A 57475-nucleotide genomic window follows, 5' to 3' on the forward strand; every position below is an offset into this window, starting at 1 on the left:
CCGACCCACGTGGGATGGCAGCTCCGGCTCGATCAACTCCCACAACTCATCCGAAATCACACCAGTTCTGAGCACTCATCCATGATCAACCACACCAAACGAAAGAATTGGGAGACACGCCCTAGTCAGAGATGCTCAAGGGCGAACGGGCACCCACCACGTCACGCACGAACTGACTCTTCCGACGGACGAGTACTGCGCACGCGGATCTCGCATCCTCCAAGACCGCACCGACTATGGCAAGCAACTATGGGCGCACATACTGAAGGACCAGCTGTGCGTGACCGAGGGCGAGTTCTGGGCATGCGTGAGAGAAGGGACCGCACCGGGTCGAGGTAGCCCAGCGATGACCGACGAGAGCATTCCGGCACAGCTCATACACATACTCCTCGACGACGTCCGCCTACCAGAAGCCGATGTGACGAGTATGTCCAAGCAGGAGGCCATCGACCGGTCAAGACACTCACGGTGATTCGCGCTACCCGTTGACTGCCCGACGCTGTCAGGATCGGCGTGCCCATGCACCCAGGGCGGTGCGTGCGGTCACGCGGCCATTCTCGCCACCATGCTCGTGGCGGCGTCCCAGAACGAACACAAACAGCCTTCTGTGATCATGATCACGCGGTGAGGAGGCGAAGCCGACGTTCGGCGACGCGAAGTTCGACGGTCTGACTCCAGCTCAATCTCAGCGCGTCCGATTCGATGCCGTCCCCGAACGCGACCAGCTGGTCTGATTCCGCGGTCATGGTTAGCGGATCGGTCGTCAGATCGCCCTCGTCCAGATCGGTGCCGGTGCCCGGCGACGGCCACGCCTCTCGGACGAACCATGCGAGGCGGTGCTCGACCGGGTGCGGGAGAGCCAGGCCGCTACGCCGTTGCCGCCAGATCGATCGGCACCACCCTGTCGCGCCGGTGCCGGTCGAGGCGATCAAGCCGGACGACGCCTGTCGCTCCTGCCGGCCATCGGGCACGGCCAGCAGATACCGGGCAGCCTGGTGTGACGGGTGGCCGACGTAGATCTCGTTCAAGGCCACGAGCCGTTGCCCGTCATCGGTGACGGCCTCTGCCATCGGTCGCGACTCGACCCGGCCGGACGTGTCGGCAGCGGCCGCGTCGCGGAGGAGGGAGGCGACGGCGGACGGTCGATGTGGGACGAGCACGCCGGGGTTGCGTTCGGGCTCCGTGTTGACGCCGATCACCGGCTGGCCGTCGAGGTATTTGGCGACGTTGGCGACGAGGCCGTCCTGGCCGACGACGACCACGATGTCCTCTGGACCGAACAGGAACCGTGGAAGATCGTCCCGTTCGACCTGCCCCCGGCGCCAGTCGACCGGTACCGCGGCGGCCACGGTGGCGAGCGCCTCCTCGGTCGCCGCGTGCCGTGCCTCGACGTCCTCGACCCGCCGTCCCCGGCTGGAGAGGAAGAACGCGGCCTGACCACGGGTGCTGTGGCGGGCGATCAACTCGTCCAGTTCGGTGTGGCGCCGGACGATCACGACACGTGGGGGCAGGGCCATCACCGCTCACCAGCCAGCCGGGCCAGTGCGGGAGCCAGCATGTCGGGCGTGAGGATGACCGTACCGATGTCCGGTAGGTGGCCGGCGAGATCCTTGACGGCCAGGCCGAGCAACGTGGTGCCGTTGAGGTCTCGGTACGCTGCCACTCGCGCCGACTCCACCGCGGCCTCCGCCTCCCCGATGATTCGGGTCGCATCGGCGCGCACGTCGGCGAGTTGCCGTTCTCGGCTTGCCTGAGCCTCGACCTCGATGCGGTCGGCTGCGGCCGTCTCCTCAGCCTCCCGGCGCGCGTTGGCGCCACGCTGGGCCACGAGATCCTGCTCGCGGCGCGCCAGCTCGATCTTGCTCTGCAACTCGTTCTCGCTGATCGTTCGTTCACGCTCGACGGCGAGGGCGCGGCGCTCGTAGGTCGCCCGATCGGCGTCCTGCTGCATCTGCTCGCGCGCCGGTGTCTGCAGCGCCTTCTCCACGTCGGGTTCCGGCCGCACGGCGACCACGCGGACGTCCAGGACGGCGAGGCCGGTCTCGGTCAGCCGGTGATCGGCTCGCAGCCCTTCGGCGAGCCGGTTCCGGACCGCTTCCACACCCTCGGTCAGCGCGGTCCGCAGCGGCATCCGGGCAAGCAGGTCCAAGGCATGCTGCTGGGACGACTCGGTGAGCAAGCCGGCGACCTGCTCGAGCGGGGTGCCCGTCCACAGTCCGCTCTCCGTGTCGATGGAGAAGTCGATACGGCTGGCGGCCAGCCCTGGATCGGTGACCCGGTAGGTCACGGTCGCCTGGACGGTCACATCCTGGAAATCGGCCGACCGAGCGTGGAACAGCAGCGGTACTTCGCGGTCATCGATCGGCACCTCACTGAGCGCCGCGGCAAGTGGACGGAACCAGAATGCCTGTCCAGCACCTTCACGGATCAGTTTGCCCTTGCGGTGCAGCCGGACGTGCGAGGTGGCCGTGCTGCGCAGGTGGCGGAGGCTCGGGTAGCGGGTGATGTGGGCCATGGGGCAACTCCTTATCGTCATTCCGACGATAAAGGCTGTTTGAGTTATCGTCAAGTAGACGATAACCGGAGGTGCGGCACTCATGGATCGATACCGGCCGGCGGAGTACCCGCCGTTCGCCGTCACCGTCGACTTGGTGATCCTGACTGTGCGCGACGACACCATGCGCGTGCTGGTGATCGAGCGCGCCGGGCCGCCCTTCCAAGGACGGTGGGCGCTGCCGGGAGGATTCGTCCGTCCCGACGAAGACCTGCGCCAGGCCGCCACCCGCGAACTGGTCGAGGAGACCGGGTTGACCACCGACATCCATCTCGAGCAACTCGGCAGCTATGGTGCTCCCGATCGCGACCCACGGATGCGCGTGGTCACGGTGGCGTACCTCGCCCTCGCCGCGGATTTACCGTCCCCCGTCGCGGGCACCGATGCGAGCGCGGCTCGCTGGGCGCCGACCGCGGACCTGGTCGCGGAGCCGGACGCGCTGGCGTTCGATCACCGGGAGATTCTGAACGATGGCATCGAGCGGGCGCGCGCCAAGCTCGAATACACGCCGCTCGCCACCGCCTTCTGCGGCCCCGAGTTCACCGTTGCCGAACTGCGGCGGATCTATGAGATCGTCTGGGACGTGCGCCTGGATCCGCGCAACTTCCATCGCAAGGTCACGGGCGCTCCGGGCTTCGTGGAGCCGACCGGCCGGACCAGCACGCGCGACGGCGGGCGGCCGGCGCAACTGTACCGGCGCGGCCCAGCGTCGCTGCTGCATCCGCCGATGTTGCGGATGCCATGACGCGACCTGGCCAACGCACGACCTGGTCAACGCAAGGCTGCCGGGACGGTGTCCTCGGCGCCGTCCGGCCAGCGGACCAGGATGCACCCGCTTCCGTCTGGGTTCACCACTACCTCCGGCGTCTCCGGAAGGAGCGGAGCCGACGACCGGCGGAGCACGACGGCGGCGGCCTGGACGTCACCGGGAGCGACCGGCTCTGCGGAGCGGACCCACGGGACGATCGACGACGGGCCGAGCGGATCCGCTCCCTCCAGCTGGACGGAGCCGGCAACGTTCAGACCGCGCACGCCCTGAACGACCGAGATCATTCCATCAGAGAGTCGCCGGGCCTGGATTCGCGCTGGTTCTCCGGCCTGCGGATCTGCGCCGGGCCGGCGTGTCTCGATAACGACGTCGCCGGGTTCGCCGGCCAGCGCCCAGCCGCCGATGCGCAGGCGCCACGGCCCGGGATCGGCGGGCCACGGACTCTCCTCGCTCGCCGGTAGTGCAACAGCCGGGCCGGCCACGGTCGCATCCGTGGTCGCATCCGTGGCGGCATCCGTGGTGATCCAGGCGAGCCGCAGTTCTACCGCGCCGTGCACGACGGAGGCGACGGTCAGCTCGGGGCCGTGCCGGAGTCCGGCCCACGACGCGCTGTCGCCTTCCGTACCGACGTGGCCATGGCTCAGCCAGTACGGGCGGCAGCGGGAGACGGCGACCGTCTGGCCTAGGTGGATCCGTTGCACCCCGCCGCGGTGCGAGGGCAGGCCGGTCGCATCGAGCAGCGCCGTGTGCGACTCCACCGGTGCGGCGATGCTCGCCGGGAGCAGCTGCGGCGCGCTGTGTGACGAGTAGGCCTGCCGCCGGTAGAACGGATCGTCGGGTTCGGGCACCGCGGCCGGCTGCTGGAGCCGGTCGGTACCGTGGTTGATCAGCCGCACCACGCCGTCGTCGCTGGTTGACTGCACGAGCCAGCCCGGTACCCGGAGCAGCGTGACCGAGTCGCGCTGCCAGTGCGGCAGCGGCTCCGGTGTCGCGGTCCACACCGGATGGCCGGGCGGCAGCAACAGGCCGAGGAACGCCTTGCTGGCCCAGTACGGTGAACCCGCCCCGGTGTAGAGCTGCCGGATCCGCGGGAACTCCCGGTGCCAGCCGATCGGGAGCAGCCCATCGTCGGTGATCGCGCCGTGGTCGATGAAGTGTTGCATGACCGCGGCGGTCAGCGCGCTGGTCTGCCCGGGCGAGAGCGGCGTCGCGTCGGCGAGCGCGCCCGCCCAGAACGGCGCCAGCATGGCGAACCGGTAGGTCAGCGACCGGCCCTGCAACACGGGAGCCCCGCCGGACCCGACCAGCAGCGACGCTTGGTCGAGGAAGGCACGCATCCGGTCCCGGCGCGCGTCGCTCAGCTCCGTGCCACGGATCCGGGCGTCGAGCAGCGGGTACAGATGCCACGCCCAGCCCGCGTAGTAGTCGAAGCTCTGCAGCCGCCCGTCCCGTCCGGCACCGTCCGAGTACCAGCCGTCGCCGACGTACAGTCGCTCTTCCAGCTCGGCGTTGCGGTCGAGATCGTCCTGGCTCCACGGCCCGCCGACGGAGGCGAGGAACGACTCGACCACGTTCTGGAACCACAACCAGTTGTTCCCGTAGTCGGTCGTGCCGACGATGTCGGCGAACCAGTCGACCACGCGGGAGCGGGTGCCGTCGTCGAGCCGGTCCCAGAGCCATGGCCGGGTCTCCGACAGGCCGATCGCGATCGACGCGGCCTCGACCCTGGCCTGCCTGCGTTCGCTCATCCGTGGCCACCGCGCGGGGCTGTCCGGATCGGTGCCGTGCCGCAGCCCGTGCGCGTATTGGTCCAGCAGGCCATGCGGGTCGTGGCCGTCCGCTCCGGCCACCCGGAACGCCGCCATGATGAAGGTGCGGGCGTATCCCTCCAGGCCGTCGGACCAGCGTCCGGAGGCGCTGGCCGGACCCGGAATGCGGATCAGCGCGCGGTCGTCGCCGGCGTACGGTCGCACGGCGAGCAGCAGTCGGTCGGCCAGCTCTTCCCAGCGGCGGCGGGGCCATGGCCGGATGGCATGGTCGGTCACCGCCGCATTGTCGGCACGGTGATCACGGCTGTCGGCCGATATGGACAAAAGACGACTCATTCGATCACCATCGCCTCATGCTGCCACGCGCGCGCCACGAATACCTGCTCCGCTGGCTCGAACTGCACGAGAGCATCCGGGCCAGCGACGTCGCCGAGGAGCTCGGTGTGTCACAGGTGACCATCCGGCGCGATATCGCCAAGCTGGACGCCGACGGTCTCCTCGCCCAGGTCCATGGCGGAGCGTTGGCGGTGCGCAGCGCCGCACGCAAGCCTGCTGCCGCCCGGACGCTGGTGGGCGTCGTCGTGCCGTCGGCCACCGTTTACTATCCGGAGATCGTGCGCGGCATGGAGACGGTCGCTGCCGCCCTGCGTACGCGGCTTGCCCTGGGCATCTCGAACTACCGGCCCGAGCTGGAACGAACGCGCGTGGAGCGGCTGCTGACGCTCGGCGTCAAGGGTTTGGTGCTGACTCCGACGACGAACCGGGGGCAACCGGACGACGTCGCGGCCTGGTTGGAGTCCATCCCCGTGCCGGTGGTGGTGATGGAGCGGCACGTCGACGAGACACCGCTGGTGCGCGAGCTGGACAGCGCGCGCACCGACCACGTGCACGGTGCGCTGCTCGCCGTCGACCACCTGCGCCGGCTCGGGCATGCGCGCGTCGCGCTGGGCATCTTCGATCGCACGCCCACGTCCCGCTGGATCCGTGCGGGCTATACCGACGCCGTCGACCGGCTGGGGCTGGATCTTGCCCCGGTGCGTACTCTTCCCAAGGGTGAGGATGATCCGTCGGCGCTCGCGCGGGCGCTGGGTGATCTGCTCGACGAGTGCCGTGCGTCGGACACCCGGGCCGTCGTCGCCCATACCGATTACCATGCCGCGCGCCTGGTGGAACTGGCGCATGTGCGCGGTTTGCGGGTGCCGGAGGACCTGGCCATCGTTGCCTACGACGACGAACTCGCCGAACTCGCCGACGTGCCGCTCACCGCAGTGACGCCACCGCGCCGTGAGTTGGGGCGCGAGGCGCTGCGGTTGCTGGTCAGCCGGACCGGCGGGACGGACGAGGAACCCGGACCGCCGCGGCATGTTCAGCTCTTGCCGCGCCTCACCGTGCGCGAGTCCTGCGGTCACCCGTGATCATCAACCGTTGGACCGGTGACCATGTGTCCAACGGTTGATGATCACAGGAACGAGTGCGCGCACGAATGTGAACGTTTTTGTCTGATTGCGCTGCGGCGGGCGACGGGGCTGCCACGATGGCCGCGTTTACATCTGAGAGGAGACGAGGGCACGGGGGAACGGCGGCCGTGCGTGTGCCCGATGGCGCCTCGGCGGTCCGTCTACCGTGACGCCATGTGCGCAGTCGGCATCACGATGTTGCGTCGCAGAGCAGCGATCCAAGGAGTGAGGTCAGATGCCCGATCTATCCCGTCGTACATTCGTCCAGAGCATGGTCGGCGCGAGCGTGGGCGCCGCCGTTCCGATCGGTCCCGCCTTCGCCGCCCAGGCCGCGAACCAGGATGGTGCGGCGCCCGAGGCGCGGCTGCACTGGCTGGAGGGGGACCCGTCGCCGATCGGCACCGGCAGCACCTGGGGCGTGCCGTGGGCGAGGGGCACCGTCGACCCGGACCAGCAGTTCGCGCTGCGGTCGTCCGGCGGCGATGCGGTGCCGACGCAGAGCTGGCCGTTGGCGTACTGGCCGGACGGGTCGGTGAAGTGGACCGCGCACGCGCTGGCGGCCGATGCCCAGGCAGCCGAGGAGTACGTCCTGGCGGCCGGCGAGCCGGCCGAGCCGGCCAACGCCGTGACCGTGCAGGAGAACCGTGGCCGGGTGGTGGTAGAGACCGGCGTGATCAGCTGCACGGTGAACAAGCGCGGCCCTTATGTGATCCGTTCGATCAGCAGGGGCGAACGGGAGATCGCGCGGCACGTCGAGCTGGTCAACCTGCGCCAGCAGAAGATCGACGACGGCGACGAGGCCCGGGCCGACCGACGAAAGCTGGTCAGCAAGGTCGAAGAGGTCACGGTGGAGCAGTCCGGCCCGGTGCGGGCGGTCGTCCGGGTCGAGGGTGTGCACTCCGGCCCGGGGCGGGATTGGCTGCCGTTCACGATTCGGCTGTATTTCTACGCCGGCGCCGAGCACGTGCGGATCATGCACACGTTCGTCTTCGACAGCGACGGGAACGAGGAGTTCATCGCCGGCCTCGGTGTGCGCTTCCAGGTGCCGATGGTCGACGAGCTCTACGACCGGCACATCCGGTTCGTGGGTGAGGGGCACGGCATGCTCACCGAGGCGATCCAGCCGATCACCGGAATGCGCCGTGATCCGGGCCGGAACGTCCGAGCCGCGCAGGTGGACGGGAAGCGCTTGCCCGACCCTTCCACGTGGGACACCCGGGTCACCGACCGGCTGCACTGGATCCCGGCCTGGGGCGACTACCGGCTCAGTCAGCTGTCGTCCGAGGGGTTCACGGTGGCGAAGCGGACGACGAGCGGGCACGGTTGGGTGCCGATCGACCAGGGCGGCCGTGCCTCCGGGTTCGGTTACGTCGGCGGCGTCAGCGGCGGCGTCGGATTCGGGCTGCGGGATTTCTGGCAGCGCCACCCCACCCAGCTCGACGTGCGCGACGCGCAGACGGACTCCGCCGAGGTCACCGTCTGGCTGTGGTCGCCGGAGGCGCCGCCGATGGACACCCGCTTCTACCACGACGGCATGGGGCAGGACACGTACGACGAGCAGCTCGATGCACTGGAGATCACCTACGAGGACTACGAGCCCGGATTCGGCACGCCCTACGGGATCGCGCGGACGAGCGAGTTGATGCTGTGGGCGCTGGACGCCACACCGGAGGCGGAGCGGCTCGGCGCGATGGCCGACGTGGTGCGGACGCCGCCGCAGATCGTCAACGAGGTGCAGCACCTGGTCGACGCGAACGTCTTCGGCGGTCTGTTCGCGCCGGTGGACCGATCCACACCGATGAAGGCGAAGATCGAGGACAGCCTCGACTTCCTCTTCGACTTCTACGCCAAGCAGCAGGACCAGCGGCACTGGTACGGCTTCTGGGACTACGGCGACATCATGCACAGCTTCGACGAGGACCGCAGCGTCTGGCGGTACGACGTTGGCGGCTACGCGTGGGACAACTCGGAGCTGTCGCCCGACCTGTGGCTGTGGTACTCCTACCTGCGCTCCGGACGGGCCGACATCTTCCGGTTCGCTGAGGCGATGACCCGGCACACCGGCGAGGTCGACGTCTACCACATCGGTGAGTGGGCCGGTCTGGGCACGCGGCACAACGTGCAGCACTGGGGTGACAGCGCCAAGCAGCTGCGGATCAGCACGGCCATCTACCGGCGGATCTTCTACTACCTCACCGCCGACGAGCGCACCGGCGATCTGATGCACGAGCTGGTCGATGCCGAGGAGACGTTCCTGGTGCTGGATCCCATCCGCAAGATCCGCGAGGGGGAGTACGAGCCCGATCCCCGCGCGCTCGCCATCGGTCTGGGGACGGACTGGTCGGCGCTGGCCGCGGCCTGGTTCACCGAGTGGGAGCGTCGCGGGCCGCAGGCGTCCGCCGCGGAGCGGAAGGTGCTCGGCACGATGCGCACCATCGCAGCGATGCCGAACGGGCTCGCCAACGGCGGCACCCTCTACAACATGGAGACCGGCGAGTTCTTGCCGGCCGAAGCCAGTGTCAGCGGGAGCTCGTTGGGGGCGATGTTCGGCCTGGTGGAGATCTGCGCCGAGCTCATCGACGCCATCGACATGCCCGAGTTCGAGGCCGCGTGGCTGCCGTACTGCCGGCTCTACAACGCCAGCCGCGAGGAACAGGAGGCGGAACTGGGCGGACGCCTCGGCACCAATCTCCGACAGGGCCACACCCGCATGGACGCCTACGCGTACCACCGACTCGGTGACGCCACGTACGCCGATCGTGCGTGGGACTTCTTCCTCCACCCCCGGACCGGCTGGGAGTATTCGGTGGACCAGGACTGGAGCGCGCAGCGGAACGAGGACACGCTCAACCCGACGGACACGGCGGCGTGGGTGTCCACCAACACCACCGCGCTCTATGGTCTGGCCGCCATCCAGAATCTGGCACTGGCGGGTGATCGCCTTCCGGACTGAGCGTGGGCGTGTTGATCGTCATGATGACCTATGTGGTGAGGGCGATCTTTCCGCGCACGTGTCCCTGCTGGCTCAGCTTGTGGGCCTGGTCGGCCTCAGCGAGCGGGTATGTCGCCGAGATGTGCGGCCGCAGGGCGCCGTCGTCGATGAGTTCGGTGATCTGCTCGAGTGCGTGGTGATCCGGCGCGACCATGACGGTGACGGCGCGTCGGCCGGCGGCCCCTGCAGTGGCAGCGAGCTCGTCGAAGGCGGACGGATTGGTCAGTCCGATCAGCAGACCGCCGGGCCGTAGCACCTGCAGGGAGCCGTCCACCGTTTCGCCTGCGACGGTGTCGAGCACGATGTCGATCTCGGAGGTGGCCGTGCGGAAGTCCTGGGTCACGTAGTCGATGATCTCGTCGGTCCCGAGACCGTGGAGGAAGTCGCGGTTGCTGGGGCCGGCGGTGCCGACGACGTGTGCGCCGAGGGCTTTGGCCAGTTGCACCGCCAGGTGCCCGACACCGCCGGCGGCGGCGTGGACGAGCACACGGTCACCGCGGCCGACCTTGCCCACCTCCACCAGTGATTGCCAGGCGGTGAGGGCGGCCAGGGGCACAGCAGCCGCTTCGACGTGGCTCAGACTGGAGGGTTTCGGAGCGAAGTGACGCGCCGGCGCCGCCACGTACTCGGCGTAGCAACCGGGCATGGCCGGGAAACCCGGCATTCCGTACACCTCGTCGCCGACGGCGAAGCGGTTGACGCCCGGGGCGACCGCGGCGACGACGCCGGAGACATCCCAGCCCAGGGTGAACGGTGGCGTGAGCCAGTAGCCCTGTTCACGGATCTGCCAGTCGGTGGGGTTGACACCGGCGGCTCGCACCTCAACCAGTACTTCGGTGGGCCCGGGGGAAGGGCGCTCGGTCTCGATCATGTGGAGTACCTCGGGTCCGCCCAGGGTCTCCTGGCGGATCGCCCGCATCATTTCCGTCATGGCAACAATGCTGGTCGAGGTGGTTCCCGACGTATAGAAGGCACTTTGCTGATATATAGGTACCTTGTGTATACCACTCCTGACCTCCGCTCCCGCGGCGGCGCGGATGCGTATTTGCGTACGTGTGCGTCCCGGGCCGTGCTCGACGTCATTGCGAACAAGTGGGTCTGTCTGGTGATCGGAGCGCTCGGCGGTGGCACGATGAGGTTCGGCCAGCTGCGCCGGCGACTCGACGGGGTCACCCAGAAGATGCTCACCAAGACGTTGCGCGAGCTGGAGCGGGACGGACTTGTGCGACGCGTCGTGTATCCGAGCATCCCGCCGCGGGTGGAATACAGCTTGACTGAACTCGGGCAGAGTCTCATCGATTTGATGGGCGAGATCCGCATCTGGTCCGAGGCGCACATCGACGACATACAGGTCGCGCGTGAGCGTTACGACGACGCTGCGGCACGTGACCTGGACCCGATCGAAACCACTGCCGTCTCATCTCAGCGTGGGAACCGAGTCGGGCGGTGACCCGTTGATCGGTAGGGTCACCGCCCACATGGAGCCGACGTCGAGGAGCGGACGATGTACGCAGCGATATGGCGAGTCCTTCCGGGACCATGGCCGATTCGCCTGCTGTTGTACCTCGCGCTCGTAGCCGCGATCGTGTACGCGCTGTTCATGTGGGTGTTCCCATGGGCGGAGGAGGCGTTCAACATCAACGACGTGACCGTCGGCGCCCCCGGTGCGAGCGCGGCTGCGCAATCCATCGTGGCCGAGTCTCCGTATCTCCCGGCATGGACCAGACTGTGACGAGCGCAAGGAAGACCGAGACCACGACCGCGACCGAGAGCGAGACCGCCGTGGTTCCCACCGGCGGGCACCATGCCGCATGCCCCCGGTGCGTGATCGGCCGTAGAACCGCCCTGATGGGGATGGGTGCTGTCGGTCTGGCGGGGTTCCTGACCGCATGCGGCGACGACGAGCCCGCCGACAGCGCCGATACGCCCGCGCCTGACGCCGGTGAGGACGACGACGGCGGGAACGACGACGCGGGGAACGGCGACACGGACAGGCCGGAGGAGACGGAAGGGACGGCCGAGCCGGAGGAGACGGCCGGCCCGGAGCCGGAACAGTCTCCGACCGGGGACGGTGGCGAGGCGCTCGCGGCCGTCGACGACGTTCCCGTGGGCGGCGGAGTGATCCTCAACGGACCCGGAGTGGTGATCACCCAGCCGTCGGACGGCGAGTTCGCGGCGTTCAGCACCGTCTGCACCCATCAGGGCTGCGCCGTCAGCGAGGTAGCCGACGGGCTGATCACCTGTCACTGCCACGGTAGCCAGTTCTCTGTGGCAGACGGCTCGGTCGAGCGAGGCCCGGCTGAGCAGGCGCTGGAGTCCGTGCCGATCGTCGTCGAGGGCGATCGGATCCTGCCCGGCTGAGCGCGCCCGCCCCACCTCCGCGGCGCCCAGGCCTGACAATGGGAGGCAGGACGAGACCGTCGGCGAGGGAGGTTGCGGGTGCGCGGGCGCGAAGCCGCAGTCGGGCTGGTGACCAGGTTCACCCGTGCGCTCGGGCCGTCGGTGGCACGGCTCCGCCAGGCCGGGGTCACGCTCCTGCAGGCGGCCGCGGCCGCCGGGGCGTCCTGGTATGTCGCCCACGAGCTGTTGGGGCATCGGCCGGGAATCTTCGCGCCGATCGGCGCCATGCTGGTGCTCAGTCTGGCGCCCGGGCGCCGGGTGCGGCGAGCGGTGGAGATCGTCGCCGGGGCCGCCGTCGGGGTGGTCATCGGCGATCTGCTGATCGCCATGATCGGAACCGGGCCCATCCAGGTCTTCGTGGTCGCCACCCTGGCGATGGGGACGGTGACGGCGCTGGGTGCCGGCCCCATGGTGGTCACACAGGCCGGGGTCGCCAGCGTGCTGATCGCCACGATCGAGCCACCGGACGGCCTGTACAGCTCGCTCGCCAACCAGCGTCTGGTGGACGTGTTGATCGGCGGTGGTTTCGGTCTGGCCGCGTCGTTCATCCTGCCCCGGCATCCGCTGGCCAGCACCCGCGCCGCCGCCGTACCGCTCTTCGCCGAATTACGCGCGACGCTGGAACAGATCGCCACGGCGCTGGACACCGGGGACGTCGCAGAGGCCGAGGCAGCCCTGCAACAGTCTCGTACGCTCGACGGCTACGTCCGGACCTGGCAGGAGACGATCGACCAGGCGGAGGAGACGGCAGTGCTGGCGCCGACGCATTGGAGCAAACGGTCCGTCGTCGGCCGGCAGTCGGCCGCGTTGGGCCCGGTCGAACTTGCGGTCCGGGACGTGCGGGTACTCGCACGCGCCACTCTCCGGGTCTGCTCGATGGAGGAGGAGATCTCGCCGGAGCTGGGGCTGGCGGTTCGCGATCTCGCCGCCGCGGTGCTCGGCCTGGAGTCGGAGCTCTACCGGGACAGGGGAGGGGTCAGGGCGCGGGCCGACGCGATACGGGCGGCGGGACGGGCCAGCCTCCTCGTCGCCGGCCGGGCCAGCATGCCTACCAGCGCGGTGGTCGCCCAGGTGCGCTCGACCGCGACCGACCTGTTGCGGGCCCTGGGGCTGGAGGTGACCGACGCTGTTGCCGAGGTGCGTGCGTCGGCGGAGAAGGTGCGCACCCAGCCGCGCGCCGACGACGAGGAGTCGTGAGGGTATGCCCATCGGGAGCGACGCCGAGCCGATCGAGGTGTCGACCAGCGCCCGTACCGATGCTGCGGGTTGACGGCGTCAGCGACGGGCAGGAGTTCATCTCCAGGCGGGTTCGCGTCCTTCGGCGTAGTGCTCGAACGCCGTCACCAGCCCAAGCAACACCTCGGCGCTGGTCTCCAGCAGCGCCTGCGCCTTGGGATCGTCGGTGTGGGTGATGTCGGAGCGAGCCTGGTGTGCCGCTGCCCGCAGCATCTCGGCCAGGCTCTCGGTGTCGTAGCGAGTGCCCTCTCCGCGTGGCTCCTCACCCGAAGGTCCGGTCATCTGTGTGGTCATCGCTGCTTCTCTCCGGCTTCCGGGGGAATCCGTACAGGCTGCGCGTACCCCGAACGAGCAGATCAATTCGATGCGGTCCGAACCGCAGCGGCCCGAACCGCAGCGGTCCCGGTATGCGGCACATCAGGGGCCATATGCGGGACTTTCGCCCCTGCGGCTCAAGCGTGACCCGGACGGAACCTGAGGACGAGCAGCAGAACACGCGTCAGCGCGTGAGCGACGAGACGGAGAAGAGAACGATGGACGCATGGGTCGTGTACGAGTCGATGTTCGGAAACACCAAGGCACTCGCCGAGGCGATTGCCGCGGGTCTGGCCGCCCGAGAGGTGCGGGTGCTAGAGGTGGGAGAGGCGCCGTTGGTCATCCCGGCGACGGTGGGTCTGCTGATCGTGGGATGCCCGACACATGCGTTCGGGATGAGCAGAGCCTCGACCCGGGAAGAGGCCGCGAAGGAGGCGCCGCACGGCGTGCTGTCGGCCCGGATCGGAGTACGGGAATGGTTCGACGCGTTGGAACGGGACGCCTCGGGCACCACCGCGGCGGTGACCTTCGACACCCGGGTGAACCGGCCCCGGCTGCCCGGCTCGGCCGCCGCGGCGGCGGAGAAGCGGCTGAAGCGCCTCGGTTTCGCCACGGTCGCGCGGCCGATGAGTTTCTATGTGCACGGCAAGGAAGGTCCCTTGGTCGAAGGCGAGATCGAGCGGGCCACGGAGTGGGCAGCGCAACTGGGAACGGAGTTCATGCCGGTGTCGTGACGACCGCACCGGGCCGTCGAGGCCTGTCGTCCCCACACGCTGTCACGGTGGTTTAGCAGTCGACCTCCGGTCGGCCGACCGGAGGTCGACGGTGTTCGGCGGCGATGACGCCGGTCTCGGGCGGGCGTCATCGCCGCCGTGAGCGCCACCGTGGAATAGTGGAGAAGATGAGCGTCGCGTCCGATCACTCCAACCTGCTCATCTCGGCTGACGAACTCCGTGAGCGGCTGCGGCAGGACCCGCCCCCGATCCTGCTGGATGTCCGCTGGAAGCTGGGCGGCCCGGACGGTGCCGATGAGTATGCGAGGGGCCACCTGCCGGATGCCGTCTTCGTCGATCTCGAACGTGAACTCTCCGGACCGGTGACGCCGGACTCGGGCCGGCATCCGCTGCCCGACGTCGCGGATCTGGAGGCGACGCTGCGCCGGGCCGGTGTGCGGACCGACTCCGACGTCGTCGTGTACGACGATTGGGGCGGCATGAGCGCGGCGCGGGCGTGGTGGCTACTGCGCTGGGGCGGCATGACCGCGGTGCGTGTCCTGGACGGCGGGCTGTCCGCGTGGCGAGCCGTCGGCGGTGATGTGACGGCGGATGTGCCGAGCCCTGAACCAGGCGACGTCGTGCTGACGCCCGGATCGATGCTCACGGTGGCGGCGGACCAGGCGGCCGAGCTGGCGCGCACGGGCGTCCTGCTGGATGCACGGGCAGGGGAGCGGTACCGGGGTGAGAGCGAGCCGGTCGATCCCGTGGCGGGGCATATCCCCGGCGCCGTCAACGCGCCGACCACGGAGAACACCACTGCCGAGGGCCGGTTCCGAGTGCCCGATGAGCTACGTGAACGGTTCGCGGCGCTCGGTGTGGACCCATCTACGCCGGTCGGCGTGTACTGCGGAAGCGGGGTCACTGCGGCGCACGAGGTGCTCGCGCTGGCGACGGTGGGCATCGAGGCGGCGCTGTACCCGGGATCGTGGTCGGAATGGATCCGCGACCCCAGCCGTCCCGTGGAGACAGGCTAGTCGCGACCGGCGACCGCCTGCGGCCTAAGACCCACTGCGACCTGCGGCCACGACGCTTCTCCAGCTGCAGCGACGCCCCATGATCATGAACAGAAACCGTTCACATAGCACGGTAAGCGTTCATGATCATGGTCGGCTGGGGCGTGGGGGCGACGGCGCGGTGGAGGCGCTGGCCCAGTTCCCGACCAGTCGTGCGACGACGATCGTCAGGAAGAGCGTTCCGGCCACGGTCTCGAACGAGGCGAGCGAGCGCGCCCACGCGGTGATGGGGAGGATCTCGCCGTAGCCGAGCGTGGCCATGGTCACGTAGCTGTAGTAGACGAGCTGCTGCCAGGCGGGTGATTCGCCCGGCGTGGACGGATCCTCGAAGCTACCGGGGTCGACATTCTCGACGATGGCGAAGATCGCGCCGAAGAACCCGCCCATGATGAGGTAGACGCAGACCGCGGCGGTGACCAGATCGATCCCCACCGCCGCGCCGCGTCGGAAGATGAACCTGGCCAGGGACAGCATGAGGGCGAGCATGAACGCGGCGACCGAGGTGAGCATCGCCAGCGTGACCGGCGTGCTGTCCTGAGCGAAGGAGAACCAGACTCCGAACAGCGCGAACACGGCGCCGAGCAGGATGATCCCGCGCGGATGCTGCCCTTCCTCGCGTACGACGAGCACACCGAAGAAGATCATCCCTGCATAGAGCAGCATGTAGAGCCCGGTCCAGATCTCGCCGTAATCGGTGATCGGGTAGCCGAACTGCAGAAGCACGATGAAGACGAGGAGAAAGATCAGGCTCTGCGTGCGCCGGGCGAAGATGCCGGACTCGTTCGTGCGGTCGCTGCGCGTCTGCATGGGGACATGAAACCATTTCGGATTGCGGGGCTCTGCGGTTGTGGCTAACGTGGCGAGCCGTGTCCGAGAATAAGACCCACATACGTCGGGTTCTGCGATCCACGGCCGACGACAATCCGCCTGTCGGTGCGGTGGAGCTGTTTTTCGATTTGGTCTATGTGTTGACCATCATTCAGCTCTCACATTATCTGCTGTATGACCTGTCGTGGCAGGGCGCCGCGGAGACGGCGGTGCTGTTCCTGGCCGTGTGGTGGGGATGGAACTACACCGCGTGGGCGATGAACTGGTTGGATCCTGAGCATGCCGGGGTCCGCGGGCTGCTGGTGGTGCTGATGCTGGCCGCCCTCGGTATGGCCATCGCCATCCCGGACGCCTTCGGCGGGCGGGCCGCTCTGTTCGCGGCCGCGTACGTCATCTTCCAGCTGATACGCAGCGCGTTCATGGTCGCCGCCTTCCGCGGCCAGGTGATGGGGCGCAACTATGCGCAGCTGTTGGCGTGGAGCGGTTTCGCCGGCGTGTTCTGGATCGCCGGAGCGTTCGTCCCCGACGACGCGCAGCTCGTGGTCTGGGCGTTGGCGGTGCTCATCGACTATGTCGCGCCGCTCGTCGGATTCTGGCTGCCGGGTGTCGGCGGAACGGACATGGCGGACTGGCCGTTGGCTGAGGAACACCTCGCCGAGCGGAACCGGCTGGTCTTCATCATCGCGCTCGGTGAGTCGATCCTGATTCTGGGCACCCTGCTCTCCGAGATCGAGTTGAGCTCGTCGGTGGTGGCCGCGGCAGTGGTGGGATTCGCGACGATCGTCCTGCTGTGGTGGCTGTACTTCAGCCGCCGGCTGGGCAATGCCGAGCACGACGCGCCGGAGCGGAGCGAGGCGACGGCGATGGCCCGCGGAGCGTACGCCTATGCGCATGCACTCATGGTCGGCGGGGCGATCGTCGTCGCTGTGGGCATCGAGCAGATCACGCACCATCCGCTGGAGGACGCCGAATGGTCGATGGCGGGGACCGTACTGGGTGGGCCTGTGCTGTACCTGGTCGGCAACGTCATCTTCAACGCTGCCCGCACCGGTGTGGTGCCCAGGTCACGACTGGCGGCGCTGGTCGCCCTGGCGGTGTTGGTTCCGTTCGTGCCGGCGATGTCCGCATTGGTGCTCGGAATCGCCGCCCTGGTGGTGCTGGCGGCGCTGGCCGTGGTCACCGGCGAGATCCGGACCAGCACGGAGCCGCGGGCCGAGCAAGGGGCCGGGCAGGAGGCCATCGGGCGCTGACTGAAGGCGGGCGGCCGATGCACGGCGGTGACGGGGATATCGCATGCACGGTGGTGGCGGGGTATCGCGCTGCTGGCACCGCCGGATTCGCGGACTCGCAGCTCCCGATGGCTGTGGCGTACCTGTCGACTGCATCCGCGATCTCCAGTCGTGGCGGTAGTGCACTTCGGTGTGGCTCTGTGAAAGCATCACCAGTCACGGCGGACGCGACCGTGGTAATTTGCGCCTTGGATGAATCCGGCGACACGGGGAAGGGCGAGAGAATTGGCGGCAGAAGATCGGCTCCCATCCGCACTGGGAGGATTCATCGACGCGGTCAACGCCCACGATGAAGAGGCGTTTCTCGGTGCCTTCACCGAGGACGGGCTGGTGAACGACTGGGGGCGAGAGTTCCGTGGCCGGGAGGCCATCAAGGGCTGGAGCGATCGTGAGTTCATCGGAGCGCGCGGCACCATGACCGTCACCGATGTGGCCGAAGACGCCGGCTGGTATCAGGTGACGGCGGACTGGCGGAGCACGCACGCGAACGGCCTGAGCCTGTTCGAGTTCCAGCTGGACGGCGATCACATCAGCGTGATGCGGATCTCCGAAGCTCAGGCCTGATCGCGTACGACGAATGTCAGGCGGCCGCCTGCTCCAGGTAGGGACGCAGCTGTTCGAGGGCGTACGGGATCGACAGCGGAGAAGGCGTGTTCAAGCCGACGACGGTGGCGTAGTCGAGCACGGCGACCGTTCCCGGTAGCTGATCGAAGCCGGGGATGTCCGCGAGGTCACTCTCGTCGCCGCCGTTGACCAGGAATGCCAGCAGGTCCGCCTCGAGCAGGTCCGCGCGTTCGGCGCTGACATTGATTCTGCTGTCCCCGGTCTCCCGGCCGTGCTCGACCACGGGTGCGAACATCTCCATGCCGAGCTGCTGGAAGAAGACGCTGGAGCCGTCCTCCTCGTCGGCGACGATGTACATCGAATCGCCCACCACGTACTGGGCGAGCGCGAACGTCCGGCCCTGGAGCCCGGGCAGCTCGTCCGCGACCGCAGCCACCTGCCCGTCGACGGAGGCGATGATCTCTTGGGCGGACTCCTGCCGGTCGAGGACTTCGCCGGCCACCCGAACCAGCTCCTGCCACGGCGTCACCTGGTGCTCGTCCGGAGAGGCGATCGTCGGAGCGATGTCGGACAGCCGCTCGTAGGTCTGTTCGTCGTCGATGGTGAAGGTCCCGACGATCAGGTCTGGCTCCAGCGCGGCGATCTGCTCGAACGGGAGACCGTCCGTTCCGTCGATCGCCACGGCATCGTCCGGTAGCTCTTGCCACGGCACGCCTGGCTCGGGCATGTAGGCGTCGATCGCGTAGCCGACCGGCTCCACCCCCATCGCCAGCATCACGTCGTTCCACGGCAGATCGACGCTGACGACGCGCTCCGGTGGCTCGTCCACCTCGGTCGAGCCGTAGCGATGCTCGATGGTCACCGGCCCGGCGTCGTCGGCCGGAGCGCCCGACGGCTCCGCTGTGGTATTCCCGGTCGTCTCGGCGGACGCGTCGTCGGACCCGTCGCCCGAACCGCCACATGCGGCGATGCCGGCCATGAGAGCGAACCCCGCGGCCGCCGCGAGCGAGGCACGTACTGTGCGAATCTTCATCAGGTTAGCCTAACCTAAGGGTTCACTACGGGTTTCGCGGCGTCAGTCGTTCTCCAAGTCAGACGGGAGCAGCTGCTCGGTGAGCAGTCTGCGAACCCGCCCGCTCCGTTCCGGATGGTCGAGCCATCGGCGCAGTAGCCGCCATCCGAGAAAGTATCCGAGCACGTACGTGTCCATGCCGGGCGTCTTGAGGAAGTCGAGCGCCCAAGCGGTCTCGGCCTCGCTGAGCAGCGCCCATGGGCGCAGGTACTCGGCGATCTCGGCGTCTGGTCGCCCTCCGTCCACCAGGAAGGCCGCGTTGCCCCAGGCACCCCAGAGCACGTTCCGGGCGTCGTGGATCGCCGCGAAGTCGCTTCCGTCGACGGCGATGCCGAGTGGTGCGAGTATATGATCGCTCAGCCACCGCTGCGCCTCGTCTCCGGGGAAGACGATCTGCTGGGCATGCAGTCCCAGGCCTTCGCTCACCACGAACGACGGCGAGATCATGAAACGTACCCGCTGCTCGATCCGGCCCTCCTTGCCGGCGAGGTGAATGTCCTTGAGCATCGACTCCGCGATATGGCCGGGGAACCCTTCATGGGCGACCACGTAGAGCAGGTCTGCGAGGTTGAACGGGCTGCCGTCATTGATGTAGACGGTTGCGCGCATGTCCCCGGCGTAGTGACCGCGGTGGGCGCCGGGCGCCAGTTCGACCTGCACCGAGACGCCGTCCGGCAGCGGCACGAGCATCTCGGTGCGACGGCGTGTCTCGTTGACCGCGCGGCGCACCAGGTCAGGTAGCTGGGCCTGCTGCGCGGCCGGCAGCGTGTGTGCCGCCTGCCAGGAGCGCAGCCGCTCCGCCACGGAGCCGGCGCCGGAGGGCAGCGCCGCGTCGAGCTGTGCGTGCGCGGCGTCGAACGCGGACTCCGGTTGCCATGTCGCCTCGACGCCCAGGCACTCGCGCGCGTACTCGCTCAACGGCCGGTCGTCGTGCAGGCGCTGCGCGACCGCTCGCATCGCTCGTACGTGCGCGCGTAGGTAGGCGGCGCGAGCGCGGTCGAACGGCAGCTGATCGAGCAGCGCATCGCAGGCGGCGACGAGGCGATCCGGCGATGGCGGTGACGCCTCGGTCTCGACCTCCGTTCGCCACTGCTCCGGTCCGTCGTAGATCAGCACCGTACCGTCGTGCGACGCCGTCATGTGCCGGTTGATCCGCAATGCCAGCGTTGCATAGTCGTGCAACCACGAGAGTTGTACTTGAGTCTGCATGACTCAACTCTTGTCGTCGGGCGAACCCCGGTCAAGGCCTGACATGGTCACTCTGGCTGGACCGGCTCGGCGCGCCGGGGCCCCTAGGAGCGCAGGCCTTGCGACGCGATGGTCACCATCCTGCGGCGCGCCGCGGCGTCCTGGCCGTGCCGCTCCCGTGCGATGCACCCCTCGATCACGGACCTGACGTCCGTTGCGTCGACGTCGCCTCGGACCGCGCCCGAGGCCTGTGCGCGGCTGAGTATCTCCCGGATGGCTGCGTCGAGGTCGTGATCGGGGTCCGTGGCCGCCCGTTCGACGTCGAATCCCGCGCCGGCGAGTGCGTCGGCGAGCCCACGGTCGGTTCCGCCCTCCTCGACCATGAGGGCGAGGAACTCGAAGAAGGCGTCCCCGGGCTCCCGCTCGGCGGCCAGTCGGCGAGCCTGGCGCACCAGTTGCTCCACGCGGGCCCGGACGATCGCGTCGAACAACGCTTCCTTGGTGGGAAAGTGGCGGCTCACCGTTCCCGTGCCCACACCGGCGTGATCAGCTATCTCGTGCACGGACACCGCCAGTCCGCGCGCCGCGAACAACTCGATCGCTGCCTCGAGTACCTTTGCCCGATTTCGCTGGGCGTCGGCCCGCATGGGCCGTTCTGTCGACCTTCCGGATTCTTCCCCCACCGGAATGCCCCCTCCCTCTGTCTGCGCATTGTAGCGGTTCTCACCAACCGGAATGTGAGTTCCGTTTCACGCGCTGCGCTCATCGGGTCGTCAATTGAACCGCCGACGCGTCCGGGGCCACCCACCCCGAACGATGAGGCCGTACACGCTACCCGGTGGCTGGCTACAGTAACGGATGACATCCATGTCACGTTTGCCGAGCTGATGACGGCCGGGGGAGGCGACAGATGCGGATCGGGGAGCTGGCGCGGCGCACGGGCGTAAGCGAGCGATCGCTGCGCTATTACGAACAGCAGGGGCTACTGACGGCTGAGCGGACACCCGGTGGCCAGCGCGAGTATTCCGACGCGGCGGTGGATCGCGTGATACGCATCCAGGAGCTCTTCGCAGCCGGGCTGAACAGCGCGAAGATCGCTCAATTGCTGCCGTGCATGCGAGATGCGGACGGGGGACCGTCGACCATCGCGACGCCGCGTCTGGTCGAGGATCTCCTGGGCGAGCGGGAGCGGATCAACCGGATGATCGCCGACTTGGTCCGCTCGCGAGAGGTTCTGGACGAGGTGATCGACGCCGCGGCTGAGCACCGATAGCGACACTCAGCCACGACGTGCCGGCAGCCGTCGGCAGCCGTCGGACGGCTGTCGGCCACGGGTCGGCCATGCTCGCTCAGGCGTCGGCGTGGCCCGCGGTGAAGGTCAGGCGGGAATGTGGTCGGTCGGACGGTCCCACGCACGGTGCCGGCCGATGGCGGCGGCGAACTCGGCGACGAACTCGGCCGGGATGTCCGACCTCGCCTTGGACGAGGTCACGACGCCACGATCCACGACTACTGGGTCGTCGTCGCCGGCCTGATGGAACTCGCCGTCCAGCCCGCAGCGCGCCAGCAGATGCCGGCCGCTGCCGAACGCCGCGATCGCCTTGCCGTGTTTGTACGCCTCAGCGATGAAGTGCATCGCGTACCCGTCCTGCGCGAGTGTCTCGTTGCTCTTCGGCCCGCACGGCAACAGCACCGCGTCGTAGAGAACCGACGCCATCGTGGTGATCGCGCGGTCGGCTTCCAGCGTGCCGTCGTCGGCGGTGCTGATCGCACCGTCGGTGGGCGCCAGCAGTTCCGGGACCGCGCCCAGTTCCACCAACGCCTGAACCGCTCGTCGCAGGCCCTCGCCGTCGACGCCGTCCGCCGCGAGAACGGCGATCTTGCGGGTGCTGACCGTGTTGACCACGGCGTTGGTGACCTGGCTGAGCGCCGGTGAGCTGCGACCGTGGTTCGGCCGGGTCGGCTGGGGCGGAGCCGTCACCCCGATGCCCTCGGCGACGCGCGTGGCCAGCTCGTGGTCCACCTCGTTCAGCCGTCCGACGACGCCTTCGCGAACCGAGACGGCGCCGACCTTGCCCAGCTCGAACCGGAAGGCGGCGACGATGTGCCGCTGCTCGATCTCGGTCATGCTGTTCCAGAACAATGCCGCCTGGCTGTAGTGGTCCTGGAAGCTCTCACTGCGCTGCCGGATCTTCGCGCCCTCGACCTTCTCCTGGTAGTGCGAGTACACCTCGGGAAACTCGCCGCCGACCACCGGGCAACCGCCGCCCAGACTGTTCTTCTCGTAGCTGCTCTGTCCCACGTGGATCCGGTGCTGGGAGAAGCCGTCCCGCTGGTTGTTGTGGACCGGGGCGACGGCCCGGTTCACTGGCAGGTGGGCGAAGTTCGGCCCGCCCAGCCGGATCAGCTGGGTATCCAGATAGGAGAAGTTGCGCGCCTGCAGCAGCGGGTCGTTGGTGAAGTCGATCCCCGGCACGACGTTGGCCGTGTGGAACGCGACCTGCTCGGTCTCGGCGAAGAAGTTGTCCGGGTTGCGGTTGAGCACCATCGAGCCCACCGGCGTCACCGGTACCTCTTCCTCCGGCACGAGCTTGGTCGGATCGAGCAGGTCGACGTCGAAGTCGAACTCCCGGGACTCGGGGATCAGCTGCATCCCGAGCTCGAACTCGGGATACGTTCCGGCCTCGATGGCGTCCCAGAGATCACGCCGGTTGAAGTCGGGGTCCTTGCCGCCGATCTTCTGCGTCTCATCCCAGACCAGCGAGTGCGTGCCCAGCTTCGGGGTCCAGTGGAACTTGACGAACGTGCCCTGTCCGGAGGCGTTGACGAGCCGGAACGTGTGCACCCCGAAGCCCTGCATCATCCGGTAGCTGCGGGGAAGCGCGCGGTCGGACATCAGCCACATCATCATGTGCAGGGTCTCGGCCTGCTGGGCGACGAAGTCCCACAGGGTGTCGTGCGCGGATTGCGCCTGTGGAATCTCGTTGTGCGGCTCAGGCTTCACCGCATGGACGAAGTCGGGGAACTTGATGCCGTCCTGGATGAAGAACACCGGCATGTTGTTCGCGACCAGGTCGTAGTTGCCCTGCTCGGTGTAGAACTTGGTGGCGAACCCGCGCACGTCGCGCACCGTGTCCGCGGACCCGCGTGATCCGGCGACCGTGGAGAATCGCACGAACACAGGCGTCGTCACCGACGGGTCGGTGAGGAAACGCGCCGCGGTGTACGGTTCGAGGCTGTCGTCGTAGGGCCGGAACTCGCCGTAGGCGCCGGCGCCGCGGGCGTGGACCACCCGCTCCGGGATGCGTTCGTGGTCGAAATGGGTGATCTTCTCGCGTGCGTGGAAATCTTCCAGCAGCGTCGGTCCACGTGCGCCGACCGAGACCGAATCGTCGGTATGGTCCACGCGAACGCCCTGTTGGGTGGTGAGGTGGGTATTGGTGTCATCCACACGGTGCGGCTCGAGCTGACGGTCCTTGGCGTTGTCCGGGCCGGGTGGGGACGTGTCCCCGGGTGGGGATGCGTCGCCAGGTCGGGATGCGTCGTTGTCGTGCACGGATCATGTCCCCTCGTCTCGTGATGGGCAGAACTGCTCTGGCGCCGGTACCCACAGCCGCGGAACCCGAATCGGCCTGATGCGCGTGTCGGTATCGATGTCGAGATCGTGGATGCGTGGGACCGTAGAACCCTGGGGCGCCGGTGCTGAACGTGGCACTATGAGGAGATGGCGTACACGCTGGCCGGGCGGGCGGAAAACCCGACTCAAGCCACGGTCTTGCGGTTGTTGCGCGACGAGGGTCCGCTCTCGCGCGTACAGCTCGCCGACCGACTGGGCGTCTCGCGTACAACGATGGCGAGCGAAGTGAACCGGCTGACCGAACTCGGCCTCGCCGAAGGTGCAGGTCCGGCGGCATCGCGCGGCGGACGACGGTCCACTCTGGTAGATCTCTCGCGTGAGCTGCGGTTCGTGGGCATCGACATCGGGGCCACCTCGATGTCGGTCGCGGTCACCGACGGCCGGCTGTCGGTGCTGGGCGAGCGCAGGCACGTCGCACTGGACGTTCGGCTCGGGCCCGAACATGTTCTCGGGCTGGCGCTGGAGGTCACCCGGAAGCTGCTGGCCGAACATCGGATCGAGCGGCCGTCCGGGGTGGGCGTCGGCGTCCCCGGCCCGGTCGATTTCCACAGCGGAGTGCCGGTGTCTCCGCCGATCATGCCCGGCTGGGACGGCTATCCCGTGCGCGACGCGGTGGCGCGTGAGCTGGGTTGCCCCGTGCTGCTCGACAACGACGTCAACATCATGGCGCTGGGTGAGCGGCACTCGGGGGTGGCCCGGTCGGTGCCGTCGTTCCTGTTCGTCAAGATCGGCACCGGGATCGGGTGTGGCATCGTCATCGGCGGCGAGCTCTACCGCGGCGTCGACGGATGCGCCGGCGACATCGGCCATATCCGGGTGGAGGAGTTCGGCCCGACGTGCGCGTGCGGGAACTCGGGCTGCCTGGAGGCGTACTTCGGTGGTGCCGCGCTGGCACGCGATGCCATGGCGGCCGTGCGTGGCGGGCGGTCACCGGCCTTGGTCGCCCTCCACGATCAGAAGGGCGAGTTGAGCGCCGAGGACGTGGCGACGGCGGCGACCCAAGGCGACGCGTACGCCGTGCAGATGGTCCGGGACGGAGGTCATCGGGTCGGCTGGGTGCTGGCCAGCCTCGTCTCGTTCTTCAATCCCGGGCTGATCGTGATCGGCGGTCGGGTGGCCCGGCTCGGGCACACACTGCTGGCGGAGATCCGGGGCGTGGTGTATCGGCGATCGCTCCCGCTCGCCACCGGTAACCTGCCTGTGGTGCTCAGTGAGATGGGCGACGACGCGGGCGTCGTCGGGGGCGCCGCGCTGATCAGCGAGGCCGTGTATGCGGCGGGCTGACCCACCGACCGGAAAGGAACAGGGACTTTATGGCAGAGAACGGCACGCCGACGCTCGGGATCGGGATGGTCGGCTACTCCTTCATGGGTGCCGCACATTCGCATGCGTGGCGGAACGCGGTGAGTTTTTTCGAGTTGCCGGTGGTGCCGCAGCGGGTGGTGATCGGTGGGCGCAACGCTGATGCGGCGCGGGCCACGGCGCAGAAGTTCGGCTGGGGTGAGGTGGAGTCGGACTGGCGCGCGTTGATCGCCCGTGACGACGTCGACCTGGTGGATGTCTGCACGCCTGGCGACACCCATGCCGAGATCGCGATCGCGGCGTTGGAGGCGGGCAAGCACGTGTTGTGCGAGAAGCCGTTGGCGAACACGGTGGCCGAGGCGGAATCGATGACTCAGGCCGCGGCGACGGCGCGGGAGCGGGGCGTGCGCTCGATGGTCGGGTTCACCTATCGGCGGGTGCCGGCGATAGTGCTGGCGCGTCGGTTGGTGGCCGAGGGCCGGATCGGACAGGTACGGCATGTGCGGGCGCAGTACCTGCAGGATTGGTTGAACGATCCGGCGGCGCCGATGTCGTGGCGGCTGGAGAAGGACCGGGCCGGTTCGGGCGCCTTGGGCGATATCGGCGCGCACGTTGTGGACCTGACCCAGTACATCACCGGGGAGCCCATCACGGGTGTGGCCGCGATGATGGAGACCTTCGTTCCTCGTCGTCCGCTGCCGGGCGACGGCAGCGGTGTGGCGACGCTGGGCGGACATGTCACCGGCGACGACGTGCCGATGGGGGACGTGACCGTGGATGACGCGGCCGTGTTCCTGGCCCGGTTCGGCGGGGGAGCGCTGGCGACGTTCGAAGCCACCCGGTACGCCACGGGCCGGAAGAACGCGATCCGGATCGAGATCAACGGCTCGGAGGGGGCGTTGGCGTTCGACTTCGAGGATATGAATGTGCTGCATTTCTATGATGCGACCGAGGACGCGCAGACGGCTGGGTTCCGGCGGATCCTGGTGACTGAGCCGGAGCACCCGTTCGTGGCGGCGTGGTGGCCGCCCGGGCATCTGCTGGGGTATGAGCATGGGTTCACCCATCAGATGGTGGATCTGGTCAATGCGATCGCCGACGGCCGGGACCCGGAGCCGTCGTTCGCCGACGGGCTGCGCGTGCAGCGGGTGCTGGCGGCGGTCGAGCACAGTGCCGCCAAGGACAGCGCCTGGACCGAGATTCCGCAGTAGCCCCGTCTCGCGCCACTGATCGTCCTAGTGGTCGGTGATGCCGGTCGTCTTACGCGTCCTTGGCGCCCAGGCGGCGCATCGCTTCGTTGTCGGAAGTCGTTCGATGGCTCCGCATCGACCTCCTCCTCCGCCTCGCGCTGCATCCACCTGGACACCAAATCCGCGCAAGGAACCGGCATCACCGACCACTAGCCTTGGAGTATGTCGGTGCACGGGGCGACGTCGTCGGACGACGACGGGCTGCTTGACTCTCCGTTCGTGGACGGGGCCGTACGGCGGTGGAGTGCGCGGTGACCGAGTGGATCCTGCTGGGCGCGGCCGTGTTGCTGATCGGGGCCAACGCGGTCTTCGTCGCTGCGGAGTTCTCGTTCGTCACCGTCGATCGGCCGACGGTGGAGCGGCATGCGGAGGCCGGTGACCGGCGAGCACGCGGCCTGCAGGCGGCGTTGCGGAAACTCTCCACCCAGCTCTCCGGCGCACAGCTGGGCATCACGGTCACCAGCCTGCTGGTCGGCTGGCTCGCCGAACCGTCGTTGGCCAGGTTGGTGCGCGGCCCGCTCGGGGCGGTCGGCATACCCGAAGGAGCCACGACCGGGGTGTCTCTGACCCTAGCGCTCCTGGTCGCCACCGGGGTGCAGATGATCTTCGGCGAACTGGTCCCGAAGAACTGGGCGATCGCCGAGCCGTTGCGGGTGGGACGGTCCGTGAGTGGCATGCAGCGTGGCTTCACGGCCGCGGCCGGTCCGCTGATCCGGTTCCTGAACGGCAGCGCCAACCGAATCCTGCGGGCCATGGGTATCGAGCCGGCTGAGGAGCTGGCGTCGGCGCGCTCGCCGCAGGAGCTGGCTTCGCTCGTGAGCCGTTCTGGCCGCGAGGGGACCCTGCATCCGTCGACCGCGGAGCTCGTGGCCCGGTCGATCAGCTTCGGCGACCGCACCGCCGCGGATGCGATGACGCCGCGTCCCCGGGTGCGGTTCGTCGGCGCGGACCAGCCGGTGTCCGACGTGCTCGCGCTGGCGGCATCGACGGGACATGCCCGGTTCCCCGTGGCGGGCCAGAGCGTCGACGAGGTCCTCGGCGCGGTGCATTTCAAACATGCGCTCGCCGTCCCGGCGTCTGAGCGGCAGGAGCGTCGCGTCGCCGAGGTGATGACGGACGTCGTCGCCGTGCCCGAGACGGCGGAGCTGGATCCACTGCTCTCGATGCTGCGCTCACCGGGGCTGCAGATGGCGGTGGTAGTAGACGAATACGGCGGCACGGCCGGCATCGTCACCCTCGAAGACCTGGTCGAGGAGATCGTGGGTGAGATCGCGGACGAACAGGACCGGCCGGCCCGCTCGCACTACCGGTTCACCGACGGCTCCTGGATTCTGTCCGGCCTGCTCCGCCCGGATGAGGCGTCGGATCGGATCGGGATGGAGCTACCGGAGAGCCGGCTGTCGGACACACTCGGCGGCTTCGTGACCGAGCAGCTCGGGCGTATCCCCGAGGTGGGGGATTCGGTCACGGTGACGGCCCTGAACCGTGACCGTCCCGGGCCCGACGGAGCGTTGCCACAGTTCCGCGTCGAGCTCATCGTGGATCGGCTGGACGGCCTCCGCGTGGACCGAATCCGGCTGCGCCCGATCGGCGGGGACGAGCGCGGCGGGGACGCGGGCAGCAGCGACTCGGGCCGCAGCGACTGGGGCGGTGGCGAATCCAGCGGCGGGGAATCCGGCGGCGGGATGCCCGGCCGCGGGGAAGCAGGCGAGCATGACTGACCTCGCCGCCCTCGGCCTCGCCCTGGTGCTGCTGGCGGGCAACGCGTTCTTCGTCGGCGCCGAGTTCGCGCTCGTCTCGGCCCGGCGGACGCAGATCGAGCCGCGCGCCGCGGCCGGTGGACGTTCCGCCCGGATCACGTTGCGGGCCATGGAGCAGGTGTCGTCGATGATGGCCGGCGCCCAGCTGGGGATCACGGTGTGTTCCCTGGGCCTGGGTGCGCTGGGGGAGCCCGCCGTCGCACACCTGCTGGAGCGCCCGCTCGAGGCGGTCGGCGCACCGCCCGGCGTCCTGCATCCGTTGGCGTTCGCGATCGCGCTTGCGATCGTCGTGTTCGCGCACATGGTGCTGGGCGAGATGGTTCCGAAGAACATCGCTCTGGCCGGCCCCGAGCGGTCGGCGATGGCCTTGGGTCCGCTTCTGTATGGCCTCGTCGTCGTGCTGCGGCCACTGATCTTCGCCCTCAACCGGGTGGCGAACACAGTGCTCAGGCTGCTGCGCGTGCAGCCGCGCGACGAGGTCGCCACCACGTTCACCCCCGAAGAGGTCGCCGGCCTGCTGGCCGAGTCACGCCGGGAGGGGTTGCTGGACGAGCAGGAGCACGCGTTGCTGACCGGCGCCCTAGGCTTCGCCGAGCAGTCGGTGACCGGGGTTGCGCTGGCGGTCACGGACCTGGTGACCGTGCCGGAGCACGCGACGCCGGATGAGGTCGAGCAGGCATGTGTGTCCACGGGCTACTCACGGTTCCCGGTGCAGGATCGCGACGGGCGGCTGATCGGTTACGTGCACACCAAGGATCTGCTCGGCTTGTCTGCCGACGATCGGGACCGTCCGATGGATCCGCGGGTGATCCGGCCGCTGGCCACCGTCGAAGCGAACCAGACGCTCCGTGAGGTGCTGCAGGTCATGCAGAACCGGGGTGCCCATCTGGCGCGGGTGGTCGATACGCACACCGGCGACGTCGCCGGGATCGTCGCTTTGGAGGACGTCCTGGAGAAACTCGTCGGCCAGGTCAGCGATGCCACCCAGAACCTTGGCTGAGAGCGATGTCGATCGCCTGACCTCGGGTATCGCCTGATGCCGACCGGCGCCGGAGCTTTGCCGGCGCCGGGCCGCGGCCGGCGGCTGATCTCGGCCGGCGGCCGGGCGGGGCACGGGTGGCATCGTTGCGTCGGTGTCGCGATCACTCGCCCGCTACGCTCGCACCTCCTGTCGCAGGAACGCGACGTAGGCGAGGGCGAAGATCACCACGCACGCCGCGCCTAGAGCAGTGATGTGCGTCCAGGCGACCAGCAGGCTCTGGTCCAGGCTGAGAGTACCCGGCACGGCTCGGTCGAGCTGTTCGGCGGTGAGCAGGCCGACGGAGCGTACCTGCGGGTTGAGCAGGGTAGCGGTGCTCGCGTCGTACAGCGTCGACGGGGACACCTGGGAGACGGTGTGCTCCATCCGCACCTCGTCGGTCTGGTTGTCCGTCAGCGCCCCTGCCGCCAGACCGGCCAAGAACGTGCCGAATAGCGTGAACACCAGCCACGCCGCCATCGCCACCAGCGCCGCCGTGGCCGGGCGACGCAACAGCACCGAGCACAGCAGCGCGAAGGCCAGCCACAACCCGATGTAGAGCAGCGTGACCACCAGGTAGGCGAACAGCCGCGCGACGTCGTCCGGCGACGGCGTGATGCCGAGCCGGACGATGCCGACCCCGGCCATGACGGTGACGAGCAGGACCAGGGTCAGGCCGATCGCACCCAGGCCTGCGACGAACTTGCCGTTGACGATGTCATCGCGGTGGATGGGCTGTGAGACCAGCCGAGGCAGGGTACGGTCCGCACGCTCTTGATTGATGGCGTCGAAGCCGAACGCGATGCCGAGCAGGGGGCCGAGGAACCCGACGAACTCCGCGAACGACGGAATCCGCTCCGGAGACTGCGTATACAGCAGCAGGAACGGACTGGGGGTATCGGTCGCCTCGGATGCGACGTCCCGGAGAAACCCTGCTGCCGACATCACCGCGGCGATGCACGCGAGGCCCAGGAGAAAGAAGAGGACGAGGAATCGCACCGAGGTCACATGATCGGCGAACTCCTTGCCCGCGACGGCCCTCCAGCCCCGGCCTGGGTGCTCAGCGACCCGGCGGCTGAGGACGTGGCTGCGCAAGGGGTCGGGTATCCGGCGTGCGGGAGTCAGCAGCCGGGCGCCGTACCGGCGAACCAGATCCTGGCGAGCCGGGTCCGTGCCGGCCGGGTCCGTGCCGGCTTCAGGGGCGGTTTCGGGGCCGGTTTCGGGGCCGGTTTCAGGGCCGTTCGGTGTCGTCATCACTGCCCTCCTCGGCGAAGTAGCGGCGATAGATCTGCCCGAGGTCTTCTGAACGCTGGTGCAGGTGGACGAGGGTCAGGCCGGCGCCGCCGATCCGCTCCGCGACGGCGGCCCGCACGTCGGTGCGAGCCCGGACGAGCCACGCGTCGCCGTCCGCCGTGACGTCCGCGACGCCGGGGATCTCACCGACCATCGGTGCGAGGTCGGCTTTCTCGGCGACACCCACCTCGACGAGGTACTGGCCGCCACGCTGGGCCGCCAGTTCTCCGACGGTTCCAGACGCGACCATGCGGCCATTGGTGAAAATGCCGACCCGCGCACACACCTGCTGTACCTGGGTCAGCAGATGCGAGGTGAGCAGCACCGCGACGCCCCGTTCGGCCGCGAGCCGCTGAACCAGGCCGAGCACCTGGTCAGCGCCGTGCGGGTCCAGCCCGATGGTGGGTTCGTCGAGGATGAGCACATCGGGATCCTTCACCAGGGCATCCGCGATACCCAGGCGTTGTCTCATGCCGTGCGAGTAGTGGCGCACCGGGTCGTCGGCCCGGTCGGCCAGCCCGACCTCGTCCAGGAGCCGGTCGATCTGCGCGCTCGCCGTCGATCGATCCAGTCCGTTCAGACGTGCGGTGTACGCGAGATTCCGGCGCCCGCTCAGACCGCCGTAGAAGCCGACGTTGTCGGGTACGTACCCCACCCGGCTCTTCACGTCGAGCGCGCTGCGCGTGGGGTCGAGCCCGACCACCTTCAGCCGCCCGCCGCTCGGCTCGCTCAGGCCGAGCAGCATGAGGATGGTCGTGGTTTTGCCGGCACCGTTCGGGCCGAGCAGCCCGAAGATCTCTCCCGGATGTACCTCCAGGTGGAGGTTGTCCACCGCCACCTTGTCCCCGTATCTCTTGGTCAGCCCGTGCGTCCAGATGGCCGGCGCCGAACCGGTGGCTGGCGCGGTCATCGGCGGCCGAACCTCCGGTAGACCCAGAACAGAGCGGCGAGCGCAGCCACGATCACCAGCACACCCAGCAGGCCCCACCAGGCGGACGTCTCTACGGTGTAGCGGACCTCTACGCTGTCGTTGCCGCTGCTCTCGCCCTGACTGCTCGCGTCGAAGGTGACGACGTAATCCCCGGCGATCGCGTCGCCGTCCGGCGTGATGTTCGCGGTCACCTGTGCGCTCTGGCCCGGGGGTATGACCTCGACCGTCTCCGGCTCGAATGTCACCTCCCAGTCCGTCGGCGGGGTGCTGGACAGAGTCACCCCCTGCAGTGGCGCGTTGCCGTCGTTGGTGACGACGAGCGAGAGCGAGCTGCTGTCGCCCGCCGACCCCGACGCGTTGAGCCGCTCGCCGGCGGTGCTGAGCGTCATCGAACCGGCGCCGGTGACCTCGGCGGTGAGCGTCGACTGCAGCGTCGTTCCCTCACCTTGCGCTTCGACGCCGATCTCGTAGCTGCCTGCCGCCACGTCGTCCGGCGGATCGGCTTCCACGGTGACGGTGCTCTGGCTCCCGGCGTCCACGGTGACCGTCGCGGCCTGTTGTTCGGTGGATGGACTCGCGGTGACGTTCCAGCCTTCGGGTCCGGAGGCCGCCAGGGAGAACGTGGCCTCCTGCGCCGTGTTATTGGCTACGGTCAGATCGAAGCGGTACGTGTCGGTACCGGAGCCGCGCAGTGTGTCGAAGTCGGTGCCGAACTCGAACGCGCCGGATGCCTGCTCGACGACCCGTAGTCCGAGCTCCAGCCTTGAGTCGCCGCTGGGGGCGTCGGCCACCACGGTGACGTCGTACCTACCGGGTTCGGCGTCGGCGGGCAGCCGCACATCCAGCTGCGCCTCGGCGGCTTCGCCGGGGTTCGCGTAGACGGCGTCGATCTCGCGGCCGTCACCGCGGAAGAGCGTCTCCCAGCCGTCGGGCGCGTCGGTGACTCGCAGCTCTACCGGTTCGCGCTCGTCGGAGAAGATCTGCAGATCGAACGTGGCGTCTTGGCCCGGCTCCACGCGGACCGAAGGGTACGGCGTGACGAGCTCTGCGGCGCTGGCCGGGGCCACCGGGGCGAGACCCAGCGCCGCACTGATCATCGCTACGGGCAATAACAGTGTGGGACGAAACCTTCTCATCGGTGCTCCATAAGACCGTTCCGGGCAGCATGACCTGCTGCGATCCCATGCGCAGGCGGAAGGATCCATACGCAGACGAGAAGTTAGACCGAGCCGATCGATGAGTAAAGTGCCCGTTTTGTATTCTTAGGTTCTTTTCAAGGTCCCGTGATCTTGCCGTGATGTTGGTGCCTGCGTGCCTGCGCGGGCCGAGATGTACGCTGACTGAACCGGCGAGATCCGAGACCGCGGCAGGACGTATGCAGCAGAACCGCACTTCCTCTTCGAACAGTCCTGCCACCGTTTCGGCGACGGACGCCGCGGGGGATCCGGCCGCGTCCGCGCCGAGGGACGCGCCGAGGGACGCGCCGAGGGACGCGGCGCCGGACGCGCCGCACGATGCCGCGCACGATGCGCCGACGGACGAGCGGAGCGTGCGCGGGTGGCATAGCCGGCTGCTGCCGCTGGCGTTAGCCGCGGCGGCGGGGATCGGGTGGCTGTTCGCGGTGCCCCCGCGTGGGTGGTGGCCGCTGTTTCCGCTGGGCGTCGCCGCATTGACGATCGCCCTGTACGGTGCGGGGGTGCGCACGCGCATACTGGTCGGCCTGACGTGTGGGCTGATCTATCACGGGTTCGGGATGGTTTGGCTGACGGACTTCAACGCGGCCGGCTACGTGGCGCTGGTGCTGCTGCAGACCTTCCTGCTGACCGCGGCGACCGCGGCGGCGCCGTCCGCGCGGACCGGGCGCTGGGCGGGTGGCTGGTGGACGCTGCCTGCGGCACTGGTGCTCCTACAGGCCGTGCAGGCCTCGTTCCCGTTCGGCGGGTTTCCGCTGCCGGCACCGGTCTACAGCCAGGTGGACGGGCCGTTCATGGCGGCCGCGCCGCTGGGTGGTTCGCTGCTGATCACTGCCACCGCCGCGACGAGCGGGGTGGCGGTTGCGGCGTTGATCATCATGCGTGGCCGGCGGCGCGCATGGAGTGTCGCAGCTGTCGCCGCCGTCGTCGCGGTCGTCCCGACGGCGGGTGGGCTGTTGATCGAGACCGAGCAGGTCGGCACCGTCGATGCGGCCGTCGTCCAGGGTGGCGGTCCGCGCGGGATCCGCGCCGTGCACATGGACTCGATGATCGTCACCGAGCGTCACTTCAGCGTCGCCGAGGAGATCGACGGACCGGTCGAGCTGGTGGTGCTGCCGGAGAACGTGGCCGACACCGACGGTCCCATCGCCGGCACCGAACTGGACCGGCGCTACGGTGCCCTGGCCCAGAGCGTGAACGCGTATCTGGTGGTCGGCGTCACCGAAGGCGACGGCGATCGGTTCCGCAACGCCGCGGTGATGTGGGGACCCGGCGGGGAGATCACCGGCCGGTACGAGAAGGAACACCGGGTGCCCTTCGGGGAGTACATCCCGGCGCGTGGCTTGTTCGAGCGGCTGAGCGACGACACGGCGTTCGTGCCGCGGGACGCCGTCGTGGGCGAAGGCGAGGCACTTCTCGACGCCGACGGGCTGCCGCTGGGGGTGGGCATCTCGTACGAGGTGTTCTTCTCCGACCGCATCGCCGAGGCGGTCCACGCCGGTGGGCAGGTGGTCCTGGTGCCGACCAACGCCTCGTCCTATGTCACCGAGGAGGTGCCGTCGTTGGAGCTGGCCGCGGCTCGGCTCCGGGCGCGCGAATTCGGGCGCGACGTGTTGATGGCCGCGCCGACCGGATACTCCGCGATCGTGCACGCCGACGGCGATGTCGTCGCGCTCAGCGAACTCGGCGACGAGGCGATACTCCGAGACGACGTGCCGCTGCGTGTGGGGCTGACGCCGTACGCGCGATTGGGTGACGTTCCGCTGGTGCTGCTCGCGGCGGCGGTGCTGCTGGTGCCGCCGGCCTGGCCGGTCGTCCGCCGCCGACGACGGACGGCCGGGTGACGATCACTGCGCCGGGGTGACGCTCAGTGTGCTGGGGTGACGCTCAGTGTGTCGGTCAGCCCCCGATGGTCCGACGCCGCGACCCGGCAGCGGTACACCGTGGACCCGGTGGTGTCCGGGCGTATGTAGGTACGGACGGTCATTTGGCCGTTCGGTGGCAGCCGGTGCGTGTCCCGCCAGACGCTCGGATCGGTCTGCCGACACGGGTCGCCCGGCCCGGCGCCCTGCATATCGAGGACCTGGAACGGGTTGCCGTGCAGGTGGACCGATCGCTCCTGCGCGTCGTCGTTGATCAATGTCCATTCCTCGACCGTCCCGGCCGTGACGGTGAGCCCGTCGTGCGTCTCGGCCGCGGCCACCCCGAGGTGTACCTTCCGATGCTGAACCACCGGATGGGTCGGAAACTCGGGCGCCTCGATCAGCTCCCGCGGCATCCGGTTGAACATGGGCCGGCCATCCACGGCCAGGGTGGCGACCTCCGTCGAGGCGTGCGCGGGCGATCCGGTGCCCGCGATGTGGCCGGAGTAGATCCGGTAGTGGCCCGCACGGTTGGCGCGGACCAGCAGCTCGGCACGGTTGCCGGGAGCGAGCATGATCGAACGGGCCGGGTGCGGGTCGCTGAACGGGATGCCGTCCTGCCCGACCTGATACAGCGTGTGCCCGTCGACGTGCAGCCAGACGGATTCGTCGGGATCCGCGTTGAGCACCCGCCAGCGCTGGATCTCACCGGGTCTGATGTCGATCTCGGGGTGGAGCCGTCCGTTGACGCTCAGGTCCGGGGCGGTGTCGCTGCCGCGGACAGGCAGAGCGGTCAGGACCATGGTCCGCTCCCTTATGCTGCGGATCTGTGCAGCCCGGTCGATGTCGCCGGTGATGATCATCGGTACGGCCGGTCCCGGCAGCGTCGTCCGCGTGGCCTCGTCGTAGATTCCGATGCGGTACCAGTGCAGTCCCGCCGGATGATCGGCCGGTACCTCGTATTCGTAGCGCTGACTGTCTCCGGGCGCCAGATGGGCGGGCACGTCGTTGCCGCGCCTGGAGCCGGTCCCCTTCGAGCCACGCATGCGCAGGCCGGCCGAGGTGGTGACCGGGGTGAGCAACTCGCCTGACCGGGCGGAGCCCGCCGTGCCGGTCGGGCCGGTGGCATTGTCGAGGCGAAGCTTCAGCCGATCGCCCGGCTGCAGCCGCAGGACCTCGCCCGGCACGGTCCCGTTGTAGGCATAGGTGCGCAACGAGTGATCGCCGACATGCAGCGTCTGATGCGACACCCGGAGCGTGTGCTCGAGGACGCCGTCGTAGCTGCGGACCTCCGGCAGGGTGTGCATGGGCTCGGCGGTGGACCGTGGCTCGCGTGGCTGGGGGAGAGAGACGGAGTCGGCCACAGGGGCGAGGAAATCTCCATTCGAGACGTCAGCCATGCCGTTGCGTGCCACCGGTGTGCTGTTACCCGGCAGCGGTGCGTGCCGCTTGATGGTCCCGGTGCGCCGGCCGGTCTTGCTCATCCCGAAACTCCGTTCTCGTCGCCACTCGGCGTAGCTGGTCACGATCTGGTTGCACGTGGGGTACCGAGCCATGGTGGCGCGCTTACGGGAGCATCACCGGGCATCTGGCTACATGGTTATCTCATTGTCATCTTTGATGTCGCCAAGGTGCCCGTTTCTTTAGAAAACGGGCTTGCCGCCGGTGACGCCGAGGACGGTCCCGGAGATGTAGCTGGCCTCGACGGGCGAGGCGAGGAAGACGAACGCGGGTGCCACCTCGACGGGTTGGCCTGCGCGCCCCATCGGCGTGTCCTGGCCGAACTTCTCGACTCTCTCCGGCGGCTGGGTCGCCGGCTGCAGAGGCGTCCAGATCGGGCCTGGCGCCACGGCGTTGACCCTGATGCCGCGTGGTCCTAGCTCTGCGGCGAGATTCACGGTGAAGTTGTTGATCGCGGACTTGGTCGCGGCGTAGTCGAGCAGCGAGGTCGATGGGTCGTAGGCCTGGATGGACGAGTTGTTGATGATGCAGCTGCCTTCGTGCATGTGCGGCAGAGCCGCCTGGGTCACCCAGAACAGCGCGTAGAGGTTAGTCCGGAAGACCCGGTCGAGCTGTTCCGGACTGATCTGCTCGATGCCGACGGAGCGCGCCATCTGAAAGCCGGCGTTGTTCACGAGGATGTCGATGCCATCGAGTTCGTCGACGGCGGATCCGACCGCGTCGCGGCAGGCGTCGAGCTCTCTAAGGTCGCTGGGTATGGCGACAGCCTGCTGTCCGGCGTCGGTAATGAGGGAGTTGGTGTCTTCGGCGTCGCGTTCTTCATCCGGCAGGTACGTGAACGCGACGTCGGCGCCTTCACGGGCATACGCGATGGCGACGGCTCGGCCGATGCCGGAGTCACCGCCCGTGATCAACGCACGCAATCCGGCGAGCCGTCTGCTGCCGTGGTAACTCTCCTCGCCATGGTCCGGCTTCGGCTCCATATCCCCGGTTAAGCCTGGCGGCTCTTGCTGCTGTGCGGGAAACTCCCGCGGGAATTCATCAGGGCGGAGGCGAAGACCGGAATCCGAACTCATGCCTGTGCCGATTACCCTCGTTGGGCGCCGAACAAACTGTGCCCGCTTCTCGTCAGCCTTGCTCGGGCAGATCGAGCAGACCTTGTACCACCTCGACGAGGTCGTTTCCGATGACGTCCGGCGGTGCGAATACGGCGGGGAAGCGGTCCTCCAACCGCGCAACCCAGCCGGTGGTCAAGCCGGCCTGGTGCGCGCCGTGGGTGTCCCAGGCGTGCGCTGCGACGAGCGCCACCTGTTCGGCACGGACACCCGTGCTCGCGGCGGCGTGCCGGTAGATGTCGGGTGCGGGCTTCCATCGCTGAACATCGTCGACGGTGAGGACCTGCTCGATGGTGCTGTCGAGGCCGGCGCGCTGCAGCAGACTGGTCGTGTTCCGGGCGCTTCCGTTGGTGAGTGTCACGACTCGGAGGCCGGCATCGTGGGCCAGGTGCACGGCATCCACGACATCGTGATGCGGATCGAGTCCCGCGAAGCCCGCCAGAATGTCTCTGATTGTCGGGTCGTCCAGCGTGGAATCGGTGCTGGAACGCAGGGCACTTGCGGCGATGTCGCTGAATGGCCGGTATCCGCCGGTGGCCGCGAGCGCGAATGCGTCCCGCAGCAGTGTGGAGAACCACAGCTCGAGGGAATGGCTGGGCAGGCCCGCGTCGACCAGCCGTTGCCGCATGGGCTCCAGCGAGAACATGGTCTCGATCACGTCGAATGCGATGACGAGTGGACGATGCGCCATGTCGTGATGGTGGTCCCGCAACGAAGAGTGCGCAAGACCCGTGCAGCGCCGGATGTGTCCGGGACGGCGTGTTGGATGAGATCAGCGATCCGCCTTGCGTTCGTATGTGTGTTCGATGTAGGGTGTGTTTATCAGTGTTGGAGCGGTGTTGTTTCTGGTTTCCGCTCGGTGTGTTTGAGTTCTGTGGTGGTTGGTGTGGGTTCGGCGGGTGTGGCCGGCCCGGTCCGTTGACCGTTGTGCCTTTTGGAGGCCGGCCGCCATGTCCGTTCAACCCCATCCCAGCGACGACGACGCCGTGCCCCGCGGTAGCGGCGACGAGCGTGCCCACCACGACACGCGCCCCGGCGACAGTCAGCGCCGCGACGGCGACGGCGAGCCCCGCCGTAGTAATGGCGACGGCGGGGAGCGCCGCAACGACGATGACGGCGCCGACGAGCGTCCCCACATCGATGACGAGGGCCTCAGTGACGGTCAGCGCCGCGATAACGACCGCGACGTGCCGGTGCGGCGTGGTGGTGATGCCGCTGCCCACCGCCGCGCCGACCAGCCCGGCCACGCTAGCCACGCCGTCGGCGACGGCGACGGCGACGGCGACGAGGACTCTGGCGGTGGTGGGCCGTGGCCGGTTCCGCAGGGTTTGGATGCGGTGCCCGCGGGTGCGGATCTGCTGGCGATGTTGGAGGACATCCCGATCGCGGGAGTGTCCGGTCGTGACACGGTCGAGGTGATGAAGGCGGCCTACCGCCAGGCTACCCGGGACCGGGCGTTGTTCTTGTTGTGTCTGCTGGAGACCGGGATGCGGGTACCCGGTTCGGCGGACACGCTGCAGCGGGTACAGGTGCCGGGGGAGTTCGCCCCGGAGGAGGCCCGCGCGGCGTTGGTGTGGTCGCGTTCACGCGCCGGGCGGGTGTTCGGTTTCGCCTACGACATCCATCATCGGCTGCCGATGCTGGGTCAGGCGATGCTGGCCGGGGTGTTGGACGAGCCCCGCGCGCAGGCGTTCGTGTCCTGGACCGACGGCCTCGATGATGATCAGGCCGGTTACATCTGCGCCTTCCTGCTCCCGGATGCGCCGGGGTTGACGGTGGCGGAGTTGATCGATGCGATCAAGAAGGCCGCGATCGCGATCGATCCCGAGTGGGCGGAGAAGAAGTACCGCAAAGCGATCCGGGGTCGTCGGGTGGTGGGTTCGCGTAACCCTGACGGTAGCGCGAACGTGGCCGGCTACGATCTGCCCATCGATCGTGCCGCCGCTGCGTGTGAGCGTATCGATGTGTTGGCGCGGGCGTGTAAGAAGGCCGGTGATACCCGCAAGATCGACCACATCCGGGTCGATCTGTTCCTGGGCATGCTCGACGGGAGTCTGGAAGATCTCGACGAAGACCAGATCATCACCCACATCCTCAACCACCCCTTCACCGACGACGAGACCACCACCGCCGACACCAAGACCAGCAACGGCGGAACCGGCCGTCCCAGCGGCGATGGCTCCGCCACCAGCAACGGCAACGACCGTCCCAGCAACGACCCCGACAACGGCACCGACGACGACCACGGCCACGGTGACGACCCCGACAGCGACGACGGTGACGGCTCCGGCGATGACGGTGACGGCTCCAGCGGCGGCGGTGACGGTGGACCTGGCGGCGGTGACGGCGGATGCGACGGTGGCCGTCCTGACGATCCGGACCACGGCAGCGGCCCTGACGCTCCCGACGACGACAGCCCCGGTGACGACGGTCCCGGCGCCAACGACGGTAATCCTGGCGCTGGCGGCGGTACGGGCCGTGATTCCGGCAGGCCGAGCGGTCGTGGTGATGGTTCCTCCAGCGCTCGCACCACGAGCACGAACATGTCCGGTCCTCACGATGACGCGGGCACGACTGGCCCTGCCGGCGACAACACAGCCTCGGCTGATGCGGCTGGTGCAGGTGCGTCATCGTCGTGCCCTGGTGTGTCTGGTTGGTCGGTGCCGGAGCTGCGCATCGGGCTGGCGAGCCTGCTCGGTGTGGACGAGCACCCCGGTGAGATACCCGCCTGGGACTTCATCCCCGCCGCCGTCGCCCGCCAGATCGCCGCACGAATGCATTCCGCGCAGTGGCGGTTCGCCATCTGCAACGACGACGGGCAGTTGATCCAGACCGGCATCACCACCGCCCGGCCCCGCTCACCCGACGAACAAACCGTGCGTCGGGATGCCCGCCGCGGCGGGATCCTCGAACTGCATGTCACCATCTCGATGCTGGCCCGCCTGGCCACCCTCGTCCACACGGACGCGAACGCCGACCCGGACACCCGGGCGGCAGACGAGCCTGCCCACGCCCAGATACCGGTGCAGGAGTGTGTCCGCTGGGCCGCGGTCATCACCGACCTCGCCCGCCAACACGCCACCGCCACCACCGGCGAGACCACCACCGGCACCCACACGGGTTCGAGTAACGGTTCCGGCACCGCGACGGGCCCCGGCACCGAGACGAGCACCGGCACCGGTACGGGTTCCGGCAACGGAGCGGGTTCCGGCAACGGCACCGCCAATGGCGCCGGAACAGGTGACGGTGCCGACCCGGGGGCGGGGGCGGGGGTGCGTCGGCGTCGCGCCGGGGCCGGGCTACGCCGGCACATCCAGATCCGAGACCGCTGCTGCACACACCCGACCTGCCGCATGCCCGCCGTACGCACCGACCAGGACCACGAACACGAATTCTGCCTCGGCGGGCTCACCGTCGCGGGCAACCTGGCCTGCCTATGCCGCCACGACCACCGCCTACGCCACGACGGCGGCTGGAAAGCCCACCGCCCCGACACCGGCACCACCATCTGGCACAGCCCGCTCGGACACCGCTACACCAACCGCGCCCCAGCGATCATCCCCACCCTGCCCAACCCCCACCCCGCAACCACCAGGAACGACCACCACACCAACGACGACGACGGAGCCGGCGACGACGGGCACGGCAGTAAGGCGCGTGTGGCCGAGAAACTACGCCGCATCCGCCACGCCACCACCATCGCGGCCGCGGACCAGCGTGATCGCCACGCCGATAGCGCCGGTCACACGGGAGAAACGACGGAGCCCGGCAACAGCACAGGACCCGATGACATGAGGAGTGGCACCGCAGAGGAGAACACGACGACAAGTCCCAGCGAACAACGCCTCAGCGTCCGCCCCGAAGACGACGAAATCCCGCCCTTCTGACACTCGTTCGGCCTACGAACACGGCAGTGATCATCTCTGCTAAACTAAGGTGAACAAAAGGTGAACGGCGAATGAATGAGAGGTGGATCATGAGTGATCGTACTCCGCCCCTGCAGGCAACATGGGTACAGGCCATCGATCCATCCGGACGGGTGCGCCTTGAGGAGCATTGGGTACCTGTGGCGGAGCCCCGGGAGAGCGCCAGCCATGACCGTGAGAGGCAGGCGGCTTAGTACAGAGCTGCTGGCCCGTGGCCGGTGAAAGCGCTGAGTAATTGAATCGGTGTGCGGTCTGGAGTGGTGAGAGGACGACGTGCGCCCCTTTTGCGAACGATGCGAAGGGGCGCATGGCGTCATGGTTCGAGTGATGCGCGTCAGCTATCTTCAGCGTTCTTCAAGACGCCCGTGAGGTGTTCGGCGGCGGCAAGTACGGCAGGGGCGTGGACCCGGCCCGGTTGCCGGGTGAGTCGTTCGATCGGGCCGGACACGGAGACGGCGGCGACCACGCGGCCGCTGGAGGACCGTACCGGTGCGGAGACGGACGCCACACCAGGCTCACGCTCACCGACGCTCTGCGCCCAGCCGCGGCGGCGGACGGCGGCAAGCATGGTTGCGGTGAAACGCGCACCTTGTAGTCCGCGATGCATGCGCTCCGGTTCCTCCCATGCTAGGAGGATCTGTGCGGCGGAGCCGGCAAGCATGGTGACGGTGGCGCCGACTGGGATCGTGTCCCGCAGGCCACTGGGGCGCTCCGCGGCGGCGACGCAAATACGCTGGTCGCCCTGGCGCCGGAAGAGTTGCGTGCTCTCTCCGGTTGCCTCCCGCAGTCTGGCGAGAACCGGCCCTGCAGCGGCGAGAAGGCGATCTTCGCCGGCGGCGGCCGCGAGCTCGGACAGGCGAGGGCCAAGCACGAATCGCCCGTGCAGATCTCTGGAGACAAGCCGGTGATGCTCGAGTGCGACAGCCAATCGATGTGCCGTAGGGCGCGCGAGACCTGTCGACGCGACGAGGTTGGCCAGCGTCGCCGGGCCAGCCTCAAGTGCAGATAACACCAGGGCGGCCTTGTCAAGGACGCCAACTCCGCTAGAGTTGTCCATGACTCGATATTGCCATCTCAGCATGCGAGATTTCAAGTCTCGGCCGGCTGACGCGCTCGGAGTCGTACACGACAAGATCATGACACCAAGGAGACGGCAATGGGGAAGACCCTGGCTGAAAAAGTGTGGGATGCGCACGTTGTGCGCCAAGCCGAGGGTGAGCCGGACCTTCTCTACATTGACCTCCACCTCGTGCACGAGGTCACCAGTCCTCAGGCGTTCGAGGGTCTGCGTCTGGCCGGACGGAAGGTCCGTCGTCCGGACCTGACCCTGGCCACCGAGGACCACAACACCCCGACGGTCGACATCGACAAGCCGATCGCCGATATCACCAGCCGCACACAGATCGAGACTCTGCGACGCAACTGTGAGGAGTTCGGGATCCGGCTGCACCCCCTCGGCGACGCCGAGCAGGGCATCGTCCATGTCGTCGGGCCGCAGCTCGGTCTCACGCAGCCCGGGCTGACCGTCGTCTGTGGCGACTCGCACACATCGACACATGGGGCGTTCGGCGCGTTGGCGTTCGGCATCGGCACATCCGAGGTCGAGCACGTCCTGGCGACCCAGACGTTGCCGCTGCGCCCGTTCAAGACGATGGCGATCAACGTCGAGGGACAGCTCAAGCCGGGAAGCACAGCCAAGGACATCATCCTGGCCGTCATCGCGAAGATCGGCACCGGCGGGGGACAGGGCTACGTCCTCGAGTACCGGGGCGAGGCGATCCGGTCGTTGTCGATGGAATCGCGGATGACCATCTGCAATATGTCCATCGAAGCCGGTGCCCGTGCCGGAATGATCGCACCGGATGAGACCACGTTCGCCTACATCGAGGGACGTCCGCACGCTCCGCAGGGCAAGGAGTGGGACGCCGCCGTCGAGTACTGGAAGACATTGCGCACGGACGACGACGCGGAGTTCGACGCCGAGGTGACAATCGACGCGAGCGAGCTGGAACCCTTTGTGACCTGGGGAACCAACCCTGGCCAGGGCCTGCCGCTGTCCGCCTCCGTGCCTGACCCGGAGAGCTTCGCCGACGAGGGCGCGCGGTACGCGGCGGAGCGGGCACTGCAGTACATGGATCTGAAACCGGGCACACCGCTGCGTGACATCGCAGTCGACACCGTCTTCATCGGCTCGTGCACCAATGGACGGATCGAGGACCTGCGGGCTGCGGCTGCCGTGGTGAAGGGCCGTCGCAAGGCCGACAACGTCAGGGTGCTCGTCGTTCCGGGGTCTCATCGGGTGCGTATGCAAGCCGAGGAAGAAGGGCTTGACACCGTGTTCAAGGAGTTCGGTGCGGAGTGGCGGCACGCAGGCTGCTCGATGTGCCTGGGGATGAACCCGGACCAGCTGGCGCCCGGGGAGCGGAGCGCCTCGACGTCGAACCGCAACTTCGAGGGTCGACAGGGCAAAGGTGGGCGGACTCACCTGGTGAGCCCGCTGGTCGCCGCGGCCACGAGTGTGCGCGGCACGCTGTCGTCCCCGGCCGACCTCGAGTCTGCCGCCAACTGACAACCCTCCGTGATGGTCGACGGTCAGCCGCAGCAGGGAGCAGCAGCGTCCGGAGGCGATCGATTGATGATCACGAGCGATGCGAACGAATAGAGGACACCATGGAGAAGTTCATCCGGCACACCGGCGTGGGCGTGCCGCTGCGCTACAGCAACGTCGACACGGACCAGATCATCCCGGCCGTCTACCTGAAGCGCGTGACCCGTACGGGCTTCGAGGACGCGTTGTTCGCGGCCTGGCGCGGTGACGAGACGTTCGTGCTGAATCAGCCTGCCTTCCGCTCTGGCTCCGTGCTGGTGGCCGGGCCCGACTTCGGTACCGGATCGTCCCGCGAACACGCTGTCTGGGCGCTGAAGGACTACGGGTTCAAGGCGGTCCTGTCGTCCAGGTTCGCGGACATCTTCCGCGGGAACTCCGGCAAGCAGGGCTTGTTGACCGGGGAGCTCTCGCAGGACGACATCGAGCTGATCTGGAAGGTTCTGGAGAACGAGCCTGGTACCGAGGTGACCGTCGACCTGGAGCAGCGTGAGGTGCGCTGTGCGGACATCGTCGCGCCCATGAGTGTCGACGACTACACGCGGTGGCGTTTGATGGAGGGTTTGGACGACATCGGGTTGACGTACCGCCACATCGACGCCATCGGCGACTACGAGGCCAGTCGGCCCTCCCACAAGCCGCGGACGCTCGTCTGAAGCGTGGTGGGCACGAGATAGCGACAGTCTCGGCGTTGTACGCGCCAAATTGAGCGCGGCGGGATTACCCTGGGCTGGACTATCCGGCGTCGAGAACTGAGTGGGAACGGTAAGGAGCGACGGTGGGGAAGAAAAAGCTGATCGATCGGATCGCTGAACGTTTCGACGGGAACCGCGAGGTGGCGCAGCACGCCTTGGACGCCGTCGTCGACTCCATCACCAAGTCTCTCGCGGCCGGTGAGAAGGTCGTGATCAAGAGATTCGGTGTGTTCTCCCAGCAGACCGAGAAGACCGACAAGAAGGGCAAGAAGTCCAAGAAGAGGGTGGTACCCACCTTCGATCCCACGGACGAGTTGCGTGACGTTGTCGCCGGCGTCAAGAAGATGCGCAAGCGGGCGGCCGAGTCGCTCTCGGTGGTACCCGCCCAAGCAGCCCATGTTGCCGAGACCGCCACACGCGCAGCATCCTCGGCTGCCCGCGCGGCCGCTGGTGCCGTGCGCGGAGAATCCGCACCCGAAACAGCAGAGCCGGCCACGGGCGGCACCGAAACGGCTCCGGCGAAGAAGTCGGCGGCGAGTAAGTCGGCTCCGGCCAAGAAGTCGACGGCGAGTAAGTCGGCTCCGGCCAAGAAGACGGCGGCGAGTAAGTCGGCTCCGGCCAAGAAGTCGACGGCGAGTAAGTCGGCTCCGGCCAAGAAGTCGACGGCGAGTAAGTCGGCTCCGGCCAAGAAGTCGACGGCGAGTAAGTCGGCTCCGGCGAAGAAGACGGCGGCGAGTAAGTCGGCTCCGGCCAAGAAGACGGCGGCGAGCAAGTCGGCTCCGGCGAAGAAGACGGCGGCGAGTAAGTCGGCTCCGGCCAAGAAGACAGCGGCGAGTAAGTCGGCTCCGGCGAAGAAGTCGACGGCCGCGAAGTCGGCTCCGGCCAAGAAGACAGCGCCCACGACGCCGCCCCGGCAGGCTCCGTCTTCGTCGGAGACGACCACCGGGTCGTCCGGATCGACCGGCTCTTCGTCGACGGGCACGACGCCGCCTGGCAACAGCTGACGAGTGCGGCGATCGGCGCGGCGGGTTCGGTGCCGCCGCGCTTCAGCGTTGCCGGACTCAGCGCGGCCGAGCTTCGGTCTGCCGCACTTAGAATGCGGCGTCGAGTTGCACGATAACGGACTCGGTCCGTGGGCCCAGCCCGATCCGCATCGCGTCCCAGAGGTCCACTGCCGTGTCGATGTCGCGCCGAACCGACGGCACACCCGGGACATCGAGCTCCACTGCACCGGCAGCGCGGTGTGCGGCGCGCGATCGGCCGCCGAAACGCGGGTCGAACTCGGCTCCGGGCAAACACGCGTAGAGCGTGGTGCCGATACCGACGGCGTCTGCCAGGAATGACGTCGGGTACATCGTGGCGGCGGTCAGCACACGCTTCAGCTCGTCGGCCCGCAGCGCCGGCAGGTCCGCGGACAACGAGGCGACCGCAGCGTCCGGTCGCCGGGTGCGGACCGTCGCGGCGCCGTGCCGCAACGCTGCGTTGAGTCCGGACGCGGGGGTGTCAGCGATGACGGCCGCACCCAGTGTGCGGGCCTCCGCAGCAGCCTCCTCATCGTCGGTCACCACGGTGACGGTCGATACCACCGTGCAGGCCAGCGCCGCAGCGATCGTGTCCGCAGCGAACGCCCTGGCCACATGCGGTCGAAACTCCCCGACAGCGTCGGCCAGCCGGGTCTTGGCGTACTCCGGCCGTTTCACAGGCACGACGATTGACCACCTGACGCCGGCATGTGCCGCATCGGAGTTCACACCCGCGTCGAGGTCGGCATGCGGCGTGCTCTCCGGCACCGGTTCAGTGGACATCAGGGTTCTCTCCAGTCTCGGTCCAGCCGTTCGGCGGTGTACCGGCCAGTCTCCTGCTCCAGTCTTCCAGCCTGGCGTCGGCGCTGCCTGACGGGATGGCGCACTGGCCCCGCCCACGAACCGCGTCGGGGGATCGGACATCATGTTCATCGCCCGGTCCTTCCGGCCAGCTAATGTGTGGTTCGGGTGACGACGAGGCCGGGTGGCGGAGTCGTGTCGTCGGCGGCGGCCATGTCCGGTCATGAAGGAGGAATCTGTGGCGCGATCGAAGCAGCGGGTGGGAGCCTTCCGGATCGTGGCGCACATCGTGCGACCTCTGCTGATGGTGTTCACCCGCCGGCAGTGGGCCGGCACCGAACGGGTGCCGCCGGCCGGCGAAGGGCTGGTGGTCGCCGCGAATCACATCTCGCATCTGGACCCACTCACGCTCGCGCACTTCTTCTGGGACAACGGTCGGGCCACACGGTATTTAGCCAAGGAGAGCCTGTTCCGTATTCCGGTGATCGGGCGGATCATCTCCAGTTGCGGGCAGATTCCTGTGTATCGCGGGACCGGCGACGCCGCGCAGGCGTACCGGGCTGCGGTGCAGGCCGTCCGTGACGGGGAGTGCGTGACCATCTATCCCGAAGGAACCATCAGCCGCGACCCGCAGCTGTGGCCGATGGTGGGCAAGACCGGAGCGGCGCGGGTGGCTTTGGAGACCGGGTGTTCGGTGCTTCCCGTGGCGCAATGGGGGGTGCAGACGATCCTCGCGCCGTACTCGAAACGTCCACGGCTGCTGCCGCGGAAGACGGTTCATGTCCGAGCCGGTGCGCCGGTGGACCTGGGCGACCTTCGCGACAAGCCGGTGACCAGCGCTGTTCTACGCGAGGCGACGGATCGGATCATGGCCGCGGTCACCGCCGAGCTGGAGGCCATCCGCGGCGAGGCGGCACCGGCTGAGCGTTTCGACATGCGTGCCGCTGAAGAGAGCCCGGAAGGGGGCGACTCGGGCCCAGACGAGGGCCCGACAGGATCGGGCGAGGAGTCACGTTGATGCCGGACGGCGCGACACGAACACGGGCCGCGGTCTTCGGTGCCGGGTCGTGGGGCACCGCATTCGCGCTGGTGCTTGCCGACGCGGGAGCGGAAGTCCGGCTGTGGGGCCGGCGGCCGGAGCTGTGCGAGACGATCAATCGCACACACGTCAACGCCGATTATCTCGACGGCGTCACGCTTCCGGCATCGATCCGTGCGACGCACGATCCGAAGGAAGCCGTGGACGGCGCCGATGTCGTCGTGCTCGCTGTGCCGTCGCAGAGTCTCCGGATGAACCTGACCGAGTGGGCAGGTCTGATTCCGTCCTCTGCGCTACTCGTCAGCTTGATGAAAGGCATCGAGCTGGGCACGGCTAAGCGGATGAGTGAGGTGATCGCCGAGGTCACCGGCGCTGCTGGGGATCGGATCAGCGTCGTGTCCGGGCCCAACCTGGCCCGCGAGATCGCCGAACGCCAGCCGGCGGCGAGCGTGGTCGCCGCGGATACAGACGAGCTCGCACGACGTATCCAAGGCATGTGCCACACGACGCATTTCCGCCCGTACACCAACACCGACGTGCTCGGTACCGAACTGGGCGGCGCGGTGAAGAACGTCATCGCGCTGGCGGTGGGGATCGCCGTCGGCCTCGGCTTCGGCGACAACGCCCGCGCCAGCGTCATCACCCGGGGACTGGCCGAGACGACGCGGCTGGGGCAGGTTCTGGGTGCCGACCCGTACACGTTCTCCGGCTTGGCCGGCCTCGGCGATCTGGTCGCCACCTGCTCCTCACCACTGTCGCGCAACCGCACCTTCGGTGAGCGGCTGGGCGGCGGCATGAGTGTCGACGAGGTGGTGTCGTCGTCTCGTCAGGTGGCCGAGGGGGTCAAGTCGTGCGAATCGATCCTCGAACTGGCGGGTCGCGCGGGTGTGGACATGCCGATCGTCGAGCATGTGGTGGGCGTGGTCCGAGGTGAGCTCGCGCCGCGAGAGATGCTACGGTCGTTGCTCTCGCGCACGGCCAAGCCGGAACGCCATGGACACTGAGTGCGCAGCACGAGATAGGGTCTGTCGTCGTGAACCAAACGCCGCGCAGAATCCGGGTTGCCGTCGTCTTCGGTGGACGCAGCTCTGAACATACGATCTCCTGCATCACCGCCGGCGGCGTGCTCGGCGCCATGGACCCGGACCGCTACGAGGTGGTGCCCATCGGCGTGACGACCGAAGGCCGGTGGGTGCTGGCCAGCGGCGAGCCGGAGAAGCTGGCGATCAGCGACGGGCAGCTTCCGGAGGTCGCGGACGAAGGCGGCACCGTCGTGTTACCCGCGGGATCCGGCCTGGTCGTTCAATCTCCCGGTGAGGTGCCGCGTGAGCTGGGCGCGGTGGACGTCGTCTTCCCGCTGCTGCACGGTCCGTACGGCGAGGACGGCACGATCCAGGGATTGTTGGAGCTGTCCGACGTCCGTTATGTCGGGTCGGGTGTGCTCGCGTCGGCGGTCGGTATGGACAAGCACGTGATGAAGCTCCTGCTGCGCGCGGCCGGTCTGCCGGTGACGCGGCACGTGCTGGTTGAAGCGGGGCGCTGGGAACCCCAACGCGAGCGGGTCGCCGCAGGTGCGGCCGATCTAGGCTGGCCGGTATTCGTCAAACCCGCGCGCGCGGGCTCCAGCATGGGGGTGGCCAAGGTCACCGAGCCCGCGGAGCTGGAGCACGCCGTTCTGGCGGCCCGGGAACATGATCCGAAGGTGCTGGTGGAGGAGGCCGTCACCGGGCGCGAGATCGAGTGCGGGGTCTTGGAAGGTGTCGACGGTGGCGACCCCGAGGCGAGCGTGCTCGGCGAGATCCGGTTCGATGCGAGCCACGAGTTCTACGATTTCCAGGCGAAGTACCTGCCCGAGGGCGACGTTCATCTCGACATACCGGCGGACGTCGACGCCACCACGTCGGAGCGCGTGCGGCAGATGGCAGTGGCCGCGTTCAGGGCGTTGTCCTGCGAGAGTCTGGCCCGGGTGGACTTCTTCCTGCAGCCGGACGGCACGGCCATCGTGAACGAGGTGAACACGATGCCCGGGTTCACTCCGACGTCGATGTTCCCGATGTTGTGGGCCAAGTCGGGTCTGGACTACAGCGCGCTGGTGGATCGGATGATCACCACGGCCCTCCGTCGACCGCTCGGCCTGCGCTAGGCACGATCCCACGGTCATCAACCGTCGGCCCGGCTATGGACCGACCATGGACCGGCCGACGGTTGGTGATCACGGGGCATGGGAAGGGCGGTGTCAGCGGAGTGGACGTTCCGGGATCACGTCAGCGATCACCGGATTGAGTTCTTCGAGGATGAAACCCTCCGGGGCGTAGTCGTCGGGGATGGCTACCTCGACCATCGTCTCGCGGTCGGTGGCGGTGAAGAACGTGCCGCCGTCGCCCTCTTCGGCGAACCATCCGATCCCATTGATGTCGAGCAGTTGCGCGTCCGGACGGTAGGAGCCGGGGAGGTGCACCCCGCAGCGGAGCACAATGGCCGGCTGGCCCCACGCCGCCACGGGTAGTGAGTCAGGTTCGACATCACGACGGACGGCGTCGCCGAGCACGTCCGGCAATCGATCGATCAAAGTTGCACACGTCTGCGAGCTGCCGGCCTCCAGTTCATACTTGTCCACCGAGACGGCGCCGAACCCGCAGCCGGCGAGTAGAAACGCCCCGATGCTGACGATCAGAGATGGACGACCGGGCACGTGAGTGTTCGGGTGATTCCCTCGACGCCCTGGACTCGCGCGACCACGAGCTTGCCGAGGTCATCGACGTTGTCTGCTTCTGCTCGCACGATGACATCGTAGGGCCCGGTCACGTCCTCGGCGAGTGTGACCCCCTCGATCTCCGAGATCTCGCGGGCGACCTCCGCCGCCTTTCCTACCTCGGTCTGGATCAGGATGTATGCCTGCACCACCACGAGTTGGCCTCCAGCTCTTACGGAATGATGGTTGTGCCAACCTACATCTTGCCGCAGCGGAAGAGGAGTAAACGTGCCAGAGAGTGTGGCCGATTTGGGCGAGTTCGGGCTGATCGGCGCCGTGACTGCGCGATACCCCCAGGGCAGCGGCGTCATCCTCGGTCCCGGCGACGACGCGGCGGTGATCGCGGCGCCAGACGGCCGCATGGTGGTGACCACCGACATGCTGGTGGAGGGTCGCCATTTCCGGCGCGACTGGTCGAGCGCCTATGACGTGGGCCGCAAGGCGGCCGCGCAGAACCTCTCCGACGTGGCGGCCATGGGAGCCCGGCCCACGGCTGTCACGGTGGCGATGGGTGCTCCGAAGGACCTGGACTCCGCATGGGCGCTGGAACTGGCCGATGGGCTGCGCGACGAGTGTGAACAGGTGGGCGCGTCGGTGATCGGCGGTGACACGGTCAGCGCCGAGACGATCATCCTCGCGGTCTCGGCCTTCGGTGATCTGGACGGCCGGGAGCCCGTGCTGCGCTCGGGGGCTCGGCCGGGTGATGTGCTCGCCGTCTGTGGGCGCCTGGGATGGGCAGAGGCCGGACTGCGCGTGCTCAGTCGCGGGTTCACCTCGCCCCGGGTTCTGGTGCAGGCGCACCGCCGTCCCGAGGTGCCATACGACGCTGGCCCGGAGGCGGCCGACGTCGGCGCCAGTGCGATGTGCGACGTGAGCGACGGCCTGTTGGCTGACGCCGGTCACATCGCGGAGTGCAGCGGCGTGCGGATCAGCGTGCACAGCGGGTCGCTGGAGATCCCGGAGCCGATGCGCGAGGTCGGCGCCGCGCTCGGCGAGGATCCGCTCCAATGGGTGCTCGCCGGGGGCGACGACAACGCGCTGCTCGCGACCTTTCCTGCGGAGCTCCGGCTCCCGGAGCGCTGGCGGGTCATCGGCAGCGTCGTCGAAGGTGCTGGAGTGGACGTCGACGGTGAACCGCACGTGGGCCGGGCCGGCCACACGCACTTCTCCTGATCTCGGCCTTCAGACGGTGCACAGCGTCAGGCACACGTCGTCAGGGCAGCGGCGGCGGGATGTGGGCGTCGGAATGCGCGGGGGCGCCGCGATCACGCGTCGTGGAAGAGGGCGCTGACCGATTCGCCGTTGTGGATGCGCCGAATAGCCTCGGCGAACTGCGGCGCGACGGATAGCACCTCGAGCTTCGGGTGCCGCTCAGTCTCTGGAATCGGCACCGTGTTCGTGCAGACGATCTCGTGGACCTCATCGAAATCTGCCAGGCGCTCGATCGCCTTATCCGTGAAGAGGCCGTGCGTACAGGCGATCTTGATGGACTGGACGTGGTGCTCCCGAAGCCTGCCGATCAGTTCGATCACGGTGCTGCCCTTGGCGATCTCGTCGTCGAGGACGATGATGTCGCGACCCTCGACGTCGCCGATGATGGCGCTGATGCTGACCCGGTCGTCGGCGAAACGCTGTTTGGCGCCGGCCGCTACCGGTACGCCGAGCATTCGGGCGAAAGCCGACGCGGGCTTCGCGTTACCGAGATCAGGCGAGACGACGACGGTGTTGGACAGGTCGCTGCCGCGGAAATGCCCGGCCAGCTCGCGTAGAGCATGCAGCTGGTCGACCGGGACACTGAAGAACCCATGGACCTGGGGCGAGTGCAGCGTCATCGCCAGTACCCGGCTCGCCCCGGCCGTGACCATGAGATCCGCGACCAGACGCCCACCGATGGAGATCCGCGGTGCATCTTTCTTATCCGACCGCGCGTAGGCATAGTGCGGAATGACGACGGTGGTCCGGGCCGCCGAGGCCCCGCGTGCGGCATCCAGCATCAGCAGCAGTTCGACTAGGTTCTCCTGAACCGGTGGAACGATCGGCTGGATGAGGAAGACGTCATGTTCACGGCAGTTGGCCTGGAGCTGCACTTCGAGGCAGTCGTTGGCGAACCGCTGGATCCGCACGGGATGCAGCGGCACGTCTAGGTGTGCGCAGATCTCTGCGGCGAGCTCATGGTGCGCAGTTCCGCTGAAGACGGCGATGTTTCGCATCGAGTCTTAATCCAGGCCGTCGCCGACTCCCAGCGAACGTCAGGCGGTGCGTAGGACTTTGCCGGCCTTGATGCAGGAGGTGCAGGCGTTGATCCGCTTCGGCGTGCCTCCGGAGACGGTACGCACCGACTGAATGTTCGGGTTCCAACGGCGCGGGGTCCGGCGGTGCGAGTGCGAGATCTTGTTGCCGAAGCCCGGGCCTTTGCCGCAGACGTCGCAAGTGGCAGCCACGGGATTACTCCTACGGAATGTGTAGTGTCAGGAAACTATGGTGTTGCACCCGATGCGACGCGCCGCGTCGCGATCGAGGCAACCGCTCTAGGATACGTGTTCCGCGTCTCAGACCCAAACCGGGAGTCCGGTCCCCCCGAGAAGGCAACGACGTCCCCGGGTGTCGTGCGGAGGATCAGCCGCTTCCCGCCGGCGAGCTCACGCCAGTCGGCGTGCCAAGTCGTCGGGCTGCGGGATCGTCAGGATCCAGACAGATGTACCTAGGCCCAGACGAGAGATACGCTCCACCGACAAGACGTGGTGAACCGGAAGGAGTCGTGGGGTGCAGCCGGTCGCGGACGCGGATATCGTCCGGCGCTGGTGCCGGGCGGGCCTGGACGGCCTCGCGGCGGCGCGTGAGGAGATCGACGCGCTGAACGTGTACCCGGTGCCCGACGGCGATACCGGCACCAACCTGTTCCTGACGATGGAGGCCGCGTGCGCCGCGGTGGACGCCGAATGCGGGCCGGACACCGGCCTGCGCGAGGTGGCCGAGGCGATGGCGCGCGGAGCCTTGATGGGCGCGCGTGGCAACTCCGGGATCATCCTGGCGCAGATGCTGCGCGGTGTGGCTGATGTGCTTTCCCGTCCCGGCACCAGTCTGGCCGACGGTGCGGCGCTGGCGGATGCCCTGGAGCGCGCGTCGGATTCCGCCTATGCCGCGGTGCAGGAGCCGGTCGAAGGGACCATTCTCAGCGTGGCGCGTGCTGCCGCGGCCGGCGCTCGCGCGTCCCAGAACGACGCGCGCTCAGATGAACGCGAGAACCACGACGCAGGCGCGCGTGAGGAGGCGCGCACGCGTCGGCACGAAGACCGCCTTGGCCCGTCCGGACCCCTGGCCGGCCTCTCCCGCGTCGCACTCGCGGCTGCTCGTTCCGCTCGTGCCGCCCTGGCCGAGACCCCGAACCAGCTGGAGGTGCTGCGTCACGCGGGTGTGGTGGACGCCGGCGGACGCGGTCTGACGGTACTGCTCGACGCGTTCGACACGGTGCTGACCGGCCGCCGTCCGCTGCCTGCGCCGCGCCGCGTCGGCGAGCATCATGTTCCGGGGCCGGCAGTATCCCGGCCGACGGATGCGGACCGGACCACCGACGCACGCTCGCCCGCCTACGAGGTCATGTACTTGCTCGACGCGCCGGACGCGGAGATTCCTTCGCTGCGGTCGGAACTGGCCAAGCTCGGGGATTCGCTCGTGGTTATCGGTGGTGACGGCGAGTGGAACGTGCATGTTCACGCCGATGACGCGGGTGCCGCGATCGAGGCCGGCCTGGCGGTCGGCCGGCCACATCGGATCAGCGTGAATCACCTGGCGGAGGCGGCAGGTTCGGACGCCGGAGGGAGCGATCTGTCCGGGCGCGCGGTGGTCGCTTTTGCCGCCGGCCCTGGGTTGGCCGAGCTGTTCGCCTCTGCCGGAGCGGTCGTGGCGCCCACACCGACCGGGCACCGGCCGTCGACGTCGGAGATCCTCGCGGCCGTCGGCGACGTGCGAGCCGCCGAGGTGGTGATCCTCCCGAACGAGCGGGACGCCATCCCAGTGGCGGAAGCGGCCGCCGCAGAGCTGCGCGGCGACGGGCGTCGGGTGGCGATCTTGCCGACTGCCGCGCAGGTACAGGGTCTGGCCGCCGTGGCGGTCCACGAGCCTGGCCGGCCGTTCGATGCGGATGTCGTCGCGATGACCACGGCCGCGGCGCATGCCCGGCATGGGGCGGTCACGATCGCGGCGCGGGAAGCTGTGACCATGGCCGGCATCTGTCGTCCGGGTGACGTGTTGGGCGTGGTAGAGGGGGACTTCGCCGTCATCGGGTCCGACCTGCTGGAGGTCGCGATCGAGGTCGTCAGCCGGATGCTGGCGGCAGGCGGAGAACTGGTCACCGTCGTGACCGGCGCGGACGCTGAGGAGGCGCTCGCCGACGGCGTTCAGGCCTGGGTCCGCAAGACCTACCTGGAAGCCGACACCGTCATCTATGACGGAGGGCAGCCTCGGTACCCGCTGCTCCTCGGGGTGGAGTGACGACCGAGGCGTAGGGTGTCCCGTCTGCCCGGAGCTTGCGGAGGGTAGGGCGCCCGGAGTCGAGGGTAGGAGCGACCAGACGGATCGAGTGACGACCGAGGCGTAGGGTGTCCCGTCTGCCCGGAGCTTGCGGAGGGTAGGGCGCCCGGAGTCGAGGGTAGGAGCGACCAGACGGATCGAGTGACGACCGAGGCGTAGGGTGTCCCGTCTGCCCGGAGCTTGCGGAGGGTAGGGCGCCCGGAGTCGAGGGTAGGAGCGACCAGACAAGTGGAGTGACGAGGCGGAACCGCCAACCGAGTGGTGGAATAGGACTCGTGGAACTCCACTGGGATCTCGATGTCGCGGTCGGCGACAAGACGGCGAAGGTGCTGGCGAAGGAGCTGGACCTGCACACGGTCGAGGACCTGGTCCGGTACTACCCACGGCGCTACATCGAGCGCGGCGAGCTGACCGACCTCGCGGCGCTCCGCGAGGACGAGCAGGTCACTGTGCTCGCCATGGTCAAGACCGCTCAGTTGCGCGAGTTCCGGGGACGTAGTTACGGCGGCGGGCGGCGCAGGCCGAACAACCGCCTCGAGGTGGTGGTTACCGACGGCGTCAGCGATCTGCAGCTGGTCTTCTTCAATCAGGACTGGCGGATGCGCGACCTCAAACCGGAGCGGATCGGGATGTTTGCCGGGAAGGTGAGCTCGTTCCGTGGTCAGCGCCAACTCGCGCACCCGGAGTACCAGATGGCGCCGGACGATGCCGAAGACCTCCAGGAAGCCGCCCGGGCCTTCGCCGAGCAGATCATCCCGGTCTACCCGGCGACCGGCCGCCTCGCGTCGTGGCGGATTCAGAAATGCGTGGATCTGGTACTCGATCAGCTCGGCGACGTGCCGGATCCGCTTCCGGAAGATGTGCTGCGCCGGCGGCACCTGCCCGGGCTGGCCGAGACGTTCCAGGCGATCCACCGGCCCGTGGACATGCAGCGCGTGTGGCAGGCACAGGCGCGATTGCGCTTCGAAGAGGCGTTCGTGCTGCAGACCGAACTGGCCCGGCGCCGGACGTCCACTGCCGCGCTGCCGGCGCGCCCTCGGCACGCCACACCCGGGGGTGTGCTGAAGGCGCTGGACGAACAGCTTCCGTTCGAACTCACCGCGGGGCAACGGGCGGTGGGGGAGACGATCGCGGCGGACCTGGCCCAGGAACACCCGATGCATCGGCTGCTTCAGGGAGAGGTCGGCGCCGGTAAGACGGTGGTGGCGTTGAGGGCGATGCTCTCCGTCGTCGACGCCGGCGGCCAGGCGGCGCTGCTCGCGCCCACGGAGGTGCTGGCCCAGCAGCACTATCGCTCCCTGATGGACCTGCTCGGGCCGCTCGGTCAACGCGGCATGCTCGGTGGGCTGGACATCGGTACGCGGGTTGCGCTGGTGACCGGGTCGATGGGCGCCAAGGCCCGCAAAGAGGCGCTGCTCGACATCGGTGTGGGGGATGCCGGCATCGTCGTGGGTACACATGCTCTGCTCGAGGAGCGGGTGCAGTTCTTCGACCTCGGCCTCGTCGTCGTCGACGAGCAGCACCGGTTCGGCGTCGAGCAGCGGGCGGCGCTGGCGGCGAAGAGCCGGGACGGCACGCGACCGCACGTGCTGGTGATGACGGCCACACCGATCCCGCGGACGGTGGCGATGACCGTCTTCGGCGACCTGGAGATCTCCACGCTGCCTGACGTCCCGGCGGGGCGGGCCGAGGTGGACACCCACGTGGTGCCGGTCAAGGAGAAGCCGCATTTCCTCCAGCGGACGTGGGAGCGCGCCAGGGAAGAAGCCGAGGCCGGGCGCGGCGTGTACATCGTCTGTCCGCGCATCGGCGACGAGGACGAGCCGGCGATGCTGACCGTGGCAGATGGCGATGACGCCGGCACTGGCGTTGCCGCCGGCGAGGCCGGTGCCGGAACCGCTGCTGGTGCCGGGCCCGACCAGCGTCGGCCGATCGCCGTGCTGGAGCTGGCCGAGGAGCTGCGCGCGGGCCCGCTGGCCGGACTCGAGGTGGAGATCCTGCACGGGCGCATCGCCGCGGAGGACAAGGAGGCCACCATGCGGCGGTTCGCCGCCGGAACCACCAATGTGCTGATCGCGACGACGGTGATCGAGGTGGGCGTGGATGTGCCGACGGCGGCGATGATGGTGATCATGGACGCTGACCGGTTCGGTGTCTCGCAGCTTCACCAGTTGCGTGGCCGGATCGGCCGTGGCGAGCTGCCGGGTGTATGCCTCCTGGTCACCGACGCTCCGCCGGAGTCACCGGCGCGTGAGCGGCTGGAGGCGGTGGCGGCGACGCGGAACGGCTTCGAGCTGGCCCGGGTCGACCTCGAGCAGCGGCGCGAGGGCGACGTGCTGGGCGCGAGCCAATCGGGGCGGCGGTCGAGCCTGAGGTTCTTGAAGGTCATCAAGGACGAGGACGTCATCCGGCAGGCTCGTGACGACGCGGCCAGACTGGTCGACTCCGATCCGGAACTCAGTGAGCATCCACACCTGGCCGCGGCGATCGACGCGATCCTCGCCGAGCGTGATGAAGACTACATCGACAAAGGATGACGCCGTGATCACCGATCGCTGGACGCGCCGTTGGGCGGCTCAGGCGTGGATGATGATGGGCGGAAGGGCGGGGCGGACGTGACGAGGATCGTTGCCGGCGTAGCGGGAGGCCGGCGGCTGCAGGTTCCGCCCGGACAATCCACGCGTCCGACCTCGGACCGGGTGCGGGAGGCCCTGTTCTCATCGGTGGAGGCTTACCTCGGCGGGCTTGCTGGTGCGCGGGTGCTCGACCTGTTTGCCGGGAGCGGTGCCTTGGGCTTGGAAGCGCTGTCGCGTGGTGCGGCCCTCATTACACTCGTCGAGTCCGATGCGCGAGCGGTCCGGACCATCCGCGCGAATATCGCCGGTGTCGGGCTACCGGGGGCGACGGTGGTTCATGACTCCGTGGAGCGGGTCGTCGCCGACGGGCTGTCCGCCGACCCCACAGTGGTACCTCGGCACCGCGACGGCACCGCCGCGAATGAGCCGGCACAGAGCCGCAGCGGCGCACGACCGACCGCTGCCGACCTGCGACGACAGGGCGC

At 68.4% G+C, this 57475-nt stretch carries 50 protein-coding genes (1 of these 50 cut by a window edge); 28 read left to right on the forward strand and 22 right to left on the reverse strand.

The window, feature by feature from the left end:
• Window positions 1-617: 617 nt before the first annotated feature.
• The gene (locus tag G1H10_RS25785) at window positions 618-1517 is read right to left on the reverse strand and encodes a diacylglycerol kinase catalytic domain-containing protein (protein WP_163743384.1); all 900 of its coding nucleotides are present in this window, start codon (window positions 1515-1517) and stop codon (window positions 618-620) included.
• Complete coding sequence (locus tag G1H10_RS25790) at window positions 1517-2515, reverse strand: SPFH domain-containing protein (RefSeq protein ID WP_163743386.1); 999 nt, start codon at window positions 2513-2515, stop codon at window positions 1517-1519. Before G1H10_RS25790 ends, G1H10_RS25785 begins: the two co-directional genes overlap by 1 nt.
• 82 nt (window positions 2516-2597) lie before the next feature.
• Between G1H10_RS25790 and G1H10_RS25795 the strand changes: the two genes are divergently transcribed.
• Entirely contained in the window at window positions 2598-3299 is a 702-nt protein-coding gene (locus G1H10_RS25795; RefSeq protein ID WP_163743387.1) for an NUDIX hydrolase, read from the forward strand.
• Window positions 3300-3325: 26 nt separating this feature from the next.
• Here the strand turns inward: G1H10_RS25795 and G1H10_RS25800 are convergent, their stop codons facing one another.
• Window positions 3326-5368: a DUF2264 domain-containing protein gene (locus G1H10_RS25800; protein WP_216853667.1), complete on the reverse strand. Its 2043-nt coding sequence runs from the start codon at window positions 5366-5368 to the stop codon at window positions 3326-3328.
• A gap of 77 nt (window positions 5369-5445) precedes the next feature.
• Between G1H10_RS25800 and G1H10_RS25805 the strand changes: the two genes are divergently transcribed.
• Both G1H10_RS25805 and G1H10_RS25810 read left to right on the forward strand, forming a co-directional pair.
• Window positions 5446-6507 (forward strand): LacI family DNA-binding transcriptional regulator, encoded by a 1062-nt coding sequence (locus tag G1H10_RS25805; RefSeq protein ID WP_163743391.1) that lies wholly within the window; start codon window positions 5446-5448, stop codon window positions 6505-6507.
• A gap of 277 nt (window positions 6508-6784) precedes the next feature.
• A complete protein-coding gene (locus G1H10_RS25810) occupies window positions 6785-9502 on the forward strand; it encodes an exo-rhamnogalacturonan lyase family protein (protein ID WP_163743393.1) in 2718 nt (905 codons plus the stop codon).
• A 28-nt stretch (window positions 9503-9530) separates the two neighbouring features.
• On the opposite strand, the gene G1H10_RS25815 is transcribed toward G1H10_RS25810, so the two are convergent.
• Complete coding sequence (locus G1H10_RS25815; protein WP_163743395.1) at window positions 9531-10472, reverse strand: NADP-dependent oxidoreductase; 942 nt, start codon at window positions 10470-10472, stop codon at window positions 9531-9533.
• A 66-nt stretch (window positions 10473-10538) separates the two neighbouring features.
• Between G1H10_RS25815 and G1H10_RS25820 the strand changes: the two genes are divergently transcribed.
• From G1H10_RS25820 to G1H10_RS25835, 4 genes are all read left to right on the forward strand, one after another.
• A complete protein-coding gene (locus tag G1H10_RS25820; RefSeq protein WP_163743397.1) occupies window positions 10539-10991 on the forward strand; it encodes a winged helix-turn-helix transcriptional regulator in 453 nt (150 codons plus the stop codon).
• A 54-nt stretch (window positions 10992-11045) separates the two neighbouring features.
• Complete coding sequence (locus G1H10_RS25825) at window positions 11046-11273, forward strand: hypothetical protein (protein WP_163743399.1); 228 nt, start codon at window positions 11046-11048, stop codon at window positions 11271-11273.
• The gene (locus tag G1H10_RS25830) at window positions 11270-11902 is read left to right on the forward strand and encodes a Rieske (2Fe-2S) protein (RefSeq protein ID WP_216853668.1); all 633 of its coding nucleotides are present in this window, start codon (window positions 11270-11272) and stop codon (window positions 11900-11902) included. Before G1H10_RS25825 ends, G1H10_RS25830 begins: the two co-directional genes overlap by 4 nt.
• Before the next feature lie 78 nt (window positions 11903-11980).
• Window positions 11981-13138, forward strand: coding sequence for an FUSC family protein (locus tag G1H10_RS25835; protein ID WP_163743402.1), 1158 nt, complete (start codon window positions 11981-11983; stop codon window positions 13136-13138).
• Window positions 13139-13234: 96 nt separating this feature from the next.
• On the opposite strand, the gene G1H10_RS25840 is transcribed toward G1H10_RS25835, so the two are convergent.
• Window positions 13235-13471, reverse strand: coding sequence for a hypothetical protein (locus tag G1H10_RS25840; protein ID WP_163743404.1), 237 nt, complete (start codon window positions 13469-13471; stop codon window positions 13235-13237).
• A gap of 239 nt (window positions 13472-13710) precedes the next feature.
• On the opposite strand from G1H10_RS25840, the gene G1H10_RS25845 reads away from it, so the two are divergent.
• Both G1H10_RS25845 and G1H10_RS25850 read left to right on the forward strand, forming a co-directional pair.
• Window positions 13711-14226: a flavodoxin family protein gene (locus G1H10_RS25845; RefSeq protein ID WP_163743406.1), complete on the forward strand. Its 516-nt coding sequence runs from the start codon at window positions 13711-13713 to the stop codon at window positions 14224-14226.
• Between the two features lie 167 nt (window positions 14227-14393).
• Window positions 14394-15242: a sulfurtransferase gene (locus tag G1H10_RS25850; RefSeq protein ID WP_163743407.1), complete on the forward strand. Its 849-nt coding sequence runs from the start codon at window positions 14394-14396 to the stop codon at window positions 15240-15242.
• Window positions 15243-15368: 126 nt separating this feature from the next.
• Here G1H10_RS25850 and G1H10_RS25855 read toward each other — a convergent pair whose 3' ends face one another.
• A complete protein-coding gene (locus G1H10_RS25855) occupies window positions 15369-16088 on the reverse strand; it encodes a potassium channel family protein (RefSeq protein WP_163743410.1) in 720 nt (239 codons plus the stop codon).
• Window positions 16089-16147: 59 nt separating this feature from the next.
• Here G1H10_RS25855 and G1H10_RS25860 point away from each other — a divergent pair, with 59 nt between their 5' ends.
• Complete coding sequence (locus G1H10_RS25860) at window positions 16148-17359, forward strand: low temperature requirement protein A (RefSeq protein ID WP_216853669.1); 1212 nt, start codon at window positions 16148-16150, stop codon at window positions 17357-17359.
• Between the two features lie 264 nt (window positions 17360-17623).
• Window positions 17624-17962: a nuclear transport factor 2 family protein gene (locus G1H10_RS25865; RefSeq protein WP_216853670.1), complete on the forward strand. Its 339-nt coding sequence runs from the start codon at window positions 17624-17626 to the stop codon at window positions 17960-17962.
• 16 nt (window positions 17963-17978) lie between these two features.
• Here the strand turns inward: G1H10_RS25865 and G1H10_RS25870 are convergent, their stop codons facing one another.
• The 3 genes from G1H10_RS25870 to G1H10_RS25880 form a co-directional block, all read right to left on the reverse strand.
• A complete protein-coding gene (locus G1H10_RS25870) occupies window positions 17979-18995 on the reverse strand; it encodes an ABC transporter substrate-binding protein (protein WP_163743414.1) in 1017 nt (338 codons plus the stop codon).
• A 42-nt stretch (window positions 18996-19037) separates the two neighbouring features.
• Entirely contained in the window at window positions 19038-20243 is a 1206-nt protein-coding gene (locus G1H10_RS25875; RefSeq protein WP_216853671.1) for a hypothetical protein, read from the reverse strand.
• Window positions 20244-20326: 83 nt separating this feature from the next.
• Window positions 20327-20869 carry a TetR/AcrR family transcriptional regulator gene (locus tag G1H10_RS25880; protein ID WP_163743416.1) on the reverse strand — a complete coding sequence of 181 codons (543 nt, stop codon included), beginning with the start codon at window positions 20867-20869 and terminating at the stop codon, window positions 20327-20329.
• A 263-nt stretch (window positions 20870-21132) separates the two neighbouring features.
• On the opposite strand from G1H10_RS25880, the gene G1H10_RS25885 reads away from it, so the two are divergent.
• Window positions 21133-21495, forward strand: coding sequence for a MerR family transcriptional regulator (locus G1H10_RS25885; RefSeq protein ID WP_163743417.1), 363 nt, complete (start codon window positions 21133-21135; stop codon window positions 21493-21495).
• 105 nt (window positions 21496-21600) lie between these two features.
• Here G1H10_RS25885 and G1H10_RS34775 read toward each other — a convergent pair whose 3' ends face one another.
• Window positions 21601-23673 carry a catalase gene (locus tag G1H10_RS34775; RefSeq protein ID WP_163743572.1) on the reverse strand — a complete coding sequence of 691 codons (2073 nt, stop codon included), beginning with the start codon at window positions 23671-23673 and terminating at the stop codon, window positions 21601-21603.
• Between the two features lie 285 nt (window positions 23674-23958).
• On the opposite strand from G1H10_RS34775, the gene G1H10_RS25895 reads away from it, so the two are divergent.
• From G1H10_RS25895 to G1H10_RS25910, 4 genes are all read left to right on the forward strand, one after another.
• Window positions 23959-25143, forward strand: a complete 1185-nt coding sequence (locus tag G1H10_RS25895) for an ROK family transcriptional regulator (RefSeq protein WP_376778665.1) — start codon at window positions 23959-23961, stop codon at window positions 25141-25143.
• 29 nt (window positions 25144-25172) lie between these two features.
• A complete protein-coding gene (locus G1H10_RS25900; protein ID WP_163743421.1) occupies window positions 25173-26372 on the forward strand; it encodes a Gfo/Idh/MocA family protein in 1200 nt (399 codons plus the stop codon).
• A 290-nt stretch (window positions 26373-26662) separates the two neighbouring features.
• On the forward strand, window positions 26663-28132 hold the full coding sequence (locus G1H10_RS25905; RefSeq protein WP_163743423.1) for a hemolysin family protein: 1470 nt from the start codon (window positions 26663-26665) through the stop codon (window positions 28130-28132).
• On the forward strand, window positions 28125-29171 hold the full coding sequence (locus G1H10_RS25910) for a hemolysin family protein (protein WP_163743425.1): 1047 nt from the start codon (window positions 28125-28127) through the stop codon (window positions 29169-29171). Before G1H10_RS25905 ends, G1H10_RS25910 begins: the two co-directional genes overlap by 8 nt.
• A 153-nt stretch (window positions 29172-29324) precedes the next feature.
• Here the strand turns inward: G1H10_RS25910 and G1H10_RS25915 are convergent, their stop codons facing one another.
• Genes G1H10_RS25915 through G1H10_RS25925 form a run of 3 tightly spaced genes read right to left on the reverse strand, consistent with a single transcriptional unit; the run spans window position 29325 to window position 32549 of the window.
• Window positions 29325-30443 (reverse strand): ABC transporter permease, encoded by a 1119-nt coding sequence (locus G1H10_RS25915; RefSeq protein ID WP_163743427.1) that lies wholly within the window; start codon window positions 30441-30443, stop codon window positions 29325-29327.
• Window positions 30421-31392: an ABC transporter ATP-binding protein gene (locus G1H10_RS25920; RefSeq protein ID WP_163743429.1), complete on the reverse strand. Its 972-nt coding sequence runs from the start codon at window positions 31390-31392 to the stop codon at window positions 30421-30423. The genes G1H10_RS25915 and G1H10_RS25920 overlap by 23 nt, the downstream gene beginning before the upstream one ends.
• Window positions 31389-32549 (reverse strand): COG1470 family protein, encoded by a 1161-nt coding sequence (locus G1H10_RS25925; RefSeq protein ID WP_163743431.1) that lies wholly within the window; start codon window positions 32547-32549, stop codon window positions 31389-31391. Before G1H10_RS25925 ends, G1H10_RS25920 begins: the two co-directional genes overlap by 4 nt.
• A gap of 413 nt (window positions 32550-32962) precedes the next feature.
• On the opposite strand from G1H10_RS25925, the gene lnt reads away from it, so the two are divergent.
• A complete protein-coding gene (lnt, locus tag G1H10_RS25930; protein WP_163743433.1) occupies window positions 32963-34450 on the forward strand; it encodes an apolipoprotein N-acyltransferase in 1488 nt (495 codons plus the stop codon).
• Window positions 34451-34473: 23 nt separating this feature from the next.
• Here lnt and G1H10_RS25935 read toward each other — a convergent pair whose 3' ends face one another.
• The 3 genes from G1H10_RS25935 to G1H10_RS25945 all read right to left on the reverse strand — a co-directional run bounded on the left by G1H10_RS25935 (window position 34474) and on the right by G1H10_RS25945 (window position 37735).
• Entirely contained in the window at window positions 34474-36024 is a 1551-nt protein-coding gene (locus G1H10_RS25935; RefSeq protein ID WP_163743435.1) for a multicopper oxidase family protein, read from the reverse strand.
• An 87-nt stretch (window positions 36025-36111) separates the two neighbouring features.
• Window positions 36112-36912, reverse strand: a complete 801-nt coding sequence (locus G1H10_RS25940) for an SDR family oxidoreductase (protein ID WP_246219958.1) — start codon at window positions 36910-36912, stop codon at window positions 36112-36114.
• Between the two features lie 145 nt (window positions 36913-37057).
• A complete protein-coding gene (locus G1H10_RS25945; RefSeq protein WP_163743439.1) occupies window positions 37058-37735 on the reverse strand; it encodes a haloacid dehalogenase type II in 678 nt (225 codons plus the stop codon).
• A gap of 259 nt (window positions 37736-37994) precedes the next feature.
• On the opposite strand from G1H10_RS25945, the gene G1H10_RS25950 reads away from it, so the two are divergent.
• Window positions 37995-40931, forward strand: a complete 2937-nt coding sequence (locus G1H10_RS25950; protein ID WP_163743441.1) for an HNH endonuclease signature motif containing protein — start codon at window positions 37995-37997, stop codon at window positions 40929-40931.
• A gap of 373 nt (window positions 40932-41304) precedes the next feature.
• Here the strand turns inward: G1H10_RS25950 and G1H10_RS25955 are convergent, their stop codons facing one another.
• A complete protein-coding gene (locus G1H10_RS25955) occupies window positions 41305-42027 on the reverse strand; it encodes an IclR family transcriptional regulator (protein ID WP_163743443.1) in 723 nt (240 codons plus the stop codon).
• Window positions 42028-42126: 99 nt separating this feature from the next.
• Between G1H10_RS25955 and leuC the strand changes: the two genes are divergently transcribed.
• The 3 genes from leuC to G1H10_RS35150 all read left to right on the forward strand — a co-directional run bounded on the left by leuC (window position 42127) and on the right by G1H10_RS35150 (window position 45274).
• Window positions 42127-43539 (forward strand): 3-isopropylmalate dehydratase large subunit, encoded by a 1413-nt coding sequence (leuC, locus tag G1H10_RS25960; RefSeq protein WP_163743444.1) that lies wholly within the window; start codon window positions 42127-42129, stop codon window positions 43537-43539.
• A 101-nt stretch (window positions 43540-43640) separates the two neighbouring features.
• Window positions 43641-44231 (forward strand): 3-isopropylmalate dehydratase small subunit, encoded by a 591-nt coding sequence (gene leuD / locus G1H10_RS25965; protein WP_163743446.1) that lies wholly within the window; start codon window positions 43641-43643, stop codon window positions 44229-44231.
• Window positions 44232-44410: 179 nt separating this feature from the next.
• Window positions 44411-45274 (forward strand): HU family DNA-binding protein, encoded by an 864-nt coding sequence (locus G1H10_RS35150; RefSeq protein ID WP_376778666.1) that lies wholly within the window; start codon window positions 44411-44413, stop codon window positions 45272-45274.
• Window positions 45275-45361: 87 nt separating this feature from the next.
• Here the strand turns inward: G1H10_RS35150 and cofC are convergent, their stop codons facing one another.
• Complete coding sequence (gene cofC, locus G1H10_RS25975) at window positions 45362-46075, reverse strand: 2-phospho-L-lactate guanylyltransferase (protein WP_163743450.1); 714 nt, start codon at window positions 46073-46075, stop codon at window positions 45362-45364.
• A gap of 256 nt (window positions 46076-46331) precedes the next feature.
• On the opposite strand from cofC, the gene G1H10_RS25980 reads away from it, so the two are divergent.
• Genes G1H10_RS25980 through G1H10_RS25990 form a run of 3 tightly spaced genes read left to right on the forward strand, consistent with a single transcriptional unit; the run spans window position 46332 to window position 49275 of the window.
• Window positions 46332-47111, forward strand: a complete 780-nt coding sequence (locus G1H10_RS25980) for a lysophospholipid acyltransferase family protein (RefSeq protein WP_216853673.1) — start codon at window positions 46332-46334, stop codon at window positions 47109-47111.
• The gene (locus tag G1H10_RS25985) at window positions 47111-48136 is read left to right on the forward strand and encodes an NAD(P)H-dependent glycerol-3-phosphate dehydrogenase (protein ID WP_163743454.1); all 1026 of its coding nucleotides are present in this window, start codon (window positions 47111-47113) and stop codon (window positions 48134-48136) included. The genes G1H10_RS25980 and G1H10_RS25985 overlap by 1 nt, the downstream gene beginning before the upstream one ends.
• A 29-nt stretch (window positions 48137-48165) precedes the next feature.
• Window positions 48166-49275 carry a D-alanine--D-alanine ligase family protein gene (locus tag G1H10_RS25990; protein WP_163743456.1) on the forward strand — a complete coding sequence of 370 codons (1110 nt, stop codon included), beginning with the start codon at window positions 48166-48168 and terminating at the stop codon, window positions 49273-49275.
• Window positions 49276-49368: 93 nt separating this feature from the next.
• Here the strand turns inward: G1H10_RS25990 and G1H10_RS25995 are convergent, their stop codons facing one another.
• Entirely contained in the window at window positions 49369-49824 is a 456-nt protein-coding gene (locus G1H10_RS25995; RefSeq protein ID WP_163743457.1) for a DUF3515 domain-containing protein, read from the reverse strand.
• Window positions 49803-50036, reverse strand: a complete 234-nt coding sequence (locus G1H10_RS33435) for an Lrp/AsnC family transcriptional regulator (RefSeq protein ID WP_312856643.1) — start codon at window positions 50034-50036, stop codon at window positions 49803-49805. Before G1H10_RS33435 ends, G1H10_RS25995 begins: the two co-directional genes overlap by 22 nt.
• 76 nt (window positions 50037-50112) lie before the next feature.
• Between G1H10_RS33435 and G1H10_RS26005 the strand changes: the two genes are divergently transcribed.
• A complete protein-coding gene (locus tag G1H10_RS26005) occupies window positions 50113-51057 on the forward strand; it encodes a thiamine-phosphate kinase (protein WP_163743461.1) in 945 nt (314 codons plus the stop codon).
• Between the two features lie 92 nt (window positions 51058-51149).
• On the opposite strand, the gene G1H10_RS26010 is transcribed toward G1H10_RS26005, so the two are convergent.
• Window positions 51150-52094, reverse strand: a complete 945-nt coding sequence (locus G1H10_RS26010) for a ribose-phosphate diphosphokinase (protein ID WP_163743463.1) — start codon at window positions 52092-52094, stop codon at window positions 51150-51152.
• A gap of 39 nt (window positions 52095-52133) precedes the next feature.
• Window positions 52134-52325, reverse strand: a complete 192-nt coding sequence (gene rpmB / locus G1H10_RS26015) for a 50S ribosomal protein L28 (RefSeq protein WP_163743465.1) — start codon at window positions 52323-52325, stop codon at window positions 52134-52136.
• A 322-nt stretch (window positions 52326-52647) separates the two neighbouring features.
• On the opposite strand from rpmB, the gene G1H10_RS26020 reads away from it, so the two are divergent.
• From G1H10_RS26020 to G1H10_RS26030, 3 genes are all read left to right on the forward strand, one after another.
• Window positions 52648-54375, forward strand: a complete 1728-nt coding sequence (locus G1H10_RS26020; RefSeq protein WP_163743467.1) for a DAK2 domain-containing protein — start codon at window positions 52648-52650, stop codon at window positions 54373-54375.
• Between the two features lie 314 nt (window positions 54376-54689).
• Window positions 54690-56951, forward strand: a complete 2262-nt coding sequence (gene recG, locus G1H10_RS26025) for an ATP-dependent DNA helicase RecG (RefSeq protein ID WP_163743468.1) — start codon at window positions 54690-54692, stop codon at window positions 56949-56951.
• Window positions 56952-57029: 78 nt separating this feature from the next.
• Window positions 57030-57475, forward strand: partial view of an RsmD family RNA methyltransferase gene (locus tag G1H10_RS26030; RefSeq protein ID WP_163743470.1) — the 5' portion only. It continues 241 nt past the right edge of the window; only the first 446 of its 687 coding nucleotides appear in the window; its start codon is at window positions 57030-57032; its stop codon lies beyond the right edge, outside the window.

Origin of the sequence: Phytoactinopolyspora halotolerans (assembly GCF_010550675.1) — a bacterium.
GTDB lineage: Bacteria > Actinomycetota > Actinomycetes > Jiangellales > Jiangellaceae > Phytoactinopolyspora > Phytoactinopolyspora halotolerans.

Excerpts from the sequence above, each read along its gene's own strand:
- G1H10_RS25785 (WP_163743384.1), bottom strand. The coding sequence starts at position 1,517 with ATGGCCCTGCCCCCACGTGTCGTGATCGTCCGGCGCCACACCGAACTG.
- G1H10_RS25790 (WP_163743386.1), bottom strand. The coding sequence starts at position 2,515 with ATGGCCCACATCACCCGCTACCCGAGCCTCCGCCACCTGCGCAGCACG.
- G1H10_RS25795 (WP_163743387.1), top strand. The coding sequence starts at position 2,598 with ATGGATCGATACCGGCCGGCGGAGTACCCGCCGTTCGCCGTCACCGTC.
- G1H10_RS25805 (WP_163743391.1), top strand. The coding sequence starts at position 5,446 with ATGCTGCCACGCGCGCGCCACGAATACCTGCTCCGCTGGCTCGAACTG.
- G1H10_RS25810 (WP_163743393.1), top strand. The coding sequence starts at position 6,785 with ATGCCCGATCTATCCCGTCGTACATTCGTCCAGAGCATGGTCGGCGCG.
- G1H10_RS25815 (WP_163743395.1), bottom strand. The coding sequence starts at position 10,472 with ATGACGGAAATGATGCGGGCGATCCGCCAGGAGACCCTGGGCGGACCC.
- G1H10_RS25825 (WP_163743399.1), top strand. The coding sequence starts at position 11,046 with ATGTACGCAGCGATATGGCGAGTCCTTCCGGGACCATGGCCGATTCGC.
- G1H10_RS25840 (WP_163743404.1), bottom strand. The coding sequence starts at position 13,471 with ATGACCACACAGATGACCGGACCTTCGGGTGAGGAGCCACGCGGAGAG.
- G1H10_RS25845 (WP_163743406.1), top strand. The coding sequence starts at position 13,711 with ATGGACGCATGGGTCGTGTACGAGTCGATGTTCGGAAACACCAAGGCA.
- G1H10_RS25850 (WP_163743407.1), top strand. The coding sequence starts at position 14,394 with ATGAGCGTCGCGTCCGATCACTCCAACCTGCTCATCTCGGCTGACGAA.
- G1H10_RS25855 (WP_163743410.1), bottom strand. The coding sequence starts at position 16,088 with ATGCAGACGCGCAGCGACCGCACGAACGAGTCCGGCATCTTCGCCCGG.
- G1H10_RS25870 (WP_163743414.1), bottom strand. The coding sequence starts at position 18,995 with ATGAAGATTCGCACAGTACGTGCCTCGCTCGCGGCGGCCGCGGGGTTC.
- G1H10_RS25875 (WP_216853671.1), bottom strand. The coding sequence starts at position 20,243 with ATGCAGACTCAAGTACAACTCTCGTGGTTGCACGACTATGCAACGCTG.
- G1H10_RS25880 (WP_163743416.1), bottom strand. The coding sequence starts at position 20,869 with ATGCGGGCCGACGCCCAGCGAAATCGGGCAAAGGTACTCGAGGCAGCG.
- G1H10_RS25885 (WP_163743417.1), top strand. The coding sequence starts at position 21,133 with ATGCGGATCGGGGAGCTGGCGCGGCGCACGGGCGTAAGCGAGCGATCG.
- G1H10_RS25900 (WP_163743421.1), top strand. The coding sequence starts at position 25,173 with ATGGCAGAGAACGGCACGCCGACGCTCGGGATCGGGATGGTCGGCTAC.
- G1H10_RS25910 (WP_163743425.1), top strand. The coding sequence starts at position 28,125 with ATGACTGACCTCGCCGCCCTCGGCCTCGCCCTGGTGCTGCTGGCGGGC.
- G1H10_RS25915 (WP_163743427.1), bottom strand. The coding sequence starts at position 30,443 with ATGACGACACCGAACGGCCCTGAAACCGGCCCCGAAACCGGCCCCGAA.
- G1H10_RS25920 (WP_163743429.1), bottom strand. The coding sequence starts at position 31,392 with ATGACCGCGCCAGCCACCGGTTCGGCGCCGGCCATCTGGACGCACGGG.
- G1H10_RS25925 (WP_163743431.1), bottom strand. The coding sequence starts at position 32,549 with ATGAGAAGGTTTCGTCCCACACTGTTATTGCCCGTAGCGATGATCAGT.
- G1H10_RS25935 (WP_163743435.1), bottom strand. The coding sequence starts at position 36,024 with ATGGCTCGGTACCCCACGTGCAACCAGATCGTGACCAGCTACGCCGAG.
- G1H10_RS25940 (WP_246219958.1), bottom strand. The coding sequence starts at position 36,912 with ATGGAGCCGAAGCCGGACCATGGCGAGGAGAGTTACCACGGCAGCAGA.
- G1H10_RS25945 (WP_163743439.1), bottom strand. The coding sequence starts at position 37,735 with ATGGCGCATCGTCCACTCGTCATCGCATTCGACGTGATCGAGACCATG.
- G1H10_RS25950 (WP_163743441.1), top strand. The coding sequence starts at position 37,995 with ATGTCCGTTCAACCCCATCCCAGCGACGACGACGCCGTGCCCCGCGGT.
- G1H10_RS25955 (WP_163743443.1), bottom strand. The coding sequence starts at position 42,027 with ATGGACAACTCTAGCGGAGTTGGCGTCCTTGACAAGGCCGCCCTGGTG.
- leuC (WP_163743444.1), top strand. The coding sequence starts at position 42,127 with ATGGGGAAGACCCTGGCTGAAAAAGTGTGGGATGCGCACGTTGTGCGC.
- leuD (WP_163743446.1), top strand. The coding sequence starts at position 43,641 with ATGGAGAAGTTCATCCGGCACACCGGCGTGGGCGTGCCGCTGCGCTAC.
- cofC (WP_163743450.1), bottom strand. The coding sequence starts at position 46,075 with ATGTCCACTGAACCGGTGCCGGAGAGCACGCCGCATGCCGACCTCGAC.
- G1H10_RS25985 (WP_163743454.1), top strand. The coding sequence starts at position 47,111 with ATGCCGGACGGCGCGACACGAACACGGGCCGCGGTCTTCGGTGCCGGG.
- G1H10_RS26010 (WP_163743463.1), bottom strand. The coding sequence starts at position 52,094 with ATGCGAAACATCGCCGTCTTCAGCGGAACTGCGCACCATGAGCTCGCC.